The organism is Pseudomonas sp. B6002 (genome assembly GCF_013385985.1).
Classification (GTDB): Bacteria; Pseudomonadota; Gammaproteobacteria; order Pseudomonadales; family Pseudomonadaceae; genus Aquipseudomonas.
This window is the reverse complement of the sequence record NZ_JACAOY010000025.1, coordinates 169,866-221,786: the sequence shown is the minus strand read 5'-3', so window position 1 is coordinate 221,786 and position 51,921 is coordinate 169,866. Positions and strand designations below refer to the sequence as shown.

The following is a 51,921-nucleotide window of genomic DNA, read 5'->3' as shown; positions in this document are numbered from 1 at the left end:
CGCTGTAAGAGCGGAACCAATATCAGCCATCACACAGATAACGGATATGCCCCCGATCTACCGGTCCAAAGAGGGCCGCAACAACCGCATCTGCTCCCGATAATCATCCGTCACCTCCCGCGCCTGCCCGCTGTTGGTCACCACCCGAGGCGTAATCAACACAATCAACTCCGTGCGCGCCTTGGACTTGCTGGTACTCCCAAACAACCACCGCAACCCGGGAATTTTCCCCAGGTAAGGCACCGCACTCACCCCCTCGGCGTTGTCCTGCTTGATCAACCCCCCGAGCAACACCGTCTGCCCACTCTGCACCGCCACCTGGGTCGACACCGAGCGCGTCGAAATGCGCGGGTTCACCGGCGTGTCGCTGTTAGCCGCCGTATCCTGCGCATCGCTGACCTGCTGCTGGATGTCCATGTACACCAACCCACCCGGGTTGATCCGCGGCACCACGTCCAGGATCACCCCCGTCTGCACATACTCCACACTGCTCAACGTGGTGTCCGACACACCGGTATTCACGGTGGTCTGGCTGATGGGAATGTTGTCCCCCACCTGGATCTGCGCCGGCTGGTTGTTCATCACCACCAGCGACGGCGCCGACAACACCTGAGTGCGCCCGTTCTTTTCCAGGGCATGCAGCGCCACTTGCAGGTTGGAGCTGACAAACGAATAGAACAACGAATCCGTCGCCCCCAGCCCCGCCCCGCCGCCGCCCAGTGCGCCCTGGCTGCCGGAGGCGTTGGCCACCGTGGTGCTGGCGGAATTGCCGGCGAGACGCCCCAGGTACCACTGCACACCCAGGTCCAGTTCACCGCTCAGTTTGACTTCCAGAATGCGCGTCTCGATCTGCACCTGCAGTGGCGGGTTGTCGAGCCGTTTGATTGCCGCTTCGATCTCCTTCCATTGCGCCGGGCGTGTACGCACTAGCAGTTGATTGCTGCTCTGTTGCGCGGTGATCCGCGTGCCGGCTTCAAGGTCGCTGCTGGGGGCGACGGTCTTTTCTTCCGGCTCAGGTTCGGGCTCATCCGCCACCGGGGGTGTGTTCTGCAAGCCGCCCATGCCGGGCGAGGCCAGGGTGGTGGTGCGCAACCCCGGCGCCACCTTGGCCGGCGTGTCGTCCTTGATCGCGCCGGTGCCGTAGATCTGCCGCAGGTACTTGGCCAGGTCGGCGGCCTTCATGTTGCGCACGTCGTAGACATACATCTGCGGCTCGTTGCCGCCGCCTTCGTCGATGGTGCGAATCCAATCCCCCACTTCACTGAGGTACTGCGGCTGGGACGAAATCGCCACCACCGAGTTGGTGCGCTCGATCGGCAGGAACCGCAGCATGCCCGCCAGGGGCATACCACTGTCGGGGCCGAACAGGTGTTGCAGCTCGGGCATCAGCTCGGCCACCGACGCGCGTTGCAGGCCAAACACGCCCACCGACATGCCTTTGAGCCAGTCCACGTCGAAGGTGTCGATGGTGTCCTGGTAGTTGGCCAACTCATCCGGCGTACCGGCCAGGCTCAACACATTGCGCGCCGGGTCCACCAGCAGGAATGCGTTCTCACGGGCGAAGGGCTTGAGCAGTTTTTGCATCTCGGTGGCCGAGATATAGCGCAGCGGGAACAACCGCGCCGAGAGCCCGCTGGGCGGCTGGGCCACGCGCATCTGCGGCACCAGTTTGCCCGCCACGGCCTCGTTGGCCGGCAGGATCACGTAGCGCGAACCCTGGCGGATCATGGCGTTGTCGGTCCAGGACAGCAGGGTCTCGAGGATCGACAGTGCCTGCTGCTTGCTCACCGGCTTGGAGGTGGAAAAACTCACGCTGCCCTTCACGCCCTGGGCGATGCTGTAGTTCTCGTGCAGCAGGTCGCCCATCACGCTGTTGATCACCGCTTCGATGGGCTGGTCGGCGAAGTTGAACACGATGTCGCCGCCCTCCTCCTGTGCGCTCGGCGCCGCACCGGGTGCACGCACGAACTGTTGGCTGCCGCGAATCAACTGGCGCTGCGGCGGCGTTTTTATCGGCGGCTGCGGGCTTTCGGCCACCGACTGCTCGAGCGGCGGGCGTTGCGCGCCGGTGCCCTGCAGGGCCTCGTGCATCAGGTCCTCATCCGGGTCGGCACGGTCTGGAAAGGAGCCGCAGCCGCTCAAGGCAAGAGCGGTGGCCAGGCAAAACGTTGAGGTGCGCATATCGATCAAGGGAGAGGCTCGCGGGGCAAAGTCATCGGGGGGCGGCTGGACGGCGGCGGCAAGCGCTTGGCGTAGAGGCTCAAGGTCTGGGTGCGGCCGTCCAGGCTGAATCGGGCGTATTGCGGGGTCAGGTGTTCCAGGCGCCAACCGTTGGGCAGCGCCTGGCCCAGGCGCACCGTGAGGGTCGGGCCACTGGCCGGTTTAAGCATGGCCATCTGCAGGTTGCCGGTGATCATGATCCCGCTGAGGGTGAGGTTGGCCAGGCTCGACACCTGGGCCTTGCCCACTACACGGTCGGGGCTGCGATCAGGGCTGAACAGCGGGGTTTGCCAGGTGGCGGCCAGGTCTTGCAGCGCGATACTCGGGGCTGTTTGCACACGGCTCGAAGGCTGGGCCGGGGCGCTGGGTTCCGGCAGCCACTGCGGCTCGTCGCCGATGCTGCTGAGGATCACCGCCATCAACACGCCCAGCAACCCGGCCAGGCCGAGCAGGCCCCATTCCAGGGGCCGCAGTACGCTCGTCATGGCGTCACCCGCGCCGGTTGCAGGTAACCGCGCACCAGCAGGTGCACCACCAGTTGCCCCGCGCCGCCACTGGCCGGGGCCTGCTGGCTGCGGCGGATACGTAACTCATCGACGAACAGAAACGGTGGCTGATATTCAAGTTCATGCAACAGCGCCTCCAGGGGTTCGATGGCGCAGTTCAGCGTGAGGCTGACCTTGACCTGGCGGTACGGCTCGCCGTCATCCTGCTCCGGGGTGATGGGTTTGCGCTGGGTCAGGCGGCAGCCGCCGCCAAGGTCGGCATAGCTGTTGATCAGGTCGGCGAGGCGCTGCATCAGGTCGGCGGCGACCACATCGGGATCGTCTCCCGGCAACAGGCTGGTGCTGCTGGCCGGGTCCTGGCGCGCCTGCTGCAATTGCTCGCGCAGCGCATCGCCCTGGCGCAGCACGCCGGCATAGCGTTGCTGCTGCTCGCGCAACTGATCGGCGCGCTCGCCCATCTCGCGCAACGGCCCGGCGAACCAGCTGTCGATCAACAGCCAGTAGGCAGCGCCCACCACCAGCGCCAGGATCAGCAACGCCGAACCGCGACGTTCACGGGGTGTGAGGGATCGGCGCATCGGCCACCTCCTGGCGCAAGTGGGCACGCAAGGCAAACTGGTCCTTGCCGGTGCGCGCATCCGGTTGAATCACCCCTTCGAACTGGGCGTTTTCCAGGCGATGGCAGCCCTTGATCCGCGTGATCAGGCCGCTGGCCTTGGCGCTTTGCCCAGAGAACGACACCTCACCGTCTTTCACGTCCAACTGGTCGATCCAGGTGTCGGCCGGCAGGCAGGTGGTCAGGTCATTGAGCAGCGCGGCCAGCGGGGGCTGCGCCAGTTTGCGGCGGGTGAGGTACTGCGCTGCACCCCGGGTGTTGAGCAATTGCTGGCGCAGGGCGTGCACCTCGGCGACCTGAGCTTTCTGTTGTTGGACGCTGGCCTGCATGACGTCGAGCACGCGCTGGCGGTCGTTGAGCCACAGCAGCATCGCCGCAATCAGCAAGGCCCCGCACAGCCACGGCAGGCTGCGTTGCAAGCCCTTGCCCGGTGGGTGCTGGCGCGGTCGCAACGGCGCGGGCAACAAGTCGACACCGAGGTCGCCCACTTCCACGCGGTGGGGCTGCAGGCCAAGGGCAGTGCAATCGGCGAGAATCCGGTCGAGGTGCTCGCGCAGGATCGCCACCAGCCGCACCTCCAGGTGGGCGGGTGTGCGGCGCAACGGCTGCGCAACGAAGTACAGCTGATCGGCGTTGAACGGGGTGTAGCGGTCCAGCTCATAGCCCACCACGGCGGTGAGGTTGCGCGCCGCCGCCAGGGGCAACTGCACGGTTTGCAGCAACACGGCGTCGGTGGCCAACACCAGCACCTGGCGCGTGTTGCCCGGCGCAACCGGCTCGCTCAACGGCCAGTGATGACGCTGCTCGGGCGGCTCGTGAAGGGCCAGCCAGCACGGCACACAGCCACGTAATTCAGCCAGCCACAGGCGCCAGCCCTGTTGCAACAGGCTGCCGCGCCAATGCCGGGCAAAGGGTTCCAGTCGATTCATTCTTGCCACCGCACCACCCGGTAGGGTTGTGCGCTGTCCTCCGATGGGCTCAATAAAACGGTGGCTTGCACGCGCGCCTGATACCCGCCCGGGCGCTCAGCGCGGCTGTCGACCTGCAACACCAGGCCAGGGTCGGCGCCCTCGGCGTTCTGTTGCGGCAGGTTGAGGGCCTTGCGCATCAGCGGGCTGGCAAAGGCGGCGTCGGGGCGATCCAGGTCGCTCCACAAGGTGATTTCAGGCAGCAGTTGGCTGTAGAGCGCTTGCGTCATGCCCGGCAGCTGGCGCACTTCTTCCAGTACGCGGAACGGCGCCAAGCCCCTGTTGCGGCGGGTTTCGAGGGCCTTGGCCAACGCGCTCGCCTGGGCCTGGCTGGCCCCGCACGCCAGGGCCAGGCGCATGAAGTCATCCGTCTCGGCGTTGATCAGGTACAACTTGCCGCGCTCGCTGCGCAGGCTGACGTGCAGGTGGGCGTCGTCGAACGTCAGTTGAATATCACGCCCGTCGACCACCCGGCGCGGGTCAGTCATGGCCAACGCGATACCGGCTTCGGCGGCCAGGACAGTCTGGGTATGTTGCCGAAACCACAGGGCCTGGCGGCTCTCCAACTGCACCCAGCCCACCAGCCCGCCCAGCAACACACTGAGCAACGCCAGCACCCACAGCACCAGCAGCAGGGCTGCACCGCGCTGACGCTTCATTCTCCCGCCACCCCGCTGGCCAGGTTCAAGCGCAACGCAATCACTTGGGTAACCCACGGCACCGGTCCGTTGAGCTGGGCAGCAATGCGCACCGCGTCAGGCAAGCGCCTGGGCCACGGCCACTCATTGAGCCAGCCGGTAGCCTGCCCCAACGGGGAGATGCCGCGATAACTCAATTGCAGGCCGTCTAGATCGTGCAGCAACACCTGAGGTTCGCGGTCGGAGAAACCCACCTGCAAATCCCTCTCGACGCGTTGCACGGTGAAACACTGAATCCCGCCACCCAGCACCCCGGGCAAGGTCGAGACGAACTGCAAATGCTCGGGTGCACCGACAAAAAAACCTTCCGTTGCAGCGGCGTGGTCTACCCCGCTCAACGGCAGCGCTTCGCCGATGGCCGTGCGCAAAAACTGCTGGGCGGCGCGCACTTCGTCCAGGCTCACCGTGTAGCGCTGGGCCTTGGACACCGCGCGATTAGCCCCCAGTAATGCCCCGCCCACCAGCACCAGCAACACGGCGAGCAGGCTGAGCACCACCAGGATTTCCAGCAGCGTGAAGCCTTGCTCGCGGCGTTTCACAGGCGTGCCTTCAAGGTGCTGAAACGGGCCTGGTGCGGGCCCTCGCGAAGGCTCAGGTCGAGGCGAAACACCTGGGGTTGCTGGCGGGTGCAGTTCAGTTGCCAGTGAATGCCATCCAGCTCACCCTCGCGCACGCCGACACTCAAGCGCCCCGCCGCCTCCTGATCGAAAATCGACAGCGCGGCGTGCGTGAGCCGATCACTGTGGGCCACCTGGGAGAGCGAACGCGCACTCTGCCCGAACGCCACCAGCAACACGCTGCTGCACACCGCCATCAGGGTCAGCGCAGCAAGCATTTCCAACAGGGTGAAACCGGCCTGGCGCTTCATGGCAGGGCCTTTGACTGCACGCTGCCGGTGAGCCAGCCGACATCGATGCGCCAACGCCGGGTGCCGCTGGCCAGCAGCAGGTTGCCCCCGGTTGAACTGCCGTCGGGGTAGAACTCGACAGCTGGCCCCACCTGTTCGGCCGTGTGCAAGGTCACCTGCAACGGCTCGGGCCATTGCTGCCGCGCACGCCCCGGTGCCTGAAATGTCCTGGCGTGCAGGTCAAACTCGGTGCGCGCCGCTTGGCCGCCAATAATTGCCCCGGCTCGTGTGGCACGCAATGCCTCCACCATCTGCCCGACGGCACGGCGTTCCTTGGCGACCTGCAACCCTTGGCGCACACCCAGGCCGAGCAAGCTGACTGCGAGGCTGATCAACAGGATGACCACCAGCATCTCCAGCAAGGTAAAGCCGCGCTGGGCCATGGGCCGGTTATTCCCAGTTGCCCAGGTCGGCGTTGTAGCCTTCGCCACCGGGCTGGCCGTCACGGCCGTAGAAAATCAGGTCGAAAGGCCCATGCTCACCGGGGAAGCGATAGCCGAAGGCATGCCCGAAGGGGTCCTTGAGGTCCGAAGGCTTGGCGTAGCCGCCGGGCTTGTCCACCAGCTGTTGCAGGGTGCCGGGCGGCGAGCCGACGTCCAGCGCATAGCTGTCGATCTTCATGCTCAGGCTGGCGAGCTGGGCCTTGCCGGCGCCGTACTTGCCCTTGTCCACATTGCCGCCGACCTGGCGCACCACAATGGTCGCGACGATGCCCAGCAGCACGATCACCGCGAGCATTTCGAGCAAGGTAAAACCGCCTTGGCGGCGTGAGGTTTTCATGGGGTCCGCTCCTTCATAAATGGCTGGTGAGGCTCATCAGCGGCAGCATGATCGCGAGCATGATCACCGCCACCAACACCGCCATGACCACGGTCAGCGACGGCACCAGGGCGGCGAGCAGGCGGTCGATACCGCGCTTGGCTTCGACGTCGAAAATGTCGGCGACTTTGAGCAACATGCTGTCCAGCTCACCGGACTGTTCGCCGACTTCAATCATTTGCAGGGCCAGGTCGGGCAACAGGGGTTGAGTGCCAAAGGCTGCACCCAAGGTGCCGCCACCCTTGACCGACTCCGCCGCGACCGCGACTTGCGCCTGCAACGCACGGTTGCTGCAGACTTGCCGGGCAATCATCAGGGCTTGCAGCAGCGCCACCCCATTGCTCAGCAGCGTGCCGAGGGTGCGTGCCAACCGGGCGGCTTCGACCCGTTGCAACAGCGGGCCAATCACGCGCACACCGAGCAGACGTCGGTCGAAGGCTTCCCGGTGCCGGGGATCGCGCAGGCGAGCGGCGAGCCCCCAGGCAGCCACCAGCAACCCCGCCAACACCGCCCAGCCATAGCGGCCGAGGAACTCGCCGAGTGCAAGGATCGCCTCGGTGATCAGTGGAATCGGTACACCGAGGTCCTCGAAAATCGGCACGAACTGCGGCACCACATACGCCAGCAACAGCGCCAGGGAACCCAGCACCCCCACCACCAAAAACGCCGGGTAGATCAGCGCATTGATGACCTCGCCGCGCAGCAACTGGCTGCGTTCCAGGTAGTCGCCGAGCTGGCGCAAGGTGCCTTCCAGCGCACCACCGGCTTCACCGGCGCGCACCATGCTCACGTACAACGGCGAGAAGCCGCCCTCCGCCTCCAGCGCCATGGACAACGGCTGGCCGGCCTTGACCTGATCGCGGATGCGCTCGATCAATGCCCGCACCTGAGGCGGGCCGGGCTGTTTGAGCAGCAGGCCCAGCGAGCGCTCAAGGGGCTGGCCGGCGCCTAGCAGCGTCGCCAATTGCTGGGTGAAACTCACCAGGGCCGCGCCCTTCAACTGCCCGCGCGTGCTGTTCGACCTGAGGCCGCCTGCCGACTCGATCTGCAACAACAGCAGGCCACGCTTGTGCAAAAGGGCAACAGCGGCAGCCTGGTCCTTGGCTTCAAGCGTGCCGTTGTGGGCAGCACCCTGGCTGTCCAGAGCACGGAACTTGAACAGGCTCACGCGCCCTCTCCCCGGGTGACGCGCAACACTTCTTCCAGTGACGTGATGCCTGCCAGCGCCTGGCGCAAACCTTCTTCATGCAAGGTGCGCAAACCGGCGCGGCGCGCGGCCTGCTCCAGGGTGGCGGCGTCGGCGTGACGCATCAGCAGGCTGCGCAGTTCGTCGTTCATCACCAGCAATTCAGTGAGGGCGCTGCGGCCTTCATAACGGCCCCGGTAAAGCAGGATCGGGCGCGCGTCGGTCAAGCGGTCCAGGCCGTGTTCTGCGATCAACTCCGGGGGCGCTTCGAATGCTGTGCGCGTGGCCGGGTCCAGGCGGCGCACCAAGCGTTGGGCGAGGATGCCGCTGACGGTCGACGCAATCAGGTAGCTTTCCACGCCCATGTCGAGCAGGCGGGTAATGCTCGCGGCGGCGCTGTTGGTGTGCAGCGTGGAGAGGACGAGGTGGCCGGTGAGGGATGACTGAATGGCGATGCGGCAGGTTTCCAGGTCGCGGATCTCGCCGATCATAATCACGTCCGGGTCCTGGCGCACGATGGAGCGCAACGCCCCGGCGAAATCCAGGCCGATGGCGGGCTTGACCTGGATCTGGTTGATGCCTTCGAGCTGGTATTCCACCGGGTCTTCCACGGTGATGATCTTGCGCTCGGCGGTGTTGAGCCGCGACAACGCGGTGTACAGCGTGGTGGTCTTGCCCGAGCCGGTGGGCCCGGTCACCAGCAGGATGCCGTGGGGCCGTTCCAGCAAGTCGAGGAAGGCCGCCAGGCGCTGGCCGTCGAAACCCAAGTGCTGAAAATCGAACTGCACGGTCTGGCGATCCAGCAGGCGCATCACCACCGACTCGCCAAAACTGGTGGGCACGGTGGACACCCGCAGGTCCAGCGCCTTGCCCTGGATGCGCAGCATGATGCGCCCGTCCTGGGGCAGCCGGCGTTCGGCAATGTCCAGGCGCGCCATGATCTTCACCCGCGAGATCACTGCCGCCGACGAGCTGGCCGGTGGCGCCTCCGCCTCATGCAGCACGCCGTCGATGCGGTAGCGCACCTTGAGCTGGTTTTCGAAGGGTTCGATGTGGATGTCCGAGGCCCGCTGTTCCACGGCGCGTTGCAGGATCAGATTGACCAGGCGAATCACCGGGGCTTCGGAGGCCATGTCCTTGAGGTGTTCGATGTCTTCCAGCGCACCGCTGCGCTCATCGAGGTTTTCGATCAGCGTGCCCATGGCCGAACGGCCCTGGCCGTAATAGCGTTCGATCAGCGTGTCGACCTCGGTACGCGGGCCGATGGCCAGCCACACCGGCACCTGGCAGGCGTAGGCCAACGCCTGGAAGGCATAGTGCTGGGCCGGGTGGGCGGCCAGAACCTGCAGGCCGTCTGAACTCCAGCCCATGGGCACCACTTGGTAGTGGCGCATGAAGCGTTCGGTCAGCGGTGGCAGTGGGTCGAGCAACGCAGGCGCGGCGTCGGCCAGTAACAGCGGCGCGTCCAGCAGGTTGGCCCAGGCGCTGGCCAGTTCGATCTCGGAGACCAGGCCCAGGCGCGTGAGCAGGCCCAGCAGGTCGCTGGCATCTGTGGACAGGCGCTGGGCACGCTCCAGATCAACGGTTTTCAACCCAGCGTGCTGCCTCAGCCACGCGCACACTTGGTCTGTGTGCGGTATCTGCATATGGCAGGCATCGATAAGGGCTGACGACATAATGTTGGGTGTCTGGTTGCGAGAAAGTATGGCTATTTGGAACTACTGATAAGTGCCATTAGTTAGCCACGCCCGGAGACAAAGTTGGCCGGGTTAATCGACTGGAAGTTGCAACGCTAGTTCCTGAGATGGGGAAACAAACTGAAATGAATGGCCATCATCTGTCCCGGATTTCCGTGACAGTGCTGGCGCAGGCCTTGTGGTTTTTGGGCTTGGGCTGTGCTGCGGGAGACCTGATGCCTCAACTTTTCCTGGCACACCGCGGCGCGGGGCAAGCCCGCTCACTACAGGTTTTTATTAGTTGGGGAAGTCAGGGCGGCAATAACAATTAACGGGCGCTCTTTTCTATCAGGCACATGGGCGTGCCAGCCACTGGTTCATTGATGATTTGTACTTGCACATCGAATACCTGGCGCATCAATCCAACACTGATGACCGCAGCCGGGGCGCCATCGGCCACCAGGCGACCGCCATGCATCACGGCCAGGTGGTCGGCATAACGGCAGGCCTGGTTGATGTCGTGCAGCACGGTGATCACGGTCTTGCCCTCGGCGGCCAACTCCCCCATCAGGTCCAACAGCTCAACCTGATGGCTGATGTCGAGGTAGGTTGTGGGTTCATCCAGCAACACCACCGGCGCGTTTTGCGCCAGCACCATGGCGAGCCAGGCACGCTGGCGCTGGCCGCCGGACAAGTCCGCCAGCGCGCGGTCGGCCAAAACGTCCAGTTCCAGGCGTTGCATGGCCTGCGCCACATGGGACTGATCGCTGCCGCTCAAGCGCCCCCACAATGAGTTATGCGGGCTGCGGCCATAGGCAACCAACTGGCGCACGCTGACCCCTTCGGGCACCGGCAGCACTTGCGGCAAAAAGGCGATCTGCTGCGCCAACTGGCGGGCGGACAGGCTGGCGTAGGCCTGGCCGTCCAGGGTCAGTTCTCCCGCGCTCGGTTTGAGGATGCGTGCGAACGTCTTGAGCAAGGTGGACTTGCCGCAACCATTGGGGCCGATCAGCGCGGTGACTTTTCCGGCGGGCGGCGTGAACGACAGACCTTGCACGATGCGGGTGTCGCCGTAGCCGATGTCGAGCTGTCGTGCTTGAAGAATACTCATGGGATCAGCCCTTGAACCGTGCCAGCAACCAAAGAAAATACGGCGCGCCGATCACCGCTGTGAGCACCCCGGCGGGGATTTCACTGGGCGCAATCAACGTGCGCCCCAGCGTGTCGGCCAGCACCAGCAGCAGCGCGCCAATCAGCATCGCGGCGGGCAACAGCCACTGGTGATGCCCGCCCACCAGGCGCCGCGCCATATGCGGCGCGACCAGGCCGATAAAGCCGATCGGCCCGATCACGCCGACGCCAAGGCTGGTGAGCAGCACCGCGCACGTCATCGCCAGCCAGCGCGTACGCCGTAACGCTGTGCCCAGGCTGTGGGCCGCTTCATCGCCCAGGGCGATCAGGTTCAGCGGCTTGGCCAGGCACAGGCCCAGCGGGATCAGCAGCAGGAACGGCAACACCAGCGCCACATGGTGCCAGTTGCGGCTCCACAGGCTGCCGGTGAGTGCGAGCAAGGCGGTGTTGATGTCCAGCGGGTGGGACAGGATCAGAAACTCGGTGACGCTGGACAAGGTCACCGCAATCGCCACCCCGGACAGCGCAAAACGCACGCCGGAAAAACTCACGCCGGTGTTGTACAGCGCCAACAGTAACGCACCACCGGCACCGCCCAGGCAGGCCACCAGCGGCAACCAGGCAATCGGCAAGTGCGGCCAACTGATGATCGCCACGGTCAGCGCCAGGCCCGCGCCCTGGGTCACGCCGAGGATTTCCGGCGAGGCCAGTGGGTTACGGATCACGCCCTGCACAATCGCCCCGGCCAGGCCGAAGGCGGCACCGGCGAGGATCGCGATCAGGCTGCGCGGCAGGCGGTGGTTCCACACTTCGAAGTCGAGGGCATCGTGGGCCAACAGGCGCTCCAGCACGGTGGCGGGCTTGAGCCACAAGGTGCCGGCGCTGAGACTGATAAAGGTCGCCAGCAGCAACAAGGCGAGCAGCACCCACAGGCGCAATCGAGGGCGGATCATAGGGTGCGCCTGGCAAGAAACAGGAAGAACGGTGCACCGATCAGCGAAGTGACCACGCCGGCCGGGGTTTCCACCGGGAACGCCACGGCGCGGCTGAGCAGGTCGGCGCCCAGCACGATCACCGCGCCCAAGGCGGCACTCAGGGGGATCAGCCAGCGGTAGTCGTTGCCCAGGAACTGGCGAATGATGTTCGGCGCAATCAACCCGACAAAGCCAATCGGCCCCACCGCGCAGACACTCGCGCCCACCAGCAACAGGCTGGCGACAAACACCTGCAGGCGCAGGCTGGCGATGCCGACCCCCAGGGAGCGAGCGGCGTCTTCGCCGAGGTTGATCAGGTTCAAGCGCGGCGCGCACCACAGCGCCCACAGGCCACCGATCAGGGTGCACGGCCACAGCAGCTGAACTTGCGCGGCGCCCACATTGGCCAACGAACCGGCCAGCCAGTTGAGCACGCTTTGCGCCTGGGCTTCGACCAGGATCACCGTGAGGCGAGTCAATGCCGCACACAACGCGGCGACCGCGACGCCGGCCAATACCAGCCGCCCTTGCGCCGTGGCCGGCGACCACGCACCGCCCAGGCTGAACACGGTGATCCAGGCCAGTGCACCGCCCACGCAGGTCATCAACAGCGCGCCACCGGCAAACGGCAGCGCCACCAGACCGGTGGAAAACAGCGCCAAGCCGAGCGCCGCGCCGGCCGTCACGCCAAACAACGACGGCGAAGCCAGGCGGTTGCGGGTAATGCCCTGCATCAGCGCGCCGGCCAGGCCCAGGCAGGCGCCGACCAACGCTGCGCACACCGCACGCGGCACCCGTAACTGGGCGACAATGTAGGCCATGTTGCCGCCCACGCTGCCCTGGTGCACCAGCCCATTCCAGGCATCTGCCGGGGTGATCACGAACGGCGACCAGCTGTACAGCGAGTACCAGAACAACAAAGCCCCCAGCAGCACAATGCCGAGGGCGGCGAGACTACGCTGCACGGTTATTGGCTCAATACGGCGTTGCCGCCCTTGAGAATCGCCAGCGCATCTTCAGCAATCTGCTCGGAGGCCAGCACGCCCCGATTACGCGCCCAGCTGTCGCCGTCCACTTCGGCTACGTGCTTGTTGCGAACCGCGCCGAGCACTTGCCACAAGGGTTGTTTGCTCCAGGTATCGACAATGCTGGGGCGGCGGTAATGACCCACCAGCAGCCAGCCCGGGTCCAGCGCCAGCAGTTGTTCCAGGCTGACGAACTCGGTGGGCGCGGCGTTGGTGCGTACCGACGGCACTTTCAGCCCGATGGCTTGCAGCACGCTGCCGGCGTAGGAGTCCGGGCCGTGCACGGAGAAGCTGTCTTCACGGGCAACGCCGAACAACACGCTGGCGCCGGCGGGAATCTGCTGGGCAATGGCCTTGAGGTTTGCACGGTTCTGCTGGATTCGCGCTTCCATCTGCGGGCTCCTGCCAAGGGCCTTGCCGATCAGTTCGGCGGACTTGAGGCTGCCCTCGTAATCTTCCCCGCGTGACGGCAGCAACAGGGTGGGCGCGATGCTCGACAGGTCGCTGTACAACGCCTGGTGACGGTTGAGGTCGGCGACGATCAGGTCGGGCTTGAGCCGCGCGATTTCCTCGATGCTCGGCTGCGAGCGCAGGCCCACGGATGTCCATTGGCCGATGGCCTGGCGTACACGAGGCAATACGCGATTGGCATCACCATCATCGGCGGCGCCTACCGGGGTCACATCGACGGCGGCGAGGCTGTCGAGAAAGGAGAATTCCAGCACCACCACGCGCTTGGGCGCGTCGGGCAGATGCACGGTGTGCTGGCCGTCATTGAGGTCGATGGGGGCAGCGTTCAGTACGCTTGAAGACAACGCCAGGAGGCAGGCGGCAAGGGTCGGGATGGAGCGCAACAGTCGCATGGCAAGGTCCTCGGCGTTAAAACACCCCGGCTAGACGGGCCGGGGAAAACGGCGGGTACTATTCCATATCGTGGCGGCGCAATCAAAAAACATTCTCATTGGCGCCGCCCATCGGGCATTGGGTGAGCTTTCTGTGGGAGCTGGCTTGCCTGCGATGCAGGCGCCTCGGGGTGTCAGATGTACCAAGGTGATGCCATCGCAGGCAAGCCAGCTCCCACACAAGCCCACATGCATCAGGATCAGCGGTTAGAAGTCGACCGTGGCGGAAAGCAGGTAGGTACGAGGGGTCGACAAGGTGAGCCCCGGTTCGCTGTCATCCGAGGCGCCAGCCGAGCTCCAGTAGCGCTTATCGGCGACGTTCTCCACGTTCGCGCGCAGGGTCACGTGTTTATCGTCCACTTTGAAGGCGTAGCGCGCGCCCACGTCGAGGCGGTTCCAGGCGTCGATTTCCTTGACGTTGGACTGGTCCAGGTACTGCGAGCTGGAGTAAATGCCACGGCTGGTCAGGGTCAGGCCTTCAAGCCCCGGCACATCCCACTCGGCGCCCAGGTTGACGTTGTATTTGGGCGTGGCCGGGGCGCGGTTGCCGTCCCAGGTGCCGTTGGTGGTGTCTTGGAGTTTGCTGTCGATGTACATCACACCGCCGAGCAAGCGCACACCCTTGAGCGGTTCGCCGAACACGCTCAGTTCCGCCCCGGTGTTCTGGCGCTTGCCATTGGGGCCGAACACTCGCGTGGTGGCGTTGGTTTCATAGGCTGGCTGCTTGATGCGGAACACGGCGGCCGTGACCGCGAAGGCGCCGGCGTCGTACTTGGCGCCCACTTCCACCTGGCGGCTGATGAAGGGCGGGAAGATCTGGTCTTCGTTGATCGAGGTGGACGGCGCGATCTTGCCCTGGCTCAAGCCTTCCATGTAGTTGGCGTACAGCGACAGCTTGTCGGTGGCCTTGAACAGCAGCCCGCCCGACGGCGAGACTTTTTCTTCGTCGTAGGCGGTGTCGCCCTTGATGCCATCGCTCCAGTCATCCACTTTGACCCGCTGCCAGCGTGCTCCGAGAGTCAACAGCAGACGGTCATTGAAAAAGCCCAGGGTGTCGGACAAGGCCACGCCACTGAACTTGTTTTCGGTGTAGACCTTGGCGTCCTGGCGTGTCGCCCTGGACGGGGTCGGGGTTTGCACGGGGTTGTAGAGGTTGCTCGGCGCGGCGGCATAACGTGCGCCGCCGTTGGTGAAGTCCATGTCGAAGTAGCTGGCGGCCAGGTTGACCTCGTGGCTCACTGGCCCGGTGTGGAACCAGTTGCGCACGCCAGCCGTGTAGGTGCGCACGTTTTCATCGCGGGTGAAGTCACGCGGCAGCACGCTGAAATCACCTGCCGCATTGCTGACGGAGACCGCATGACGCAGGAAGTCGTGGTTGCTTTTGCGTAAGCCGACACCGCCGTACAGCATCACGTCATCGCTCACATCATATTCAGCGTTGAACGTACCAAAGGTGTCCTTGGTGCGCGCCTTGCTCCAGGCTTGCGCATAGTTATGGCGCACATCGTTGGCGCTGGGCACGGGCGCGGCAGCCGCGACCTGGACACGCTCCTGGGGCGCGTCGGTGTCGCGCTCGGTGTGGCCGATGTCGGTGGAAAGGCGCAGGCGCTCGCCACGGAAATCCAGGCCCAGCACGGCCATTTCGCGGTCGACGCTCTGGTGATCCCAGTCGGTGTCGCCCGCCTGTTTCACGCCGTTGAAGCGGATACCGAATTTATTGTCTTCACCAAAGCGCCGCCCCACGTCCACCGCCCCGCCCGCCTGGCTTTCGGAGGCCCAGGTGCCGGTGAACGAGTTGATGTCCTTGTCGGTGGCGCGCTTGGGCACCACGTTGATCCCGCCGCCCACGCTGCCCCGTGGCGAGATGCCGTTGATCAATTGGCTGGGGCCTTTGAGGATGTCGACGCGGTCGGCCATTTCCATGTCGATGGTGTAGGTGGGCAGCACGCCGTAGAGACCGTTGTAGGCCACATCACTGTTGAACAGGCTGAAGCCGCGAATGGTGAACTGCTCGTAACGCCCACCGGCCGGGTTGGTGGCGCGTACCGACGGGTCGGCGGCGATCAGGTCGCCCAGGGTGCGGGCCTGTTGGTTTTTCACCGCTTCGGCGGTGTAGGTGGTGATGCTGAACGGGGTCTCCATGAAGTCTCGGGTGCCGAGCATGCCCTGGGCGGTGCGGCGCGCCACCTGGCCGCCGGCGTAGGTGTCGCCGTCGTACAGGCCGGTGGTGCCGAGGATTGAGGTCGGTGCCAGTTCCAACGTACTGCCGTCCGGCGCCGGCACCAGCATGTAGGCCTGCGCGCCCATCGATTGCAGCTGCAGGCCGGAGCCTTGCAGCAGGCGGGCAAAGCCCTCCTCCACCCCGAACTCGCCCGATAAACCGACGCTGGTGCGCCCGCTGACCAATGCAGGGTCTACCGACAGGTTGACCCCCGCCAAACCGGCAAAACGGGTAAGCGCCGCGCTCAGGCTGCCGGCCGGCACCTGGTAGCTGCGGCGGGTGACGGTGTCTTCGGCGTAGCTGACGGCGGCGAAGAACGGGCTGGCGCTGAGGCTCAGCAGCAGGCTCAACTTGAGCAAGGGACGGACAACGGGCATTGGAGGAAGCTCTCGATTTTGTTCACTTACCTGGAATGACCGGTGACGGCAAAAAAAGGGACAGGCATGTTCGCTTATTTTATCAACGCCTCCCCGAAATCTGTGAATCCCCCAGAATCTGTAGTGAGCGGGCTTGCCCCGCGCCGCGGTGTGTCAGGGTAAACCGCGGCGCCAGTGAAGGTTGGAGCCGGCTTACCACACCGCGATATGGGAATCCGTGCGAGGCTCGGTCCCACCACACAGCACCCCGCTGACCGGATCGCGCAGGATAATCTGCCCTCGCCCATAGTCGCTCAGGTCACTGTCGACCTGCACCTTGTGACCACGCCGAGCCAGCGCATTGGCCAGATCACGGGAGGCGCCCTGTTCGATGCCGACCTTCATGTCGCCCAGCCATTGCCAGCGCGGTGCATCCAGCGCGGCTTGCGGGTTGAGGCCGAAATCCACCAGGTTCATCACCATCTGCACATGCCCCTGGGGCTGCATGTAGCCGCCCATCACGCCAAACGGGCCGAGGGCCTGGCCGTCTTTGGTGAGGAACCCGGGAATGATGGTGTGGAAGGTTTTCTTGCCCGCCGCCAGGCAGTTGGCGTGGGCCGGGTCGAGGCTGAATTCCTGCCCGCGGTTCTGCAGGGCAATGCCGCTGTCGGGCAGCACCACGCCGGAACCGAAGCCGTGGTAGTTGCTCTGGATGAACGAAACCATGTTGCCCTCGGCGTCGGCCGTGGCCAGGTACACCGTACCACTGGCATGCGGGTCGCCAGGTTTGGGCGGCTGGGCCTGTTCACCGATCTGGGCACGGCGCCGGCTGCTGTAGTCGTCACTGAGCAAATCCGCCACGGCCACGCGCATGTGCAGCGGGTCGGTGATGTAGTGCAGGCCGTCGCTGTAGGCAAGCTTCATGGCCTCCAACTGACGGTGCCAGGTCTGCTGGCTGTCGCGGTGATCGAAGCTGAAACCTTCGAGGATCTTGAGCGCCATCAACGCCACCAGGCCTTGGCCGCTCGGGGGGATTTCCCACACATCCACGCCCCGATAATTGATGTGGATCGGGTCCACCCACTGGGCGCGGTAGTCCTTGAGGTCGCTGGCCCGCAGGTAGCCGCCACTGGCACGCGAATGGGCGTCCAGGCGTTCGGCCAGGGCGCCGCGATACAGGCTTTCGCACCGGGTGGCGGCGAGTTCTTCGAGGGTGCGGGCCTGGGCCGGGTTGCGGAATATCTCCCCGGCGCGAGGTGCGCGGCCGTCCATCAGGAAGGTGTCGAACCAGGCCTCCAGGACCGGGTCACGGTGGGGGCTGAACTCATCCAGCGCGGCCTGCCACAGCTGGGCGATCACCGGCGACAGCGGGAACCCGTCACGCGCCAGGCGGATGGCCGGTTGCAGCAACTCGGCAAACGGCAACTGGCCGAAGCGCTGGGACAGCTCGGCCCAGGCCGATGGGCAGCCGGGCACAGTGACCGGCGTCCAGCCATACAGCGGCATCTGGTCGTGCCCTGCCGCTTTCACCGCCTCGATACTCAAGGCGGCCGGCGCGTGGCCGTTGCCATTCAAACCATGCAGCTGGCCCTTGCACCAGACCAAGGCAAACGCATCGCCCCCCAGGCCACAGCCGGTGGGCTCCACCACGGTCAACGCGGCCGCCGTGGCGATGGCCGCATCGATGGCGTTGCCGCCCTTTTGCATGATCTCGATGCCGGCCTGGGCGGCCAAAGGTTGGGAAGCCGCGACCATGCCGCGCCTGGCGAACACGCTCTGGCGTTGGGAGGGATAGGGATACTCGTGAGCAGAAAATTTCAACATGGCAGGGACTCTTCGATTCATTGGCCGGACTTGATGCGGTTCCATTCCCGGGTCATCAGGCGCTGGATGTTTTCCGGCAGGTCGGCGGAGACAAAGGTGTGGTTGATCACGTCATCACCGGGATAGATGCCCGGGTTGCCACTGACCTTGGGGTCCATCAGGGGCGTGGCGTCTTTGTTCGGGTTGGCATAGCCCACGTAGTCGCTGACGGGCGCGATCACCTCGGGGCGCAGCAGGTAGTTGATCAAGGCGTGGGCATTGGTTGGGTTGGCGGCGTCCTTGGGAATGGCGAGCATGTCGAACCACAGGTTCACGCCTTCCTTGGGGATCAGGTAGCGGATGTCGATATTCTTACCGGCTTCCTTGGCGCGGCTCTGGGCCTGCATCACGTCGCCGGAATACCCCACTGCCACGCAGATATCACCGTTGGCCAGGTCGGCGGTGTATTTCGAGGAGTTGAAGTAGGTTACCGACGGGCGCAGCGCCATCAGCCGCGTCGAGGCCTGCTTATAGTCGTCGGGCTTGGTGCTGTTGGGGTCCAGGCCGAGGTAAAGCATGACCTGGGGGATGATCTTCACCGGCGCATCGAGGAACGCCACGCCGCAGCTTTTGAGCTTGGCCAGATTGGCCGGCTCGAAGACCATCGACCACGAATCCAGCACCGCGTCCTTACCCAGCACGGCGCGCACTTTCTCTGCGTTGTAGCCGATGCCCACGGTGCCCCACATGTACGGCACAGCGTAGCGGTTGCCAGGGTCGGCAGCTTGCAGGCGTTGCATCAGGCGCGGGTCGAGGTGCTTCCAGTTGTCGAGCAAATTGCGTTGCAGCGGCTGGTACGCACCGGCGCGGATCTGCTTGGACAGGAACTGGCTGGACGGCACCACCACGTCGTAGCCCGAGTGCCCGGAGAGCAACTTGGCTTCGAGCATTTCGTTGGTGTCGAAAATGTCGTATTGCACCTTGATGCCGCTGTCTTGCTCAAAGTTCTTCAGAGTGTCAGGGCCGATGTAGTCGGACCAGTTGTAGACCTTGACCACCGAGTCGGCAGCTTGGCCCATGGGCACAACGACGGCGCAGCACAGCGCCGCAAACACGCTCGATAAACGCATGGCACAGTTCCTTGTAAGGGTCATAACACGCGGCTGAGAAAGGCCCGGGTACGGGGATGGCTGGGGTGGCTGAAGATCTGTTCCGGCGGCCCTTGTTCGATAAGCTCGCCCTGGTCGAGCACCACCACGCGATCGGCCACTTCACGGGCAAAGCCCATTTCGTGGGTGACCACCACCATGGTCATGCCCTCTTCCGCCAGCTCCTTCATCACTTGCAGCACTTCGCCGACGGTTTCCGGGTCGAGGGCGCTGGTGGGTTCGTCGAACAGCATGGCCTGGGGTTTCATCGCCAGGGCGCGAGCAATCGCCACCCGCTGTTGCTGGCCGCCGGAAAGCATCGACGGGTAATGGCTGGCCTTGTCCGCCAGGCCCACCCGCGCGAGCAAACCACGGGCCTGCTCCAAGGCTTCGGCGCGTGGCGTGCCGAGCACGTGGATGGGTGCTTCGATGATGTTTTCCAGCGCGGTCATGTGGGGGAACAGGTTGAAGCGTTGGAACACCATCCCAATGTCGCGGCGCTGGCGGGCAATGTTGCGTTCAGAGTCACGCACCAGGCTGCCGTCGCTGCGTTCGCGATAGCCCATGGCGCGGCCGTTGACGCGGATGCGTCCGCCCTGGATGTCTTCGAGCAGGTTGATGCAGCGAATGAAAGTGGTCTTGCCCGAACCGGAGGCGCCGATCAGCACCACCACTTCGCCACGCCGCACTTGCAGGGAGATGCCCTTGAGAATCTGCAGGTCGCCAAACGACTTGTGCAAGTCGAGGGCTTCGATGATCAGTTCTTCACTTTGGTGCGCCATGGTCAGCGTCCTCTCAGCAGTTTCAGGGTGCTGCGCCCGAACATGCGGCTGGACGCGGGAGGCGGTGCGGAAGGTCGGTCGGACTGGCCGAAACGCGCTTCCAGCCAACGCTGGAAGAAGCCCCAGAGCGTGGTGAGCATCAAGAAGTAGATCGCGACCACCAGGTACAACTCGAACACGCGGAACGTCGCCGAGGTGACCATCTGGGTGCTGAGCAGCAACTCCTGCACGCCGATCACGCTGACCAGGGTGGTGTTCTTGAGCATCACGTTGAACTCGTTGCCCAGGGGCGGCACGATCACGCGGAACGCCTGGGGCAGCACGATGCGTCGCATCAACTTGGCAAAGCCCATGCCCAGGGAGCGCCCGGCTTCGTACTGGCCCTTGTCCACGGCACCGATGCCAGCGCGGATGATCTCGGCCATGTACGCGCCTTCATTGAGGCCCAGAGCGATGATGGCCGCCTGGATATTGCCCGGCACGATCAGGCCGAACAGCTCGATGTCCTCAAAGCGAAAAATCCCGCCTGCCGCCAGCGCCGTGTACAGGAACACGATCTGCACCAGCAGTGGCGTGCCACGCATCAACCACACATAAAAGCGTACCGGCAGGTGCAGCAGCGGGTTCTTCGACAGGCGCAACAGCGCCGCCGCCAAGCCCAGCACGCAGCCCAGCAGCATCGCCGACACCGCGATCAGGCACGTCAGCCAGAGCCCGGTGAGGTACACCCCGCTGGGCTGCAACAGGTACTGCCAGAACACATCCCAATTGAAGTTCATGGCTGGAAACCTCAGTCGAGAGTGTCGCTGCTAACATGCCATTTATTGAGCAACGCCACGTAGCTGCCGTCGCTGCGCATGTCGCTGATCACCTGCTGCACGGCGGCAGTGAGTTGCGGATCGTCCTTGCGCATGCCCAGGCCCGTGAGGATGCGGCTGAAGGCGGGTACGCCTTCCTGGAACAGGTCGGGGGCCATGGCGGCGTAGTAACCGGCGGTTTCTACGGTGGTGCCGTAGGCGTCGACCTGGCTGATGCGCAGGGCCTGGAAGGCATCGGTGTCGGTGTTGTAGACCACCAGCTTCATCGGCGGCTTGCCGGCCTTAGTGAGGGTGTCGTTTTGCGCGTCGAGCAGGGTCTTGATGGTGGAGCCGTTGAGCACCGCGACCTTGTGCCCGGACAGGTCATCCAGCGACTTGATGCCTTTGGGGTTGCCCTTGGGCACCACCACCGACTGGCTGGAGTACATGTAGTTGACGATGTCGATCACCTGGCGCCGTTCGGGCTTGTCGAATAGCTGGTCGACGATCATGTCGCACTGCTGGGCGAGCAAGGCTGGCACCAGGCCGGAGAATGGAATCACCCGCCACTGCACCTGTTTGTCGCCCAGGCGCTTGGCGATTTCCAGGCCCAGGTCAACGGTAAGTCCCCTCGGTTTCTGCGCTTCATCGAAGGACACGAGGGGCGGTGAATCCATCCCCGAGCAGTAGACGAGTTTGTCGGCGTTCTTCAAGCGCTCCGGCACCTGGGGCGCAGCAGAGGCCCATTGGGTACAGAGGCCGAGGGAGACAGCCACCAGCAAGGCGCGGCGTTTATGCATGACCAGACACTCCAGTTCGTTGGTTAACGGGGCAGGACTCAAAGTCAAAACACGGGTGGGCTTGGGCCCACCTCTGATTATTTTTCCGACTGCAAAAACTGGATCAGCGCCGGCACGGTGCCTTCGATGTGTTCGCGCACCACGGCTTCGGCGCGAGCGGCGTCACCGGCGCGAATCGCATCAAGGATCACCGCGTGTTCTTCGCGGGCGCTGAGGGGTTTGTCACCGTGTTGCAGCCACAGGCGCATGGGCGCTTCCACCAGCGAGTACAGCGCCGAGATCTGCTTCACCAAGCGCGGGCGGCCGCTGAGGCTGCACAGGTATTCGTGGAAAGCACGGTGGCGGCCGACCCAGGCGGCGCTTTCGTCGCGGTAATCGTCCATCTCGTCGAGCATGCGTCCCAGTGCGGCCAATTGGCGCTCGCCGATCCGGCTGACGGCCACACGTACTGCCAGGCCCTCGAGGGCGCTGCGCATCTCGAAGACTTCGTGCAACTCGTCGATATCCAGGCCGCTGACGACGGCGCCGCGGTTGGGCCTCAGGGTGACCAGACCCTGGGCATCCAGGCGGCGAAAGGCTTCGCGCACCGGCATGCGGCTCATGCCGATTTCACTGGCGATGTCTTCGGCAATCAGCCGGTCGCCCTTGCGGTAGCGGCCACTGCAAATGGCATCAAGCAGGAAGTTGTAGGCCTCCTCCTCGGCGGTAAGGGGCTGGCGGTCAACGTAAGCGGGGGCAAATTGCATCGGCAGCACCTTTTGTATTTTTGTATCCAATTATCCATGAATGCAAAAAAGCAGGATGCGTACCAATTGGGTGGGTGGTGAGGCAAGTGGTTGATTTGGATGGAATAGATGAGATACGCAGCGGATTGGCAGGAATGCAGACGTAGGAATCTGCTACCAAATGGCTCAGAAAACGCCCCACCGGTGGGCGGAAGTAACAGCGTGAGGGCATATCCTTAGCTGTCGATATTCTTATTCCTGGCGGGGCTGGATCGGTAGATTGATAGCCACGGACTTCATGGGAGCGAAGGTTGATGGCGGAATCAGTGGTGTGGATCGCCGGGGTCGGCGCGGTGGTTGGGCTGGGTTGCGTTCGGTGGCGCAGTCCTTCGCCAGGGAGTTCGGCCCTAAAAATGTACATGTCGCCCATGTGGTCATCGATGGGTCCATCGACGGCGACCGCATAAAAAGCCGCGCGCCCGAGTACCTGACCACGCTGGGTGAAGACGGCGCATTGAAGCTCGATGATATCGCCGACGCCTATTGGTACCTGCATACCCAACCGCGCAGCGCCTGGACCCAGGAGCTGGACCTGCGGCCATTCAAGGAACCGTTCTGACCTCTGGAGGTGGTTTTATGGGCACCCATCAGACTCAGCTCGCCCCCGCCTCGGTGCGCGGCGTGCTCAATTACCTGCTGGACACCGGAGAACGTCCGGTGAACTACACCTACCCGCCGCCCGAAGGCGTCGCCCAACGCAGCGGTGTGCTTGACCCCACCCAGGTGACTATCCATAACGCGCGGCTGTTGGATGAACCGGCCAATATCAATCGCAACGGCTTCGAGAAAGTTGATCACACCAGCGCCGTCGCCAACCTGGAAGATGATGAGCAAGTGCGCCTGCTGTACTACCCGGAAACCGAAGCGCTGCTCAAGCAGCAGACGGGTGCCGTGAAGGTGGTGATTTTCGATCATACGATTCGCGTGGATAACCCAGGTCGAGAAGCACGCGGGCTGCGCGAACCCGTGCGGTACGTGCACAACGACCAGACCGAACGCTCGGCCGTTCGCCGAGTGCATGACCACCTGCCCAGCGATGAAGCGCAGCAGCGGCTGCTCAAGCGGTTTGCGATTATTAATGTATGGCGACCGATCGGAGCGCCGGTTTTGAGCACCCCACTGGCGTTGTGCGACGCACGCAGCATGGCGGCGAGTGACCTGCTGCCCAGTGACCTGGTGTATCGCGACAAGGTCGGCGAGACGTTTTCAGTCAAGGCCAACCCGGCACATCGTTGGTATTACTACCCGCAATTGCGACCTGATGAAGCATTGCTGTTGAAGATCCATGATTCGCGGCAGGATGTGGCGAGGTTGAGCGCACACACGGCGTTTGACGACCCCACAACGCCAGATGATGCACCACCACGGCGAAGTATCGAGGTAAGGGCGTTGGTGTTCTTCGACGCGTGATTGGGGCGGTGAAATTTGGTCGACACGGGAACGGGCCAAACACCTGAGCGGCTCCCAGGCAGAACGCCTCGCCCGCGCTGATACCGTGATGATGCGTCGGCAGATCAGGCCTTTTCTGGCGCTGGAGACGAAAAAGCCCCTGCTTTGCAGAGGCTCTGAATAGGTAAGGCCCAGCACTGAGCTGGGCCTTAGGGGTGGCCAAAGAGGGCAAACCCTCTTTAAGACCCGTTCAATCAGGCAAGATCGTCATAGGTGGTGTAAGCGTAAGAGGGACTGAACCCCCCTTCGACCGGCGCCCACCAAAGACCTTGACCTGCCGGAATGACAACTTCGCCCGACGGGCTGCCCAAGCCAAGGAACACAATCGGGAACGCCGTAAACTCGCCATTAGTTGGAACGGGCGTTACCGTGCCGGTAAGCATTTTCCCGCCGTAGGCGTAGCAGGTTCGCAGCACGATGCCGTTGGTATTTTCTGCCGGTGTGATAATTGGACGAACAGGCTCAACGAAGCCGTCGTAGTTGATGAATTTTGCGCCTACTTTCAATTGTTCCATGATTATTTACCTTTGAGTCGAATGATTGGTCGCGGAGAATTCCGCTTTTATGTCGCTCAAAGGCGATTGCTCAAGGCTCGTGGCCTTCACATGATTCAAGGTCCCGCATCGGGTGCACTTGATCTGGAGCTCTGTAAACCCACCCGTACGGGCGAGAAGTCTTTTGCAGCTACCGCATCTGAACTCTTTCAACATCAGCAAATTCCTTTTGCTGAACCGCCCTTTCCGTGGGCAATCACAAACCTCGTATTGATTGAGGCTCAAGTAAGTGTAGGAAGCCAAAAATTCCAGGACCGGACAGTGCTCGCGGAGGCCTGTTCGTCGCTGCCTACTGTCTGGCCGGTTGTTACCCGGCGATGGAGTAAATATCTCCTATGGAAGTACTCATGTCAACTCCATTGGAGATTTTTATTTCCCAGGGAGATAAATAACACTCAGTGGCAAGTTTGCGGATGAAGCCGTGGAAAGCAGAAACAAGAAGCCCGGCACTGGGCCGGGCTTGGTGAGCTGGATGACGCTTGCAAAGGCATTCACGTAACTAAAGCACTCCGCCTCGCCAAATCACGCGCCCAATGATACGAATTTCATTTATCTCCCCGTCACGCAGCGCTTCGTCGCCGTAGCGCGTCTTGTCAGGGTTATCACTGCGGATGATCCAACCGTCAAAGTCGGACCTCACCAGGCGCTTTACGATCGTCCCCTTGGACGCGCTCTGCATGGCAAAGATTTGGCCGTCCTTTGGCTCGATCTTCGACTCGTCAATCAGCAGCACGTCACCATCATTGATGGTCGGCTCCATGCTGTGGCCGCTGGCGTAGATCACGTCCAGATGCCGCTGGTTGAGGTTGTTGGCGCGCAACCATTCTGTTTTGAAAGCCAGCACACCACGTATCTCGACGTGCGAGTTGTCATCGCCGCCACCGGTTGATCCGCGAGCGGTCAGTTGCAAGACGCCGGTGTAGCTCTCGTCATCGGCAAGGTCGAAGCTGCGCGGTGGAATGCGTTCGTCAACGTTCGGGCCGGCGATTGCCGAGTTGATGCCAACGGCAGAGGCCATTCGGCCTATGTCGGCTTCAATCCGCTTGCTGAAACATCCGATTGGAACGCCGAGCATTTGCGCCATGGAAACGGCAAGTTTTTGGGTTAAAGGTCGGTGACCGTTGAGATGGCTTCCCAGCGTTCCCTGGCTCATCCCTACGGCATGGGCTATTTCGTCTTGGGTAAGGCGCTTGTCCTTGGGGCGCGCAGAATTGTAGTCCGCAAGGGCCTTTTTCAAAGCCGCGCACTCATCGCGCTCCCAGTCCAGCAATTGGCGTCTTTCGTTCGTCATCCAGCAAGAATATTCCCAATGGAAATAGTTAGCCATCTCCAAGTATCTGCTAAATAAGCTTTTGCGCTTTTCGCGAATTTCCCGCAGACACAAAAAAGCCGATCCAGTTGATCGGCTCAAATGTCTGACTTTACTCAGGAATAATGGTCGGGACGGAGTGATTCGAACACTCGACCCCTAGCACCCCATGCTAGTGCGCTACCGGACTGCGCTACGCCCCGACTAGGCGTGTTACTGGGTTCGCTTCTTGAGGAAGCGAACCGGAATATACCGCAAGCTTTTGAAATGTGGAAGTATTTTAAAAGCTGGAATTACTTCTTCAGCACCACCAGCACATCTTCGAGTTCGGAGATCATCTGGCGGATCAGTTGTTTGTATTGGGTGGTGTCGTCTTTGGCTTCATCACCGGACATACGCTGGCGCGCGCCGCTGATGGTGAACCCCTGGTCGTACAGCAACGCACGGATCTGTCGGATCATCAGCACATCCTGGCGCTGATAATACCGACGGTTCCCGGTGCGTTTGACGGGGTTGAGTTGAGGAAACTCCTGCTCCCAATAGCGCAGCACGTGCGGTTTTACCGCACAGAGCTCGCTGACTTCACCAATGGTGAAGTAGCGTTTGCCTGGGATGACGGGTAGCTCGTCGTTATGACTTGGTTCCAGCATAAGCCTCAACTCGGGCCTTCAACTTCTGCCCTGGACGAAAGGTGACCACACGGCGAGCCGTGATCGGGATTTCTTCTCCCGTTTTTGGATTGCGGCCAGGCCGCTGGCGTTTGTCCCGCAGGTCAAAATTGCCGAAACCGGACAATTTGACCTGTTCGTTGTCTTCCAGAGCGTGTCGGATCTCTTCAAAAAACAGCTCAACCAATTCCTTGGCCTCGCGCTTGTTCAGACCCAGCTCTTCGTACAGACGTTCCGCCATCTCAGCTTTCGTCAAAGCCCCCATACGTCACTTCCTTAACGTGGCGTTCAACCTTTGTTCGAGCGAGGTGAGGATATTTTGTGTCGTGGTATTCACCTCATCGTCATTAAGAGTGCGCGATGGATGCTGCCAGGTCAAGCCAACTGCAAGGCTTTTTCTATGCGGATCAATACCTTTACCCTGATAGACGTCAAATAGCCTGAGGTCTGTCAGCCATTCCCCTGCATTTTCACGGATTACATCCAGAACGGCAGTGGCGGCGACTTCACGGTCGGCAATCAGCGCGAGGTCACGACGCACTTCAGGGAAGCGCGACAACTCGCTGAATTTAGGCATCTTGCCCGACGCGACTTCAGCCAAGACTAGCTCAAAAACAAAGACCGGACGGTCCAGGCCGAGGGTTTTCGACAGCTCAGGGTGAATGGCGCCGACGAAGCCCACCAAACGACCTTCACGTTCGATACGTGCAGTCTGGCCCGGGTGCAACGCCGGGTGGCTGCCAGGCAGGAAGGTGAAGTCATCCAAGGCACCGGCAAAGCCCAATACCGCTTCCACGTCTGCCTTGACGTCGAAGAAGTCCACGGGTTCGCGACCCTGCGCCCAGCCTTCCGGCAGGCGGCTGCCGCACACCACACCGGCCAGCATCGGCTCTTGCTTGAGGCCGTCCAATTGACCGACAAAACGCAGGCCGCTTTCGAACATGCGCACGCGGTCTTGCTGACGGTTCAGGTTGTGGGACAGCGCCTTCACCAAGCCTGGCCACAGCGACGAACGCATGGCAGCCATGTCATTGGAGATCGGGTTGGCCAGCAACAGCGGCTCGACGCCCGGGTTGAACAGTTCGAACTGCTTCGGATCGATGAAGCTGTAGGTCACCGCTTCCTGGTAACCACGAGCCACCAGCAGGCGACGCAGCTCAGGCAGGTGCGCACGCGCCTCGGCCTTGGGTTGCGGGGCCAGGCGCGCTTGCGGGTAACGAACCGGCAGGCGGTTGTAGCCATACAGGCGGGCCAGTTCTTCGATCAAGTCGACTTCCAGGCTGATATCGAAGCGATGGCTTGGCACTTCAACGTGCCACTGCCCTTCCCCGCCGGCGGTGATACCCAGGCCGAGGGCGGACAACAGTTGCTCGATTTCAGCCGGCTCAATCACCAGGCCGAGCATTTGCTCAACGCTTTTGGCACGCAGAGTGATCGGCGCAACAGACGGCAGGTGCTGCTCGCTGACAGTTTCAGTGATCGGGCCGGCTTCACCACCGGTGATTTCCAGCAGCAGGCCAGTGGCGCGCTCCATGGCTTCACGGGCCAGCTTCCAGTCGACGCCACGCTCGTAGCGGTGCGACGCATCGGTGTGCAGGCCGTAGGAGCGGGCCTTGCCAGCGATGGCGATCTGGTCGAAGAACGCACTTTCAAGGAAAACGTCACGAGTGGTGTCAGACACGCCGCTGTGCTCGCCACCCATCACGCCGGCAATCGCCAGGGCACGGGAATGGTCAGCAATGACCAGCGTGTCGGCGCGCAGGCTGACTTCCTGGCCATCAAGCAGAACAAGCTTTTCGCCTTCTTCAGCCATGCGCACGCGGATGCCACCGTTGATTTCGGCGAGATCGAAAGCGTGCAGCGGCTGACCCAGCTCCAGCATCACGTAGTTAGTGATGTCGACAGCTGCATCGATGCTGCGCACGTCGGCGCGACGCAGACGCTCAACCATCCACAGCGGGGTTGGCTTGGACAGGTCGACGTTACGGATCACACGACCCAGGTAACGTGGGCAGGCGTTTGGCGCCAGCACTTCAATCGGGCGCACCTCGTCGTGTACCGCAGGCACGGCAGCAACGACCGGGCGGGTGACCGGGGCGTTGTACAGCGCGCCCACTTCACGGGCCAAGCCGGCCAGGGACAGGCAGTCGCCACGATTCGGGGTCAGGTCGACCTCGATGCTGGCGTCTTCCAGTTCCAGGTAAACGCGGATGTCCTGGCCCACTGGCGCGTCGGCCGGCAGTTCCATCAGGCCATCGTTGCCCTCACCCACTTGCAGCTCGGCCTGGGAGCACAGCATGCCGTTGGACTCAACACCACGCAGCTTGGCTTTCTTGATCTTGAAGTCGCCTGGCAACTCGGCACCGATCATGGCAAACGGGATCTTCAGGCCGGGGCGCACGTTGGGCGCTCCGCACACGACCTGGAAGGTTTCCGCGCCATTGCTGACCTGGCACACACGCAACTTATCGGCATCGGGGTGTTGCTCGGTGCTCAGCACCTCGCCAACCACCACGCCATTGAAAACACCGGCGGCCGGAGTAACGCTATCGACCTCAAGACCGGCCATCGACAGACGAGCAACCAGCTCGTCGCGGCCTACCTGCGGGCTTACCCAGCCACGCAGCCATTGTTCACTGAATTTCATCCTGCTCTCCTAAAGGTTCGTTACGACTAGCGAAATTGCGCGAGAAACCGCAAGTCGTTGTCGAAGAACAGACGCAAGTCGTTCACGCCGTAACGCAGCATGGCCAGACGCTCAACGCCCATGCCGAAGGCAAAGCCCGAGAATTCTTCCGGGTCTATCCCGGACATGCGCAGCACGTTCGGGTGAACCATGCCGCAGCCCATCACTTCCAGCCAGCCGGTTTGCTTGCACACGCGGCAGCCTTTGCCGCTGCACATCACGCATTCCATATCCACTTCAGCGGATGGCTCGGTGAACGGGAAGAACGATGGACGGAAACGCACCGCCAGCTCTTTCTCGAAGAACACACGAAGAAACTCTTCGATGGTGCCCTTGAGGTCGGCGAAGTTGATGTCGCGATCAACCAGCAGGCCTTCGACCTGGTGGAACATCGGCGAGTGGGTGATATCGGAGTCGCTGCGGTACACACGGCCTGGGCAGACGATGCGGATCGGCGGCTTGTTCGCTTCCATGGTGCGGACCTGTACTGGCGAGGTATGGGTGCGCAACAGCATGTTCGCGTTGAAATAGAAGGTGTCGTGCATCGACCGGGCCGGGTGGTGGCCTGGGATGTTGAGCGCCTCGAAGTTGTGATAGTCGTCTTCGACCTCAGGGCCCTCGGCAATGCCGTAGCCAATGTGGGTGAAGAACTGCTCGATACGTTCCAGAGTCCGGGTGATCGGATGCAGGCCGCCCGAGGCCTGGCCACGGCCAGGCAGGGTTACGTCAATGGACTCGGCGGCGAGTTTGGCCGCGAGATCGGCCTCCTCCATCGTCGCCTTGCGCGCATTGAGAACCTCTGTAACACGCTCCTTGGCGACGTTGATCAGCGCACCGACTTGCGGACGCTCTTCAGCCGGCAAATTCCCCAGGGTCTTCATCACCTGAGTCAATTCACCCTTTTTGCCAAGGTAGTGAACCCGGATTTGCTCCAGGGCATTGATATCTTCAGCGCTTTGCACAGCCTCAAGAGCTTGAGCGACGAGCGCGTCCAGGTTTTCCATGTACAGACTCCAGATACAAAATAGGGGAAGAGCTTGAAGGCTCTTCCCCTATTTATGACGTTTACCACCCTGGGCTGCAGGAGCAACCCAGAATGACTGTCGGGGGTACTTAAGCCAAGGTGGCTTTAGCTTTCTCGACAATCGCGGCAAACACCGCTTTTTCGTTCACTGCCAGATCAGCCAGAACCTTACGGTCGATCTCGATGGACGCTTTTTTCAGGCCAGCGATGAAACGGCTGTAGGACAGACCGTTAACACGTGCACCAGCGTTGATACGAGCGATCCACAGAGCGCGGAACTGACGTTTTTTCTGACGACGGTCACGGTAGGCGTATTGGCCTGCCTTGATTACCGCTTGCTTGGCAACACGGAATACGCGTGAACGCGCGCCGTAGTAGCCTTTAGCAAGTTTCAGAATTTTTTTGTGACGTTTACGGGCAATGACGCCACGCTTTACACGAGCCATGAGTTACTTCCTCTATTCTTGATCCAAAAATTAACGAAGGCGCAGCATGCGCTCGACTTTTGCCACGTCAGACGGATGCAGCAAGCTGCTACCGCGCAGTTGACGCTTACGCTTGGTCGACATTTTGGTCAGGATGTGGCTCTTGAAAGCGTGCTTGTGCTTGATACCGTTAGCAGTTTTCAGAAACCGCTTAGCAGCACCACTTTTAGTCTTCATCTTTGGCATGTTCGGATACTCCGCATTCAGTTGATAAACATAATCAGAAGGCCTGCCGTGCCCTGTTGATTACTTCTTCTTTTTCGGGGCGATGACCATGATCAGCTGGCGTCCTTCCATCTTAGGATGCTGCTCGACGGAACCGTACTCCAGCAGGTCAGCTTCAACCCGCTTGAGGAGTTCCATCCCCAGCTCCTGGTGGGCCATCTCACGGCCGCGGAATCGCAAGGATACCTTGGCCCTGTCCCCATCACTCAGGAAACGTACCAGGTTGCGCAGTTTTACCTGGTAATCCCCTTCCTCCGTCCCTGGACGAAACTTGATTTCTTTTACTTGAATCTGCTTTTGGTTCTTCTTCGCCGCAGCAATCTGCTTCTTCTTTTCGAAGATCGACTTGCCGTAGTCCATCACCCGGCAAACAGGCGGGACTGCGTCGGCGGAGATTTCCACCAAGTCCAACTTGGACTCTTCAGCGATACGAAGCGCTTCATCAATCGAGACGATGCCAATCTGCTCGCCGTCAGCGCCAATTAACCGAACCTCGCGTGCCGAGATATTCTCGTTGATCGGGGCTTTCGGTGCAGCTCGTTTATCTTGTCTCATTTCACGCTTAATAATAATTACTCCGAATCTGGGCGACCACGCCGGGAAACCGCTTGCGCGAGGAACTCAGCGAACTGGGCGACGGGCATCGAGCCCAGGTCAGCACCTTCACGAGTACGCACAGCGACAGTCTGCATCTCGACTTCCCGATCTCCGATAACCAAAAGATAGGGAACCTTGAGCAAAGTATGCTCGCGGATTTTAAAGCCGATCTTTTCATTTCTCAAGTCGGACTTGGCACGAAACCCGCTTTCGTTGAGAGTTTTTTCAACTTCAGCGGCAAAATCTGCCTGTTTATCAGTGATATTCATGATCACTGCCTGGGTCGGAGCCAGCCACGCAGGGAATGCACCCTCGTAGTGCTCGATCAGGATCCCGACGAACCGTTCGAACGAACCGAGGATCGCCCGGTGCAGCATAACCGGGTGTTTACGGCTGTTGTCTTCGGACACGTATTCGGCGCCCAGACGGATCGGCAGGTTAAAATCGAGCTGCAGGGTACCACACTGCCAGACACGGCCAAGGCAATCTTTCAGCGAGAACTCGATCTTCGGACCGTAGAAAGCACCCTCGCCTGGCTGCAGGTCGTACGCAAGGCCCGCGCTGTCGAGCGCTGCGGCTAGTGCCGATTCGGCGCGATCCCACAGCTCGTCGGAACCGACGCGTTTTTCCGGACGAGTGGACAGCTTCATTTCGACTTCGGTAAAGCCGAAATCGCGATAGACATCCATGGTCAGCTTGATGAACGCGGCGGATTCGGCCTGCATCTGCTCTTCGGTGCAGAAGATGTGGGCGTCATCCTGGGTGAAGCCACGCACGCGCATGATGCCGTGCAGCGCACCCGATGGCTCGTTACGGTGGCAGGCACCGAACTCGGCCAGGCGCATCGGCAACTCGCGATAGCTCTTCAGACCCTGGTTGAACACCTGCACGTGGCAAGGGCAGTTCATGGGCTTGATGGCGTAGTCGCGGTTTTCCGACTGGGTGGTGAACATGTTGTCGGCGTAGTTGGCCCAGTGCCCGGATTTCTCCCACAGGCTACGGTCAACGACTTGCGGCGTCTTGATCTCCAGGTAGCCGTTGTCGCGCTGAACCTTGCGCATGTACTGCTCAAGCACCTGGTACAAGGTCCAGCCGTTCGGGTGCCAGAACACCATGCCCGGCGCTTCTTCCTGGAGGTGAAACAGGTTCAGGCGCTTGCCAATCTTGCGGTGGTCGCGCTTTTCAGCTTCTTCGATGCGCTGGATGTAGGCAGCCAGCTGCTTCTTGTCAGCCCAGGCGGTACCGTAGATGCGCTGCAGTTGCTCGTTTTTCGCATCGCCACGCCAGTAGGCGCCGGACAGCTTGGTCAGCTTGAAAGACTTGAGGAAACGCGTGTTCGGCACGTGCGGGCCACGGCACATGTCGACATATTCTTCGTGGTAGTACAGGCCCATGGCCTGCTCGTCCGGCATGTCTTCCACCAGGCGCAGCTTGTAGTCTTCGCCACGGGCGGTAAACACGTCGATCACTTCGGCGCGCGGCGTGACTTTCTTGATCACGTCGTAATCTTTTTCGATCAGCTGATGCATGCGCTGTTCGATCGCGGCCAGGTCGTCCGGTGTGAAAGGACGCTCATAGGCGATGTCGTAATAGAAGCCTTCTTCGATGACCGGGCCGATCACCATTTTCGCGGTCGGATACAGCTGCTTGACCGCGTGGCCAATCAGGTGAGCGCAAGAGTGGCGAATGATCTCCAGCCCCTCCTGGTCCTTGGGCGTGATGATCTGCAGGCTGGCATCGGTGGTGATCAGGTCGCTGGCATCGACCAGCTTGCCGTCGACCTTGCCGGCCACGGTGGCTTTGGCCAGGCCTGCACCGATGGATGCGGCGACATCGGCTACGGAAACCGAATGATCGAATGAACGTTGACTGCCGTCGGGAAGAGTAATAGTTGGCATGGCGCCTCCTCTCCTAGTGGTGACCCCTACCAAAGGTCACGTGGGTTGGGATGAGCCAGTACAAGATCCAATACCAGGCCGTTCAGTGATGAACGCCTGCCTTACAGCGGCAGGAGCCTTTCGGCCAACCGATAATCGAACCAGAGTGACTGGAGTGAGCTAAAAAGAACATGGCAAGGCGGCAAATGGCGCGCCTGGAAATAGCCAGGTCGACGATGCTAGCACAGATGAACGGTCGTCGCGCCGGCGCGGCCTCATGTAAAGAAAAATTCCGGGCTTTACTGCTGCAAAAGTGAACTTGAGCTGTACGCACTACCTCAAACCCACTGAGAATTGCTGTTCGTCCTCGACCCAAAGGAGCATCCCATGATGCGTTTTACCTCGACCCTCGCCCTCGCCGCCTCCCTGACGCTGATGTCCCTCGGCGCACATGCAGCCGCTCCCTCGAACTGGCCTGCCGGCGCCCGCGATAGCTTCGTCAAAGATTGCAGCGCAGCAGCCCAGCAGAACGTCGACGCCAAAACCGCCAAAGACCATTGCGAATGTGGCGCCGACAAGATCAATGCCGAGCTGACCACGGCGGAAATCACAGAGCTCATGAAAAACCCGAATGCCAGCCCTGCGCTTAAAAACAAGGCGGTTGCGGCGATTTCGTCCTGCAAAGTCGTGAAAAAATAGTCAGCCATACCCGTGTTCAGACGGTCAATTTGTTGAAAAAACAGCCTGAAAATTGCCTTATCTCACAAATTACGCAGCTTTTACGGCTTTTTTTAACAGCTGATATTTCGCGCCAAAGCCCCGTAGATCGGGGCTTTCAGCCGACCGAAGCACTAAACGCAACGCTATTGATTAGCAAACAATGCCTTGGGGGGGCTCCCAAGCCGAACATTTCGACTATGATAGCCCGGTGTGCCCAGTTGGCCTGAGCAGCACAGCACTACTGAAAATATATGTTTCTTGGAGATACACCATGTCTAATCGCCAAACCGGCACCGTTAAATGGTTCAACGATGAAAAAGGCTTCGGCTTCATCACTCCTCAAGGTGGCGGTGACGACCTGTTCGTACACTTCAAAGCTATCGAAAGCGACGGTTTCAAAAGCCTGAAAGAAGGCCAAACCGTTTCCTTCGTGGCTGAGAAAGGCCAAAAGGGTATGCAAGCTGCACAGGTTCGCGGCGAGTAATTCTCCGCTGAGCTAAAAAAACCCCGTCCATGTGGCGGGGTTTTTTATGGGCGCTGTAAAAGCCTTGAAGCGATCAGCCGCAATTGACCCGCGTGATCACCAGGTTGTCGTCGGTGTTCAGGTTCAGGCGATCGGAGCGGTATTCCAGGGTAATCATGTCGTTTGGCTTGAGAATCCGTGCGTTCTGCGCACCGGCACGGGTACGGGCCTGCTCCAGCAACTGGGGCGAGGCTTTCTGGCCGATTGCGAACTCGGCGGCTTTCGACTCACAGCGGGTATGAGTGACGTCAGCGGCGGCGGTTGCTTTGCCTGGCTCAGAGGCACCCGGGGTGCTGCAACCCGCCAACGCGAGTGCTGCCAACAAAGTACCGAATGATGCGAGCTTCCAAGGCATGAAGCCTCCTATGATAAAAATGGACAGAGATCGTGCGACAGCGATATGGCGGATTGGTTTCAAGACGTAAACCGCCGGAGGGCAAGTCTGCCCTACTCTTGCGCGGCATTCGCCCGAGCAATCGTCACCAGATATGAACGTACTCAGTAGATATCGATGTAGTCGGACGAAGGTTTTGGCCAGTTCTGCGTAAGCGCATTCAGGATCTGGGTCACCCAGACTTCATCGCTGGCAGCCACGTTGCCGACGTAGCCTGAGCCCTTGGCCCAGGTCTCCAGGCGAAACAGCAACCCTTCGATCTCGACACCACCCACCGCCCTGCCAGAAGAGATATAAGCGATCCCGGCCTTGGTCACCCGCAATTGGGCATGTTCATCGTCACTGGCACTGGCAATCAACTGGCGCACGGCGGCCAGGTTCAGGTTGTCGGGGTTGTTCAAATCGATCTGCACGCGTTCATTCCCGGCAATTAAACAGGGAGACAGTGTCGCACAGCCCCTCGCTCATGCCTAAGTAGCAGTGCCAAACGCGGCGCAAAATGGTTAACTGCGCCGGCAAGAACCGCGTTCCAGCGCATTACCCAGTACTTTCAACACCGCGAGACAGCCATGAGCACTGTAACCCTCCAAGCCGATATCAAAGCCAAGTGGCCTCAGGGACAAAGTTCCTACAGCCCCGGAAGCCCGGAAGAATTGGCAATCATCGGTATCGACCTGCTGGTCAAGGAATTGGGCACCCAAGCGGCGCAAGCCTTTATCGGTCAGGTATTCGAAAAATACCCGGCCGATCACATGGGTGCACACGACCCCGAGCGGGAATAAGAACCGGTCGACGAGCGCCGACCGGCAAACACCTTACTTCAAGCGTGCCAAGCGCTCAGTCAGCAGATCGAAGAAGCCCTGGGCGTCGCCGTTCTCGACCCAGAACACATTCTTTTCCTGCTTCAGGCCGTCGTACCAGTCGACGATGGTCTGACCGAAAGTCGGGCCTTCGCGGCTATCGACCACCATATTGGCCTGACGGCCGCTGAACAGTGAAGGCTTGAGCAGATAAGCAATCACCGTGGCATCGTGCACCGGGCCACCGGGGATGCCGTAGTGCTCCATATCGCCTTTGACGTATTCGTTAAGGATATTGCTGACGACTTTGCTCGCGTTGTTGTTGAGGTCTGCGATCTTTTTTAAACGCGTTTCGCTGGTCAGGACTTTGTGGGTCACGTCCAGCGGCAGGTAGGTCAACTTGACGCCACTCTTGAGTACGATCTCGGCCGCAACCGGGTCGGCGAACAGATTGAATTCGGCCACTGGCGTAATGTTGCCGCCATTGAAGTGCGCACCGCCCATCACCACGACCTCCTTGATGCCTTGGGTGATTTCCGGCGCCTGGGTCAATGCCAGCGCCAGGTTGGTCTGCGGACCGAGCATGGCGATGGTGATGCTATGGGGCTTGGCGGTGCTCAAGGTCTTGATCAGGTAATCAACCGCATTGCCTTCGGCCAGGCCCTTTTTCGGCTCATGCACGGTGACGCCGGAGATGCCTTCCTTGCCGTGGATATTCTCGGCATAGATCGGCGTGCGCAGCAGCGGCTTGGGTGCGCCGGCATACACCGGAATATCTTCGCGCCCTGCCCACTCACGGGCCAGCCGTGCGTTGCGGGAAGTCTTGTCCAGGCGCACATTGCCGGCGACAGTGGTCAGCGCTCGAATGTGCAACTCCTCCGGAGAAGCCATGGCAAACAGCAAGGCTACTACGTCATCAGCACCGGGGTCGGTGTCGATGATCAGGTCGATTTTTTCCGCCGCATGGGCGCTGGCTGCGGTGAGTGCGGACAAGAGCAGGACACTCCGGAACAGGTTTTTCAGGGTGGGTAGACCACGTTGCATGAAACACTCCTTGTCATTGGGAACGCTAGAAAGTTACGCCGGACACCAGCGCGATGTTGCAATAAGGCTGGCACTCGCCCGTGCGCACGACGGCGCGAGCCTTGCGGCTCAATTGCTTGAATTCTTCATGGCTGACCAGACGGCGCTCGCCCAGGGCCGCCTGCTCGGTCAGGGTATTAAGGGCCGCCAACGCCGGTGGCTGCTTGAGCAGGATCTCCTCGGCCAGCACGTGGCTTTCCACCTGCATCTCGCTGAGCACAATGCGCAAGGTGCTGATGAAATCCGGAATGCCTTGGGTCAGCGCCAGGTCAATCAGCTCGACGCCAGGCGGTACCGGCAAGCCGGCATCACCGATCACCAGCACATCGCCGTGACCCAGGGACGCGATGACGCGTGACAGTGCAATATTGAGGAGCGGTGTCTTTTTCATGAGGGCACAAAACCTTGAACGTCGTGCAGCGTGGGAATAGAGGGCTGCGCACCGGCACGTGTCACTGACAGCGCCGCTGCCACTTGGCCAAATCGGATAGCCTCGGCTTCGCTCTTGCCATTGGCCAGCGCCGCAGCAAAGCCTCCGACAAAGGTGTCACCGGCCGCCGTGGTATCCACAGCCTTGACCTTTGGCGCCACCAGGTGTTCGAAGCCCTTGCCATCGGCCAACAGCGCGCCTTGGGCACCCAGGGTGATGATGACTTTGCCGGCGCCGGCCTTGATTAATTGTGTCGCGGCAACCTGGGCACTTTCGAGAGAGTCCACCGTCACGCCACTGAGGGCCGTGGCTTCGCTCTCATTGGGGATCAGGTAGTCGATCGCGGCATACCAGTCTCCCGGCAACGGGCCGCTGGCCGGCGCCGGGTTCAGGATGACGACCTTGCCCAGCTCACGCCCGCGCTTGAGCGCATGGCCAACGGTGGCCATCGGCACTTCAAGCTGGCAGATGATCACATCGGCCGCCTGCAGAACGGCGTCAGAGGCTTGCAGTGACGCAGGTGTCAGCTCACCGTTGCTGCCGGCCACGATCACGATCGCGTTCTGGCTGCTGTCGTCCACCACTATCAATGCCACGCCGCTGGAGCCGTCCACCGTGGCGACGGCCTGGCAATCAATGCCTTCCACCAGCAGCGCATCGCGCAACTGGGTGCCGTAGGCGTCAGTCCCCACGCAACCGACCATCGCCACCTCGGCACCCAGGCGCGCTGCCGCCACCGCCTGGTTGGCACCCTTGCCGCCAGGCACCGTGGTGAACGTCTGACCGATCAAGGTTTCACCGGCACGCGGCAACCGGCTGGCACGGGTCACCAGGTCCATGTTCAAGCTGCCTATTACCACTACTTTTGCTGGCATACATCAGTACTCATCAATTCGGTTCAGCGGTATTGGGCGAAGACCCCGGCAAAAGGTGCCGTGGACTCTCGCAACACAATACTCGGCGTCACGATGCGTTGATCGATCGGCAGTTGGGGGGTTGCAATTCGTTGCAGCAAAAGCTCGGCCGCCGTCTCGCCCAGCTGCACGATCGACTGCCCGACCGTGGTCAGCGCCGGGTACACGTAGCGGCCCATTTGAATATCATCGAAACCGATCACCGACAGTTCGCCCGGCACGCGGATGTTGCGCTCGGCCGCCGCGCGTAACACGCCGAAGCCAATCATGTCGTTGCTGGCAAAGATCGCGCTGGGCGGGTTCTGCGCCAATAGCTTCACCGCTGCGGCATAACCACCGGTGCTGGTGAAATCGCTTTCTTCGGTGCGCCCCGCTGCCACTTCTACACCCGCCTCACGCAGCGCCCGGTGATAGCCCGCCAAACGCATCTGCGCTACGCGGGTATGCCCCGGGCCGCCAATGCAGGCAATGTCCCGGTGACCCAGCTCCAGCAAATGTTTAGTCGCCAGGTAGGCGCCCTCTTCGTGGTCGATGCGTACCAGGTCGACATCAATGCCGTCCAGCGCGCGGTCGACAATCACCATCGGCGTGCGCACCGCGCTCAAGCCGGCCGCGAGGCCGCTGTCGTCACCGCCTACCGAGGTCACGATCAAGCCGTCGATGCGTTTCTCCAACAACACGCGCAGATAATTGCGCTGCTTTTCAGCATTGTCGTCGGAGTTGCAGAGGATGACGCAGTAGCCATTACGCTCGCAGTAATCCTCAATGCCCCGCGCCAGCTCCGCAAAATACGGGTTGAGGCTGTTGGGCACCAACAGACCGATGGTGGCGGTGGTCTTGGCCTTGAGCGAGCGTGCAACAGCACTCGGTACATAGTCCAGCTGCTTGATCGCCGCCTCGACCTTGATCCGCACAGGCTCGCTGACCGGGCGCGTCTTGTTCACCACATGGGACACCGTGGTGTAGGAAATACCTGCAAGCGCTGCCACATCCTTGATCGTTGCCATGGTTCAGCCTCGCCGACTGGCGCGCTGGCTGCGGTAGGTATCGAGAACCACGGCGATCACGATCACGGCACCGGTAATGATGCGCTTTGTGGGCTCCGTGGCACCAATCTGCGCCAGTCCAGCTGCCAGTACCGAAATAATCAACACACCAAAGAAGGTACTGATGACCGAACCGCGCCCGCCCATCAGGCTGGTGCCGCCGATCACCACGGCGGCGATCACCTGCAGCTCGAGGCCGGAGCCGGCATTCGGATCAGCCGCTTCGAGCCGTGAAATCTGGAACAGTGCCGCCACGCCTGCCAACAGGCCCATCAGGCTGAACACCAGGATCTTGTAGGGCTTGGGATTGATCCCCGCCAGGCGCACGGCCTCTTCGTTGGTACCGATGCCGATCAGGTAACGACCGAACACCGTACGGGTCAACACCAACTGGGCGGCGATGATCACCAGCAGCGCAATGATAAACGATGGCGAAATGCCGAACGCCACCGGGTTCGATAGCCAGGCGAAGGAATCACCGATGTACGCCGTGCGCGAGCCCGTCATTTGGTAAGCGACACCACGAGCCATTTCCAGCACGCCGAGTGACACGATAAACGACGGAATCCGCCACGCCACGGTGATCGAACCGGTGATGGTGCCAGCCAATGCCGCACAGCCCATGCCGAGCACAGCGGCCGGCAATACGCTCCAGCCCCAGCCCAGGATCGCCACGCTGACCGCCGACGCAGCCAGTGCCAGCACTGAGCCTACCGACAGGTCGATGCCACCGATGATGAGGATGAACGTCATGCCCACCGCCAACACCATCAGGTCAGGGATCTGGTTGGCGAGGGTGCTGAAGGTGTCATAGGACAGGAAGTGATCGCTCAGCACCGAGAACAGCGCAATCATCGCCAGCAACGCACCCGCCAGCCCAAGATAAGTGCCCAGGCCGTAGAAATTGCCGCCGGTTTTACCAGGGGAAGTTGTTGTTTTCATGGGGTATCCCTAAGCACTGCGTCGTTGAGCAGCGCATCACGTTTCTGATAGCCGGCAAAGGCGGCGGCAAGCAATTCATCCTGGGTCCAGCTGTCGCGCTCGAATGTCTCGATCAAGCGCCCGGCCGAGAGCACACCGATGCGATCGCAGATCAGCATCAGCTCACGCAGGTCACTGGACACCACCACCAGCGCTTTGCCCTGGCGAGTCAGTTCGCCGAGCAAGGCATAAATGTCGAACTTGGCGCCCACGTCGATGCCGCGGGTCGGCTCGTCGAACAGCATCACCGCACAATCACGCTCCAGCCAGCGGCCAATCACGACTTTCTGCTGGTTACCACCGGACAACTCGGACACCAGTTGTGCCGGGCTGGAACTGCGGATGCGCATGGCGTCGATCTGGCGCTTGGCCAGGGCCGTTTCGTCACGCGCATTCACCACGCCACCACCGGAGATTTCCGGCATGTTACCCAGGGCGATGTTGGCACTGATGGATTGAGTCAGCAGCAGGCCTTCGCCCTTGCGATCTTCGGTAATCAAGGCGATGCCATGCCCTACCGCATCCACTGGCGAACGGATGCTCACCACCTGGGCCGGCGAGCCCAGCGCAACGGTGCCACTGTCTGCCAGGTCAGCACCGAAGATCAGGCGCAGCAATTCGGTACGGCCAGCGCCGATCAGGCCGGAAATGCCGTAGATCTCGCCAGCACGCACTTCAAAGGACACATCGCGGACCTTGTCCGAACGCGTCAGGCCCTTCACCGTCAGGGCCGGGCCGCCGATAGTGCGCGGCCCCAGGTCGATCTGCTCACCCAACTCGCGACCGACCATCAAGGTGACCAGTTGCTCGCTGTTGTAGTTGGCCATCGGCTCGACACAGACCAGCTTGCCATCACGCAATACTGCAATGCGCTGGGCGACACGGGCCAGCTCTTCGAGCCGGTGCGAAATATAAATGATCGCCACGCCGCGGGCCTGCAGGCGGGTGATCTGTTCAAACAGCATCTCGACTTCACGGGCGGTCAACATCGCCGTGGGTTCGTCGAGGATCAGCACATGGCAATCGCCAATCAGGTTACGGGCGATTTCCACCATCTGCTGGTGGCCGATACCCAGGGTACCGACGAGGGTGTCAGGGTCGATCGCATCCAGGCCGACCTGGGCCATGGCCTCGATTGCGGCTTTGCGTAGTTGCTTGCGGCTGATCCAGCCACAGTGGCTGGGCAGGTTGTCCAGGAACAGGTTTTCAGCCACGGTCAGGGTCGGCAGCAGGTTGAGTTCCTGCATGACCATGCGCACGCCCAACTCTTCAGCCTGGGTGCGGCTGCCCGGACGGAAGTCCTGGCCGTTGAACTGCATGTGCCCGGTGGTCGGCGTGACAAGGCCACCGATGATCTTCGACAAGGTGCTTTTGCCTGCGCCGTTTTCACCGGTCAGCGCCAGCACTTCCCCGCGATTGAGCGTCAGAGTGATGTCGGACAGAACCGGTTGGGCATAGGTCTTGCCGATACCGCTGACCGAGAGGACAGCGTTCGGGGCGGAAGATGACATAGGAAAATCTCCAGGCGCCCGCTCAGGACAAGCGGGCGCTGTTGGGTGCTGCCAGGATTACTTCTTGAGGACGAGTTCGACCGGGGTTTCGATCACGCCGTCTTTGGCATCGACTTTCTCACCCTTGACCAGCTTGAGCGCGTTCTGGATGCCGAACACAGCTTGCTGGGCAGCAGCCTGGTCGGCGGTCGCCAATACGCGGCCGTCCTGCAACATCGGCTTGATCGCTTCGATATTGTCATAGCCCACGACCAGCACTTTGCCCGCTTTACCTGCCGCACGTACGGCGGAGACGGCGCCCAGGGCCATGTTGTCGTTACCGGCCAACAAGGCCTTGAGGTCCGGGTATTCGCTCAGCATGGCGGACGCCACTTTCTGGCCTTGGTCGATTTCCCAGTTACCCGACTGGGTGGAGACGATCTTCATGCCGGCAGCGTCCATCGCATCCTTGTAGCCTGCGGTACGTTGCTGGGCGTTGGTGGTGGTCGGAACGCCTTCGATGATGCCGACCTTGTCACCCGAAGCCAGTTGCTTGGCCAGGTAATCGCCGACCAGCTTGGAACCTTTGCGGTTGTCCGGGCCTACGAACGGGATGTCGAGGTTTTTGCTTTTCAGCACGTCCGGGTCAAGACGGTTGTCGATGTTGACGACCTTGATGCCGGCGTCCGAGGCTTTCTTCAGCACGGTAACCAGTGCCTTGGAGTCAGCAGGGGCGATCACAATCGCATTGACCTTGGCGAGGATCATCTGATTGACGATATCGATCTGCGCACTGGTGTCGGTTTCGTTCTTGATCCCGTTGGTGATCATGTCGAAATCGGCGGCATGTTCTTTCTGATACGTCTTGGCACCGTCTTGCATGGTGACAAAGAATTCGTTGGCGAGGGATTTCATGACCAGGCCGACCTTGGGTTTGGCGGCAGCGTCATCGGCAAATGCAGAGGAGAGCGGCAGGGCAGCGGATGCGGCAGCAAGCACAGCGACAGCAAGAAGACGTCCAGCAAATGGCAGCTTCATGGGTTCACTCCGATCTTATGATTATTGTGAGCAACGCTTGCACCGAAGAACGCTTCGGCAGCCGGCCCACCCGGGTGGCTGATACGAGCTGTCACGATACCTCAAGGCGTGCATCGTGAAACATCTCGCAAACGTTTGCGTTACACCAAACTATGAGAACCTTGTCGAGATTTGTCAACGGGAGAAAACAGCCTTTCATCCACGCCCTCCCTCCCCTGTCCCAGGGGCCCATGGTTGATCCTGTTAAACATTCAACTGCTTGGGTCGTTCTCTAAAACGACAGGCGGCGCTGCCGGCTCCTGGCGCTGACCGAGCACGCTTTCGGACAACCGAACGCCAGCCCACCCCAACGTTCGGAAAGCCGGACACCCACTCAAACTAAAAACCCTAAAACCAAAAATAAACTGATTAAAATCAATAAGTTAATTTATAACTGCAGACACAATCAGCCTGGTACAAATCCTGCTCTTACCCTGCACCTCGAGGCATTCAGAATCGCCCGGGTGTTCTAGATGAACCTGCACCAGCACTCATCAAAAACCAGAGAGAAAAATAATGAAATCTGCACTGAAGAACTTTGTTCCGGGCGCGTTAGCCCTCCTGCTGCTGTTCCCCCTTGCCGCCCAGGCAAAGGAAGCTGAAACCAAAACCAAACTCTCCAACGTCGTCATCCTTGCCACCGGCGGCACCATCGCCGGCGCTGGCGCCAGCGCGGCCAACAGTGCCACCTACCAGGCGGCCAAGGTTGGTATCGAACAATTGATCGCCGGTGTTCCTGAGCTTAGCCATATCGCCAACGTTCGCGGCGAGCAAGTGATGCAAATTGCATCTGAAAGCATCAACAACGAAAACCTGCTGCAACTGGGTCGCCGCGTAGCCGAACTGGCCGACAGCAAGGACGTGGACGGTATCGTGATCACCCACGGCACCGACACCCTGGAAGAAACCGCCTACTTTCTGAACCTGGTCGAAAAAACCGACAAGCCAATCGTGGTCGTAGGTTCGATGCGCCCAGGCACCGCCATGTCGGCTGACGGCATGCTCAACCTGTACAACGCCGTGGCCGTCGCCGGCAGTAAAGACGCGCGTGGCAAAGGCGTGCTGGTCACCATGAACGACGAGATCCAGTCGGGTCGTGACGTCAGCAAGATGATCAACATCAAGACCGAAGCGTTCAAGAGCCCATGGGGCCCGCTGGGCATGGTGGTCGAAGGCAAATCCTACTGGTTCCGCCTGCCTGCCAAGCGTCACACCATGGATTCCGAATTCGACATCAAGAACATCAAGAGCCTGCCCGATGTTGAAATCGCCTACGGCTACGGCAACGTGAGCGACACCGCCGTCAAGGCCCTGGCCCAGGCTGGCGCGAAAGCCATCATCCATGCCGGCACCGGCAACGGCTCGGTCTCGTCCAAAGTCGTACCGGCCCTGCAGGAACTGCGCAAGCAAGGCGTGCAGATCATCCGTTCTTCCCACGTGAATGCCGGCGGTTTCGTTCTGCGTAACGCTGAACAGCCTGACGACAAGTACGACTGGGTTGCCGCCCATGACCTGAACCCGCAAAAAGCGCGGATCCTGGCCATGGTTGCCCTGACCAAGACCCAGGACAGCAAAGAGCTGCAACGGATGTTCTGGGAATATTGATTCCTGGCTGCATCTCGGCACGGGCGGCTTGTCCGCCCTTGCCACCTTTCAGATACGCCCCGCCTGCATGAATTCGCCCAGACAGCTGTCAGACCTAACTCCTGAAGTTTAAGCAGTTGCGAAATTGCCCACAGTTAAATACTGTATGCACGTACAGCTTACTAAGGAATTCTCCGTGGCAACGTCCTCTTCCGCACTGCCGACTCCACCTGATGCCTACGAGCGCCTGGCCATTCGGGTGCAAAAGATCATCAACTCGACCAACGCACAGAAAGCCAAGGCCGCCCTGATCTTCCGTTTGCCGGATGAGCCGGTGGACGAATGGGAGCGTCTGCTGGAAGAAATTGCGGAGAACGATAACGTCACCCTCGCCTACCGGGATGACGGCGGCGTGCAGATTTTCTGGGTTGTGCCGAAGGAAGATTGATTCAATGAGTGTCCGTTTTACCGCTGTGGTTTGCTTGTTCTTTGCCGTCACCGCCCATGCCCAGGCGCCCCGAACCTTCAGCGAAGCCAAGAAGGTCGCCTGGAAACTCTACGCCCCACAATCCACTGAGTTTTACTGCGGCTGCAAATACAACGGTAATCGGGTAGACCTGAAAGCCTGTGGTTACGTCCCGCGCAAAAACGCCAGCCGCGCCGCTCGTATCGAGTGGGAACACATCGTCCCGGCCTGGCAGATCGGCCATCAACGCCAGTGCTGGCAAGCTGGAGGACGCAAGAACTGCACGCGCCACGATGACGTGTTCAAGCGCGCCGAGGCCGACCTGCACAACCTGGTACCCAGCATTGGCGAGGTGAACGGCGACCGTAACAACTTCAGTTTTGGCTGGCTGCCGGTGCAAAGCGGGCAGTATGGTTCATGCCTGACCCAGGTGGACTTCAAGGCCAAGAAGGTGATGCCGCGCCCTTCCATTCGGGGCATGATCGCCCGCACTTACTTCTACATGAGCAAGCAATACGGTTTGCGCCTGTCCAAACAGGACCGCCAACTGTATGAGGCCTGGAACAAGACCTACCCGGTGCAACCCTGGGAGCGCCAGCGCAATCAGACCGTGGCCTGTGTGATGGGGCGCGGCAACGAATTTGTCGGCCCGGTGAACCTCAAGGCCTGCGGCTGAAAGGGGGCGGGGAACCCGCCCAGCCTTCCGATTACTGCGCGGTCTTGTGTTCGATGACCTGCGACTCGGTGTCGTTTTTCTTGGCGCGGGCCAGCTTCTCGGTCAACAGCGCCTGCTTGGCTTCTGCTTCGGCTTTGCTGGCGAACGGCCCCAGCAATACCTGGTCCTTGCCGTCTTCCTTCACGATATAAAAATTGAAACCATGTTCCAGCAGCCAGGCGGTCAGGTCGGTGAGCGCCTGCAACTTGTGATCCGGCGGGCCCACCCATACATCCCATTCCTGGGCAGCAATTGCGCCGGTCTGTGGCTGGCTTTCGGTCACGGCAGGCTTGGCCTTGGGGGCGTCGACGCTTTTGCCTTCACCGCAACCGGCCAAGGCCAACACCGCAATTGCCATCGCTACTTTACGCACTGCCCTGCTCCTTTAAGGATAAAGAGGCAACTTTATCATTCACTGTCTATTCTGGCCGTCATAAACGTTAGCTTAAACAATGCGAATGATGTATCGCAGACCTGTATGATGCCGCCATGGGAATTAATGTCGCCTCTATGCGTCCTAAAAGAGGCAGTCACAGGGAAGCGCTTAAGCAGTAAGCTACACACATCCGACATCTGCCCTGTCTGAAACATGTGTCCTTAAAAGTAATCAAGGAGAAGTCCATGCTTATACTCACCCGCAAAGTTGGTGAAAGCATAAACATCGGTGATGACATCACGATCACCATCCTGGGCGTCAGCGGCCAGCAAGTACGAATCGGCATCAACGCGCCCAAGGATGTTGCCGTGCATCGCGAGGAGATTTACCAGCGCATCCAGGCCGGCCTGACTGCTCCGGATAAAAACCAGACGCCTTGAAGCGCCCTCAGTAGCCAGCCTTTTCGTTCACTGTAACGGCTGGCGAAAACCTGCTTGGCCTGTTCACGTGGTTGTGGCGTGATCAGCGCGCCCCGCCCTGCTTCCTGGCAACAAGATGAAACTGTCTTCACGCCTGGAACTTGTTGCTTTATTCATAGCCGAAACTCCTGACTCATTCCTTGCCATCGGAGTGCACCGGGAGCACACAGATGAGGCGATCCACTGCGCAGCCATTTGTAATTCGCTCTTGGACGATCACGCTGCTGATAGGGCTAATCTTCTTGGGGTTCGAATATGGCCTGAGGTGTGAAATAAACCCGGATAGCGGGCGCCAAGCCCATTCGTGGCTGGACCTGATGCTCTTCCTCGGTGCCTATCTGTTCGCATTCTGCCTCAAGCCGATTCAAACGGCGATGCAACGCAAACTGTGCCGTCGCGCAAACCATTCCCCACCGCAGAAAACAGCACGTTGACGGCCCGTGCAGCGCTATCGGATCGCTGGTATTTACAGTCTCCCGGCAAGTTCTATGCTTGGGTTTGCACGGTCCGCAATAGGCACAAAAGCAGATGGATACCCTGAGTAAATCCGAAATTGAAGCCGCACTGGCAGCGCGTTTGCCCAGTTACAAGATCGCCTGTACGCTGCACGCCGACGGTACGCTTTCAGCCATTCTCAGTGGTCCCGAAACAGATCATTTCGCAGTCACCGGTATCGTCCGCGCCCACTACCGTGGCGCCGAAGCCATTGCCCGGCTCGCCAACGAAATCCTCAGGGAAATGGTGCTGTCGCGCCAAGGCATGAAGAACAACCGGCTACAAGCGCCCCCAGAACCTCCCCTTCCCAACGACAAGGACGACCGCTAGCGGGAACCGCTTCAGCCCACACGGTTCGACAGCAGCAACAACCCCTCATCGTCACGCCGGGCCTGTAATTGCCCATAACCGTCGATCGAAAGATGCGGCGTGTGCATGGGCTTCAGGTGCGTCGACGTCACCACGACCACATCCGCCCCCGCTGCTTCCCCTGCGCGAATACCCACCGCTGCATCTTCAAACACCAGGCAATCCTGCACCGGAACGCCCAAACGCTGCGCGCCCAGCACGTAACACGCCGGATCCGGCTTGCCGACCGCCACATCCTCAGCGGTCACCAGCACCGCCGGCGGACTGATACCGGCAGCCTGCAGGCGCCGCAACGCAAGCTCCCTGGGTGCTGACGTGACCAACGCCCATTGATCGCCTGGCAAGCCGTTCAGAAACTCGACAGCGCCGGGTATCGCCACGACCCCCTCGACATCGTTGATTTCGGCCTCGGTAATCCACTGCGCCTCAACTTCCGGATCAACGCCCAGCAACGCCTGGCGAGTAATGGTGTCGATGGCCCTTGCCCCGTGAATGGTTGCCAGGAACGCCGCTACATCCAGGCCATGGCGCTGCGCCCAGATGCTCCACACGCGCTCCGCCGCAGCGATGGAATTGAGCAGGGTACCGTCCATGTCAAACAGAAAGGCGCGGTAACGTCGGGCAAAAATGGCAGGAGCGGAGATAGACACTGCTGGGCTTCCTCTTGGGCAGGGACACGTAAAAGGCCCGATGCAATCTACGGATCACGCCCGCGCTTGTAAACGACGGCGGCGCACGCCAAGCCGATTGGATTACAGGTTTGTAATGAAGCTGTCAGTCTAAGAAGCACCCTCACTTCATACAGTGGAGTCGTCAGTCACCCACACCGGTTGACGCCACTTCCCACTGATGAAAAAGGGTCCACCCATGAAGCCTGCAAGCAAACTTTGCCTGATCGCCGCCAGCCTGTTGATGCTGGGAACCGGCACCGCCATGGCCAGCACCGTCGCGCCGGTCAAAGCCAACAACGTGGTACTGGTGCATGGCTCCTGGGCCGATGGGTCGAGCTGGTCCGAAGTGATCACTCGCTTGCAAGCGGCCGGTCTGCACGTCACCGCGGTGCAAAACCCGCTGACCTCGGTCGCCGATGACGTTGCCGCGACCAATCGCGTCCTTGATCAACAGGACGGCCCTACCGTACTGGTCGGCCATTCATACGCCGGCACCGTGGTCAGCGACGCTGGCGCGAATTCGAAAGTCAGCTCGCTAGTGTACGTCGCCGCCCGTGCGCCGGACGCCAACGAAGACTTCGTCGCCCTCTCCGCCAAGTACCCGACCATGCCAGTACGTGCCGGCGTTGAAGACCACGATGGCTACCTCACCCTGAGTCAGGACGCGTTCCTCAAGTACTTCGCCGCTGACGTGCCTCGCACCAAGGCCCTCGAGCTGTATGCCGTGCAGCAACCCATCACCAAGACCTTGTTCAGCGGCCGCACCGTGAACGCCGCCTGGCACACCAAGCCGTCCTGGTACGCGGTGTCGGCCAATGACCAGACCATCAACCCGGACCTGGAACGCTTCCTCGCCAAGCGCATGAACGCCACCACCATCGAGCTGCCGTCGAGCCACCTGTCGCTGGTGTCCCACGCCAAGGAAATCACCGACCTGATCCTCGAAGCGTCGGGCCGCCAGCCTTAAGCCCTTCATTACGAACTTGTCATCATCCTGTTGGCTGGCTGTTTGCGTCACCTGGTTACCGTGAACTTACTGCCAGGACCTGGCAGCCAGCCCTTAAAGAGAGATACCGCCATGAAACTGTTTATCCTCGGCTTTACCGCTTTGCTTGCCACCGGTTCAGTGTTTGCTGCCGACACCGCACCCGCCGCCAACGTGATCCACGACAAGGTCGGTTTCTTTGTTCACTTGGATGTCGACAAAGTGCTGTCGAGCACCGACACCTACGGCCAATGCGGCATCGTCCCAGCCCGCCTCGACTACCTGGACCACCAGGGTCGCGAACACGTACTGGACTACCAGGTGCAAGGCATCGGTTGCGCCAGTGACAATTGATCGGGCTACACTTGCGCAACGCGACGAACCAAGGCACTTCCCATGAATATTCTCGTAGTCGAAGACGAACCCAAGGCCGGCAATTACCTGCTCAATGGCCTGCAGGAACTGGGCTACTCCGTGAGCCTCGCCCGTGATGGCGTGGACGGGTTGCACCAGGCGCTGGAAACGCCGTTCGACGTGATTGTGCTGGACGTGATGATGCCTAAAATGGACGGCTGGGAAGTGTTGCGTCGCCTGCGCAAGGAAGCGGATACACCCGTGTTGTTTCTGACCGCCCGCGATGACATCGCCGACCGCATCAAGGGCCTGGAACTGGGCGCCGACGATTACCTGATCAAACCGTTTTCCTTCGCCGAACTGGTCGCACGCCTGCGCACCCTGACCCGTCGTGGCCCGAGCCGCGAAGAGGAACAGCTGCAGATCGCCGACCTGCAAATCGACGTGCTCAAGCGCCGCGTCACCCGCGCCGGCACGCGCATTACCCTGACCAACAAAGAGTTCGCCCTGCTGCATCTGTTCGCCACGCACCAGGACCAGGTGCTGTCACGCTCGATGATCGCCTCGCGGGTGTGGGACATGAATTTCGACAGCGACACCAATGTGGTGGACGTGGCCGTGCGGCGCCTGCGCCTGAAAATCGACGACCCGTTCCAGCTCAAGTTGATCCACAGCGTGCGGGGCATCGGCTACCGCTTCGATACCCAGCCATGAGCCGCACTCGCCATTACTCCCTGACCCTGCGCCTGGCGTTGATCTTCGCCTTGCTTGCCTTCGGCCTCTTGGCCACCCTGGGCGTGGCGTTGTATCGCGAGCTGGAACGCGAGCTGATCAAACGTGATGACGCCGCACTGATCTATCGCGCAGATCAGTTGCGCAATCTGCTCAACGACAGCAACACGCTGGACCTGATCAAGACCAAGCCGGAACTGTTCCAGAATATGCTGGGCAACAGCGAGTCGGTGCTGAGCATCGCGGCGCCGGGCCAGACACCGTTGCTGCTGGTCAACCCGGGCAACATTGAAATGCCTACCGTGACCCCGGTGCCACGGGGCCATGAGCTGGGTTTTTCCGACGTGCACCATTTGCCCGGCGTGAATGGCGTGCCCTTCGCAACCGTGGCCGCCTCCATCGACTCCGGCGACCTGGGCAGCCTGCAGGTCACCACCGGGCGCCTGATGACCGAACGCACCGCCATGCTCGCCAGCTATCGCTTGAGCGTATTTGTGCTGGCGACCATTGCCGCGATCATCCTCGCCCTGGTGGGTTACCTGTTGGTCCACCGCGGGCTCGTGCCTCTGCGGCGCCTGGCCAGGCACGCCCAGGGCATCGGCGTGGGCAACCTGGCCGAACGCCTCGACAGCCACGGTGCGCCCAAAGAACTGCTGCCGATGATCGATTCCTTTAACACCATGCTGGAGCGACTCGCCAAGGGCTTTGTGCAACTGGGCCAAGTGTCCACCGACATGGCCCACGAGCTGCGCACGCCGATCAACAATCTGTTGGGGGAAACCCAGGTGGCGCTGCAGCAAAACCGCAGCATCGAGAGCTACCAGCAACTGCTGGCTTCCAACGTCGAAGAACTCGAACGCCTGGCGCGGATGCTCGACAACATGCTGTTCCTGGCCCGCACCGACCCCGCCAGCGCCTTGCGCCAGCGTCAGGAACTGAGCGCGGCTGATGAAGTGGAGCGGATGGCCGACTACTTCGAAGGGCTGGCGAGTGATGTGGACATCAGCATTCTCGCGCAAGGTGACGGCGTGATCTGGGCCGAGCCGATGTTGCTGCGCCGCGCCCTGGCCAATCTATGCGCCAATGCCATCAAATATGGCGCGCCGAGTTCCGAGCTGGTGATTGCGGCAGTGCCGAACGACGACGGCATTCACCTGAGTGTCAGCAACCGAGGCGAAACCATTGCGGCGGAGCATTTGCCCAGGCTGTTTGAACGCTTCTACCGGGTGGATGAGTCGCGGGAACGTTCGGCTCAGTCCAACGGGCTGGGGTTGTCGATCGTGGCGACCATCATGCAGTTGCATAACGGGCGGTACAGTGTGAGCAGTGAGGCGGGAACCACGCGTTTTGAATTGTTCTTTCCTCGGCGGGAGGAGTGAGAACCGCACGCCAGGCGTTCCGAGTTATTTTGCAAAAATTTCAATGTCACAGCCGCGCCGAACTCCCACTACTCTTGCTTCCAACGTGCTCTTTCAAATGATCGGAAACAGGTGTCAGGCGTTGGAGAAAAAACAGTATCGACTCAGCGCAGAAAGTACGCTGAACATGCCGGCTCAAGGCAGAGGCGGTGGAGGAAATGGAGGAGGTTCGGGCGTGGAAAAAAGATTGGGCTTACTTGAAAAGGGGCTGGCGGAAATGAAAGAGAAGCTGATCGCCGTATCAAGCAGAACAGATTCCTCAGAAAAACACTTCGCCACGCGGGCAGACCTCGCGACGACCGAGCTCAACCTCATCAAATGGTATGTAGCCACAGCCTTCGCGATGACAGGACTGGCCTGCGCTATTACTTTCGGCTTGACCCGACTTCTGACAAGTTGAGCCCCTGCGGGCTGGTCAACTGACCTGCCCGCCCGTTTCACTGATATCCACTGTTGTTCGCCACGCCGCCAGGAGTGCCACTCGTAACCCTTCAACCAACGTTCCCAGCGCCATCGAAGGCTGCCCCGATCCCATCACCTGCTCCGGCAGGTTCGGCACATGAATAAACCCACTGCGTACGCCCGACCCAACCAGTGCATGTTGCAATCGATAGAACACCTGGTT

At 61.1% G+C, this 51,921-nt stretch carries 60 protein-coding genes and 1 tRNA gene (1 of these 61 cut by a window edge); 15 read left to right on the top strand and 46 right to left on the bottom strand.

The window, feature by feature from the left end:
- Nucleotides 1-57: 57 nt before the first annotated feature.
- The 22 genes from gspD to HX792_RS26065 form a co-directional block, all read right to left on the bottom strand.
- Entirely contained in the window at nt 58-2,181 is a 2,124-nt protein-coding gene (gene gspD, locus HX792_RS26170) for a type II secretion system secretin GspD (RefSeq protein WP_176998786.1), read from the bottom strand.
- 5 nt (nt 2,182-2,186) lie between these two features.
- A complete protein-coding gene (locus HX792_RS26165; RefSeq protein ID WP_176998785.1) occupies nt 2,187-2,705 on the bottom strand; it encodes a general secretion pathway protein GspN in 519 nt (172 codons plus the stop codon).
- Nucleotides 2,702-3,304: a type II secretion system protein GspM gene (gspM, locus tag HX792_RS26160; RefSeq protein ID WP_176998784.1), complete on the bottom strand. Its 603-nt coding sequence runs from the start codon at nt 3,302-3,304 to the stop codon at nt 2,702-2,704. The genes HX792_RS26165 and gspM overlap by 4 nt, the downstream gene beginning before the upstream one ends.
- Nucleotides 3,279-4,271 (bottom strand): PilN domain-containing protein, encoded by a 993-nt coding sequence (locus HX792_RS26155; protein ID WP_176998783.1) that lies wholly within the window; start codon nt 4,269-4,271, stop codon nt 3,279-3,281. The genes gspM and HX792_RS26155 overlap by 26 nt, the downstream gene beginning before the upstream one ends.
- A complete protein-coding gene (locus HX792_RS26150) occupies nt 4,268-4,969 on the bottom strand; it encodes a general secretion pathway protein GspK (RefSeq protein WP_176998782.1) in 702 nt (233 codons plus the stop codon). The genes HX792_RS26155 and HX792_RS26150 overlap by 4 nt, the downstream gene beginning before the upstream one ends.
- A complete protein-coding gene (locus tag HX792_RS26145) occupies nt 4,966-5,547 on the bottom strand; it encodes a prepilin-type N-terminal cleavage/methylation domain-containing protein (protein ID WP_176998781.1) in 582 nt (193 codons plus the stop codon). The genes HX792_RS26150 and HX792_RS26145 overlap by 4 nt, the downstream gene beginning before the upstream one ends.
- The gene (locus HX792_RS26140) at nt 5,544-5,876 is read right to left on the bottom strand and encodes a type II secretion system protein (protein WP_176998780.1); all 333 of its coding nucleotides are present in this window, start codon (nt 5,874-5,876) and stop codon (nt 5,544-5,546) included. Before HX792_RS26140 ends, HX792_RS26145 begins: the two co-directional genes overlap by 4 nt.
- Nucleotides 5,873-6,298, bottom strand: a complete 426-nt coding sequence (locus HX792_RS26135; RefSeq protein ID WP_176998779.1) for a type II secretion system protein — start codon at nt 6,296-6,298, stop codon at nt 5,873-5,875. The genes HX792_RS26140 and HX792_RS26135 overlap by 4 nt, the downstream gene beginning before the upstream one ends.
- A 7-nt stretch (nt 6,299-6,305) precedes the next feature.
- Nucleotides 6,306-6,695 carry a type II secretion system protein GspG gene (locus HX792_RS26130; protein WP_176998778.1) on the bottom strand — a complete coding sequence of 130 codons (390 nt, stop codon included), beginning with the start codon at nt 6,693-6,695 and terminating at the stop codon, nt 6,306-6,308.
- A 13-nt stretch (nt 6,696-6,708) separates the two neighbouring features.
- Entirely contained in the window at nt 6,709-7,902 is a 1,194-nt protein-coding gene (gspF, locus tag HX792_RS26125) for a type II secretion system inner membrane protein GspF (RefSeq protein WP_176998777.1), read from the bottom strand.
- Nucleotides 7,899-9,566: a type II secretion system ATPase GspE gene (gspE, locus tag HX792_RS26120; protein WP_371319383.1), complete on the bottom strand. Its 1,668-nt coding sequence runs from the start codon at nt 9,564-9,566 to the stop codon at nt 7,899-7,901. Before gspE ends, gspF begins: the two co-directional genes overlap by 4 nt.
- 358 nt (nt 9,567-9,924) lie before the next feature.
- A complete protein-coding gene (fecE, locus tag HX792_RS26115) occupies nt 9,925-10,707 on the bottom strand; it encodes a Fe(3+) dicitrate ABC transporter ATP-binding protein FecE (protein ID WP_176998775.1) in 783 nt (260 codons plus the stop codon).
- A 4-nt stretch (nt 10,708-10,711) separates the two neighbouring features.
- Nucleotides 10,712-11,680 carry an iron chelate uptake ABC transporter family permease subunit gene (locus HX792_RS26110; protein ID WP_176998774.1) on the bottom strand — a complete coding sequence of 323 codons (969 nt, stop codon included), beginning with the start codon at nt 11,678-11,680 and terminating at the stop codon, nt 10,712-10,714.
- Nucleotides 11,677-12,666: an iron-dicitrate ABC transporter permease FecC gene (gene fecC, locus HX792_RS26105; RefSeq protein ID WP_176998773.1), complete on the bottom strand. Its 990-nt coding sequence runs from the start codon at nt 12,664-12,666 to the stop codon at nt 11,677-11,679. The genes HX792_RS26110 and fecC overlap by 4 nt, the downstream gene beginning before the upstream one ends.
- Nucleotides 12,667-12,668: 2 nt before the next feature.
- Nucleotides 12,669-13,589 (bottom strand): Fe(3+) dicitrate ABC transporter substrate-binding protein FecB, encoded by a 921-nt coding sequence (locus HX792_RS26100; RefSeq protein ID WP_176998772.1) that lies wholly within the window; start codon nt 13,587-13,589, stop codon nt 12,669-12,671.
- A gap of 246 nt (nt 13,590-13,835) precedes the next feature.
- Nucleotides 13,836-16,226, bottom strand: a complete 2,391-nt coding sequence (locus tag HX792_RS26095; RefSeq protein ID WP_176998771.1) for a TonB-dependent receptor — start codon at nt 16,224-16,226, stop codon at nt 13,836-13,838.
- 192 nt (nt 16,227-16,418) lie between these two features.
- Entirely contained in the window at nt 16,419-18,029 is a 1,611-nt protein-coding gene (locus HX792_RS26090; RefSeq protein ID WP_176998770.1) for a gamma-glutamyltransferase family protein, read from the bottom strand.
- 17 nt (nt 18,030-18,046) lie between these two features.
- Nucleotides 18,047-19,138 carry a polyamine ABC transporter substrate-binding protein gene (locus HX792_RS26085; protein ID WP_176998769.1) on the bottom strand — a complete coding sequence of 364 codons (1,092 nt, stop codon included), beginning with the start codon at nt 19,136-19,138 and terminating at the stop codon, nt 18,047-18,049.
- Nucleotides 19,139-19,158: 20 nt separating this feature from the next.
- Nucleotides 19,159-19,938, bottom strand: a complete 780-nt coding sequence (locus HX792_RS26080; protein ID WP_176998768.1) for an amino acid ABC transporter ATP-binding protein — start codon at nt 19,936-19,938, stop codon at nt 19,159-19,161.
- 2 nt (nt 19,939-19,940) lie between these two features.
- Nucleotides 19,941-20,717 carry an amino acid ABC transporter permease gene (locus HX792_RS26075; RefSeq protein WP_176998767.1) on the bottom strand — a complete coding sequence of 259 codons (777 nt, stop codon included), beginning with the start codon at nt 20,715-20,717 and terminating at the stop codon, nt 19,941-19,943.
- Between the two features lie 11 nt (nt 20,718-20,728).
- The gene (locus tag HX792_RS26070) at nt 20,729-21,535 is read right to left on the bottom strand and encodes an ABC transporter substrate-binding protein (RefSeq protein WP_176998766.1); all 807 of its coding nucleotides are present in this window, start codon (nt 21,533-21,535) and stop codon (nt 20,729-20,731) included.
- Between the two features lie 77 nt (nt 21,536-21,612).
- Nucleotides 21,613-22,281 (bottom strand): GntR family transcriptional regulator, encoded by a 669-nt coding sequence (locus HX792_RS26065; protein ID WP_176998765.1) that lies wholly within the window; start codon nt 22,279-22,281, stop codon nt 21,613-21,615.
- A gap of 277 nt (nt 22,282-22,558) precedes the next feature.
- Between HX792_RS26065 and HX792_RS26060 the strand changes: the two genes are divergently transcribed.
- Nucleotides 22,559-22,879 (top strand): hypothetical protein, encoded by a 321-nt coding sequence (locus HX792_RS26060; protein ID WP_256349908.1) that lies wholly within the window; start codon nt 22,559-22,561, stop codon nt 22,877-22,879.
- A 17-nt stretch (nt 22,880-22,896) separates the two neighbouring features.
- Nucleotides 22,897-23,730 (top strand): CmcJ/NvfI family oxidoreductase, encoded by an 834-nt coding sequence (locus tag HX792_RS26055; RefSeq protein WP_176998764.1) that lies wholly within the window; start codon nt 22,897-22,899, stop codon nt 23,728-23,730.
- A gap of 233 nt (nt 23,731-23,963) precedes the next feature.
- Here HX792_RS26055 and HX792_RS26050 read toward each other — a convergent pair whose 3' ends face one another.
- The 12 genes from HX792_RS26050 to thrS all read right to left on the bottom strand — a co-directional run bounded on the left by HX792_RS26050 (nt 23,964) and on the right by thrS (nt 33,215).
- A complete protein-coding gene (locus HX792_RS26050) occupies nt 23,964-24,284 on the bottom strand; it encodes a hypothetical protein (protein ID WP_176998763.1) in 321 nt (106 codons plus the stop codon).
- Between the two features lie 6 nt (nt 24,285-24,290).
- A complete protein-coding gene (locus tag HX792_RS26045; RefSeq protein WP_176998762.1) occupies nt 24,291-24,479 on the bottom strand; it encodes a Com family DNA-binding transcriptional regulator in 189 nt (62 codons plus the stop codon).
- Nucleotides 24,480-24,822: 343 nt separating this feature from the next.
- Nucleotides 24,823-25,650 (bottom strand): LexA family transcriptional regulator, encoded by an 828-nt coding sequence (locus HX792_RS26040; RefSeq protein WP_256349907.1) that lies wholly within the window; start codon nt 25,648-25,650, stop codon nt 24,823-24,825.
- A gap of 108 nt (nt 25,651-25,758) precedes the next feature.
- A tRNA-Pro gene (locus tag HX792_RS26035) sits at nt 25,759-25,835 on the bottom strand.
- A 90-nt stretch (nt 25,836-25,925) separates the two neighbouring features.
- On the bottom strand, nt 25,926-26,282 hold the full coding sequence (locus tag HX792_RS26030; RefSeq protein WP_003174972.1) for a MerR family transcriptional regulator: 357 nt from the start codon (nt 26,280-26,282) through the stop codon (nt 25,926-25,928).
- Nucleotides 26,263-26,565 carry an integration host factor subunit alpha gene (gene ihfA, locus HX792_RS26025; protein ID WP_002553164.1) on the bottom strand — a complete coding sequence of 101 codons (303 nt, stop codon included), beginning with the start codon at nt 26,563-26,565 and terminating at the stop codon, nt 26,263-26,265. Before ihfA ends, HX792_RS26030 begins: the two co-directional genes overlap by 20 nt.
- Before the next feature lie 3 nt (nt 26,566-26,568).
- Nucleotides 26,569-28,947 carry a phenylalanine--tRNA ligase subunit beta gene (gene pheT / locus HX792_RS26020; RefSeq protein ID WP_176998761.1) on the bottom strand — a complete coding sequence of 793 codons (2,379 nt, stop codon included), beginning with the start codon at nt 28,945-28,947 and terminating at the stop codon, nt 26,569-26,571.
- Nucleotides 28,948-28,973: 26 nt separating this feature from the next.
- Nucleotides 28,974-29,990, bottom strand: a complete 1,017-nt coding sequence (gene pheS, locus HX792_RS26015; RefSeq protein WP_017737822.1) for a phenylalanine--tRNA ligase subunit alpha — start codon at nt 29,988-29,990, stop codon at nt 28,974-28,976.
- 109 nt (nt 29,991-30,099) lie between these two features.
- Nucleotides 30,100-30,456, bottom strand: coding sequence for a 50S ribosomal protein L20 (gene rplT / locus HX792_RS26010; protein ID WP_007913489.1), 357 nt, complete (start codon nt 30,454-30,456; stop codon nt 30,100-30,102).
- A gap of 30 nt (nt 30,457-30,486) precedes the next feature.
- Nucleotides 30,487-30,681, bottom strand: a complete 195-nt coding sequence (rpmI, locus tag HX792_RS26005) for a 50S ribosomal protein L35 (RefSeq protein WP_002553160.1) — start codon at nt 30,679-30,681, stop codon at nt 30,487-30,489.
- 60 nt (nt 30,682-30,741) lie between these two features.
- Nucleotides 30,742-31,293, bottom strand: coding sequence for a translation initiation factor IF-3 (gene infC, locus HX792_RS26000; RefSeq protein ID WP_169850653.1), 552 nt, complete (start codon nt 31,291-31,293; stop codon nt 30,742-30,744).
- Nucleotides 31,293-33,215 (bottom strand): threonine--tRNA ligase, encoded by a 1,923-nt coding sequence (thrS, locus tag HX792_RS25995; RefSeq protein ID WP_176998760.1) that lies wholly within the window; start codon nt 33,213-33,215, stop codon nt 31,293-31,295. Before thrS ends, infC begins: the two co-directional genes overlap by 1 nt.
- A 366-nt stretch (nt 33,216-33,581) precedes the next feature.
- Here thrS and HX792_RS25990 point away from each other — a divergent pair, with 366 nt between their 5' ends.
- Entirely contained in the window at nt 33,582-33,893 is a 312-nt protein-coding gene (locus HX792_RS25990; RefSeq protein ID WP_176998759.1) for a hypothetical protein, read from the top strand.
- 292 nt (nt 33,894-34,185) lie between these two features.
- Nucleotides 34,186-34,398 (top strand): cold-shock protein, encoded by a 213-nt coding sequence (locus HX792_RS25985; protein ID WP_003234260.1) that lies wholly within the window; start codon nt 34,186-34,188, stop codon nt 34,396-34,398.
- Nucleotides 34,399-34,471: 73 nt separating this feature from the next.
- On the opposite strand, the gene HX792_RS25980 is transcribed toward HX792_RS25985, so the two are convergent.
- Both HX792_RS25980 and HX792_RS25975 read right to left on the bottom strand, forming a co-directional pair.
- Complete coding sequence (locus HX792_RS25980; RefSeq protein ID WP_176998758.1) at nt 34,472-34,792, bottom strand: I78 family peptidase inhibitor; 321 nt, start codon at nt 34,790-34,792, stop codon at nt 34,472-34,474.
- A 143-nt stretch (nt 34,793-34,935) separates the two neighbouring features.
- A complete protein-coding gene (locus HX792_RS25975) occupies nt 34,936-35,244 on the bottom strand; it encodes a hypothetical protein (protein WP_176998757.1) in 309 nt (102 codons plus the stop codon).
- A 156-nt stretch (nt 35,245-35,400) separates the two neighbouring features.
- Here HX792_RS25975 and HX792_RS25970 point away from each other — a divergent pair, with 156 nt between their 5' ends.
- Entirely contained in the window at nt 35,401-35,613 is a 213-nt protein-coding gene (locus tag HX792_RS25970) for a hypothetical protein (RefSeq protein WP_176998756.1), read from the top strand.
- 33 nt (nt 35,614-35,646) lie between these two features.
- Here HX792_RS25970 and HX792_RS25965 read toward each other — a convergent pair whose 3' ends face one another.
- From HX792_RS25965 to HX792_RS25935, 7 genes are read right to left on the bottom strand one after another with little or no spacing between them, the layout of a single operon-like run.
- Nucleotides 35,647-36,675 carry a nucleoside hydrolase gene (locus HX792_RS25965; protein ID WP_176998755.1) on the bottom strand — a complete coding sequence of 343 codons (1,029 nt, stop codon included), beginning with the start codon at nt 36,673-36,675 and terminating at the stop codon, nt 35,647-35,649.
- Nucleotides 36,676-36,700: 25 nt separating this feature from the next.
- Complete coding sequence (rbsD, locus tag HX792_RS25960) at nt 36,701-37,105, bottom strand: D-ribose pyranase (protein ID WP_176998754.1); 405 nt, start codon at nt 37,103-37,105, stop codon at nt 36,701-36,703.
- Nucleotides 37,102-38,019, bottom strand: coding sequence for a ribokinase (gene rbsK, locus HX792_RS25955; RefSeq protein WP_176998753.1), 918 nt, complete (start codon nt 38,017-38,019; stop codon nt 37,102-37,104). Before rbsK ends, rbsD begins: the two co-directional genes overlap by 4 nt.
- Nucleotides 38,020-38,042: 23 nt before the next feature.
- Entirely contained in the window at nt 38,043-39,065 is a 1,023-nt protein-coding gene (locus HX792_RS25950; protein WP_176998752.1) for a LacI family DNA-binding transcriptional regulator, read from the bottom strand.
- A gap of 3 nt (nt 39,066-39,068) precedes the next feature.
- On the bottom strand, nt 39,069-40,046 hold the full coding sequence (locus HX792_RS25945; protein WP_176998751.1) for an ABC transporter permease: 978 nt from the start codon (nt 40,044-40,046) through the stop codon (nt 39,069-39,071).
- On the bottom strand, nt 40,043-41,596 hold the full coding sequence (locus tag HX792_RS25940; RefSeq protein ID WP_176998750.1) for a sugar ABC transporter ATP-binding protein: 1,554 nt from the start codon (nt 41,594-41,596) through the stop codon (nt 40,043-40,045). The genes HX792_RS25945 and HX792_RS25940 overlap by 4 nt, the downstream gene beginning before the upstream one ends.
- A gap of 57 nt (nt 41,597-41,653) precedes the next feature.
- Nucleotides 41,654-42,613, bottom strand: coding sequence for a sugar ABC transporter substrate-binding protein (locus HX792_RS25935; RefSeq protein ID WP_176998749.1), 960 nt, complete (start codon nt 42,611-42,613; stop codon nt 41,654-41,656).
- 555 nt (nt 42,614-43,168) lie between these two features.
- Between HX792_RS25935 and HX792_RS25930 the strand changes: the two genes are divergently transcribed.
- From HX792_RS25930 to HX792_RS25920, 3 genes are all read left to right on the top strand, one after another.
- Nucleotides 43,169-44,257, top strand: coding sequence for an asparaginase (locus HX792_RS25930; RefSeq protein WP_176998748.1), 1,089 nt, complete (start codon nt 43,169-43,171; stop codon nt 44,255-44,257).
- 175 nt (nt 44,258-44,432) lie between these two features.
- Nucleotides 44,433-44,684 (top strand): DUF1654 domain-containing protein, encoded by a 252-nt coding sequence (locus tag HX792_RS25925; protein WP_176998747.1) that lies wholly within the window; start codon nt 44,433-44,435, stop codon nt 44,682-44,684.
- A gap of 4 nt (nt 44,685-44,688) precedes the next feature.
- A complete protein-coding gene (locus HX792_RS25920; protein WP_176998746.1) occupies nt 44,689-45,378 on the top strand; it encodes an endonuclease in 690 nt (229 codons plus the stop codon).
- Nucleotides 45,379-45,409: 31 nt separating this feature from the next.
- Here HX792_RS25920 and HX792_RS25915 read toward each other — a convergent pair whose 3' ends face one another.
- Entirely contained in the window at nt 45,410-45,775 is a 366-nt protein-coding gene (locus HX792_RS25915) for an SPOR domain-containing protein (protein ID WP_176998791.1), read from the bottom strand.
- Nucleotides 45,776-46,038: 263 nt separating this feature from the next.
- Here HX792_RS25915 and csrA point away from each other — a divergent pair, with 263 nt between their 5' ends.
- Together csrA and HX792_RS25905 are read left to right on the top strand one after the other, a co-directional pair.
- The gene (csrA, locus tag HX792_RS25910; RefSeq protein WP_003192511.1) at nt 46,039-46,233 is read left to right on the top strand and encodes a carbon storage regulator CsrA; all 195 of its coding nucleotides are present in this window, start codon (nt 46,039-46,041) and stop codon (nt 46,231-46,233) included.
- Between the two features lie 567 nt (nt 46,234-46,800).
- On the top strand, nt 46,801-47,097 hold the full coding sequence (locus tag HX792_RS25905) for a hypothetical protein (RefSeq protein ID WP_176998745.1): 297 nt from the start codon (nt 46,801-46,803) through the stop codon (nt 47,095-47,097).
- A gap of 11 nt (nt 47,098-47,108) precedes the next feature.
- On the opposite strand, the gene HX792_RS25900 is transcribed toward HX792_RS25905, so the two are convergent.
- Nucleotides 47,109-47,786, bottom strand: coding sequence for an HAD family hydrolase (locus tag HX792_RS25900; protein ID WP_176998744.1), 678 nt, complete (start codon nt 47,784-47,786; stop codon nt 47,109-47,111).
- Nucleotides 47,787-48,003: 217 nt separating this feature from the next.
- Between HX792_RS25900 and HX792_RS25895 the strand changes: the two genes are divergently transcribed.
- The 5 genes from HX792_RS25895 (at nt 48,004) to HX792_RS25875 (ending at nt 51,696) form a co-directional block, all read left to right on the top strand.
- The gene (locus HX792_RS25895) at nt 48,004-48,774 is read left to right on the top strand and encodes an alpha/beta fold hydrolase (protein ID WP_176998743.1); all 771 of its coding nucleotides are present in this window, start codon (nt 48,004-48,006) and stop codon (nt 48,772-48,774) included.
- Nucleotides 48,775-48,885: 111 nt separating this feature from the next.
- On the top strand, nt 48,886-49,146 hold the full coding sequence (locus tag HX792_RS25890) for a DUF2790 domain-containing protein (RefSeq protein ID WP_176998742.1): 261 nt from the start codon (nt 48,886-48,888) through the stop codon (nt 49,144-49,146).
- Nucleotides 49,147-49,188: 42 nt separating this feature from the next.
- Nucleotides 49,189-49,860 (top strand): heavy metal response regulator transcription factor, encoded by a 672-nt coding sequence (locus tag HX792_RS25885; RefSeq protein ID WP_016970977.1) that lies wholly within the window; start codon nt 49,189-49,191, stop codon nt 49,858-49,860.
- The gene (locus HX792_RS25880; protein ID WP_176998741.1) at nt 49,857-51,257 is read left to right on the top strand and encodes a heavy metal sensor histidine kinase; all 1,401 of its coding nucleotides are present in this window, start codon (nt 49,857-49,859) and stop codon (nt 51,255-51,257) included. The genes HX792_RS25885 and HX792_RS25880 overlap by 4 nt, the downstream gene beginning before the upstream one ends.
- Before the next feature lie 121 nt (nt 51,258-51,378).
- Nucleotides 51,379-51,696 carry a hypothetical protein gene (locus HX792_RS25875; RefSeq protein WP_256349905.1) on the top strand — a complete coding sequence of 106 codons (318 nt, stop codon included), beginning with the start codon at nt 51,379-51,381 and terminating at the stop codon, nt 51,694-51,696.
- 15 nt (nt 51,697-51,711) lie between these two features.
- Here HX792_RS25875 and pcp read toward each other — a convergent pair whose 3' ends face one another.
- Nucleotides 51,712-51,921 carry the 3' portion of a pyroglutamyl-peptidase I gene (gene pcp, locus HX792_RS25870; protein ID WP_176998740.1) on the bottom strand. The gene runs 432 nt beyond the window's last position, so the window shows 210 of its 642 coding nt (coding positions 433-642); its start codon lies beyond the right edge, outside the window — the gene reads right to left on this strand; it ends in the stop codon at nt 51,712-51,714.

Excerpts from the sequence above, each read along its gene's own strand:
- HX792_RS26045 (WP_176998762.1), bottom strand. The coding sequence starts at position 24,479 with ATGTTGAAAGAGTTCAGATGCGGTAGCTGCAAAAGACTTCTCGCCCGT.
- HX792_RS26155 (WP_176998783.1), bottom strand. The coding sequence starts at position 4,271 with ATGAATCGACTGGAACCCTTTGCCCGGCATTGGCGCGGCAGCCTGTTG.
- HX792_RS25915 (WP_176998791.1), bottom strand. The coding sequence starts at position 45,775 with ATGGCAATTGCGGTGTTGGCCTTGGCCGGTTGCGGTGAAGGCAAAAGC.
- csrA (WP_003192511.1), top strand. The coding sequence starts at position 46,039 with ATGCTTATACTCACCCGCAAAGTTGGTGAAAGCATAAACATCGGTGAT.
- HX792_RS25880 (WP_176998741.1), top strand. The coding sequence starts at position 49,857 with ATGAGCCGCACTCGCCATTACTCCCTGACCCTGCGCCTGGCGTTGATC.
- HX792_RS25890 (WP_176998742.1), top strand. The coding sequence starts at position 48,886 with ATGAAACTGTTTATCCTCGGCTTTACCGCTTTGCTTGCCACCGGTTCA.
- HX792_RS25970 (WP_176998756.1), top strand. The coding sequence starts at position 35,401 with ATGAGCACTGTAACCCTCCAAGCCGATATCAAAGCCAAGTGGCCTCAG.
- HX792_RS26065 (WP_176998765.1), bottom strand. The coding sequence starts at position 22,281 with ATGCAATTTGCCCCCGCTTACGTTGACCGCCAGCCCCTTACCGCCGAG.
- HX792_RS26075 (WP_176998767.1), bottom strand. The coding sequence starts at position 20,717 with ATGAACTTCAATTGGGATGTGTTCTGGCAGTACCTGTTGCAGCCCAGC.
- HX792_RS26140 (WP_176998780.1), bottom strand. The coding sequence starts at position 5,876 with ATGAAGCGCCAGGCCGGTTTCACCCTGTTGGAAATGCTTGCTGCGCTG.
- HX792_RS25990 (WP_176998759.1), top strand. The coding sequence starts at position 33,582 with ATGATGCGTTTTACCTCGACCCTCGCCCTCGCCGCCTCCCTGACGCTG.
- HX792_RS25885 (WP_016970977.1), top strand. The coding sequence starts at position 49,189 with ATGAATATTCTCGTAGTCGAAGACGAACCCAAGGCCGGCAATTACCTG.
- HX792_RS25945 (WP_176998751.1), bottom strand. The coding sequence starts at position 40,046 with ATGAAAACAACAACTTCCCCTGGTAAAACCGGCGGCAATTTCTACGGC.
- HX792_RS26110 (WP_176998774.1), bottom strand. The coding sequence starts at position 11,680 with ATGATCCGCCCTCGATTGCGCCTGTGGGTGCTGCTCGCCTTGTTGCTG.
- HX792_RS25950 (WP_176998752.1), bottom strand. The coding sequence starts at position 39,065 with ATGGCAACGATCAAGGATGTGGCAGCGCTTGCAGGTATTTCCTACACC.
- rbsD (WP_176998754.1), bottom strand. The coding sequence starts at position 37,105 with ATGAAAAAGACACCGCTCCTCAATATTGCACTGTCACGCGTCATCGCG.
- HX792_RS26050 (WP_176998763.1), bottom strand. The coding sequence starts at position 24,284 with ATGGAACAATTGAAAGTAGGCGCAAAATTCATCAACTACGACGGCTTC.
- HX792_RS25940 (WP_176998750.1), bottom strand. The coding sequence starts at position 41,596 with ATGTCATCTTCCGCCCCGAACGCTGTCCTCTCGGTCAGCGGTATCGGC.
- thrS (WP_176998760.1), bottom strand. The coding sequence starts at position 33,215 with ATGCCAACTATTACTCTTCCCGACGGCAGTCAACGTTCATTCGATCAT.
- HX792_RS26030 (WP_003174972.1), bottom strand. The coding sequence starts at position 26,282 with ATGCTGGAACCAAGTCATAACGACGAGCTACCCGTCATCCCAGGCAAA.
- HX792_RS26165 (WP_176998785.1), bottom strand. The coding sequence starts at position 2,705 with ATGACGAGCGTACTGCGGCCCCTGGAATGGGGCCTGCTCGGCCTGGCC.
- rpmI (WP_002553160.1), bottom strand. The coding sequence starts at position 30,681 with ATGCCAAAGATGAAGACTAAAAGTGGTGCTGCTAAGCGGTTTCTGAAA.
- HX792_RS25980 (WP_176998758.1), bottom strand. The coding sequence starts at position 34,792 with ATGCCTTGGAAGCTCGCATCATTCGGTACTTTGTTGGCAGCACTCGCG.
- HX792_RS26070 (WP_176998766.1), bottom strand. The coding sequence starts at position 21,535 with ATGCATAAACGCCGCGCCTTGCTGGTGGCTGTCTCCCTCGGCCTCTGT.
- HX792_RS26055 (WP_176998764.1), top strand. The coding sequence starts at position 22,897 with ATGGGCACCCATCAGACTCAGCTCGCCCCCGCCTCGGTGCGCGGCGTG.
- pheT (WP_176998761.1), bottom strand. The coding sequence starts at position 28,947 with ATGAAATTCAGTGAACAATGGCTGCGTGGCTGGGTAAGCCCGCAGGTA.
- HX792_RS25920 (WP_176998746.1), top strand. The coding sequence starts at position 44,689 with ATGAGTGTCCGTTTTACCGCTGTGGTTTGCTTGTTCTTTGCCGTCACC.
- HX792_RS25985 (WP_003234260.1), top strand. The coding sequence starts at position 34,186 with ATGTCTAATCGCCAAACCGGCACCGTTAAATGGTTCAACGATGAAAAA.
- HX792_RS26060 (WP_256349908.1), top strand. The coding sequence starts at position 22,559 with ATGGGAGCGAAGGTTGATGGCGGAATCAGTGGTGTGGATCGCCGGGGT.
- HX792_RS26150 (WP_176998782.1), bottom strand. The coding sequence starts at position 4,969 with ATGAAGCGTCAGCGCGGTGCAGCCCTGCTGCTGGTGCTGTGGGTGCTG.
- gspD (WP_176998786.1), bottom strand. The coding sequence starts at position 2,181 with ATGCGCACCTCAACGTTTTGCCTGGCCACCGCTCTTGCCTTGAGCGGC.
- HX792_RS26135 (WP_176998779.1), bottom strand. The coding sequence starts at position 6,298 with ATGGCCCAGCGCGGCTTTACCTTGCTGGAGATGCTGGTGGTCATCCTG.
- HX792_RS25965 (WP_176998755.1), bottom strand. The coding sequence starts at position 36,675 with ATGCAACGTGGTCTACCCACCCTGAAAAACCTGTTCCGGAGTGTCCTG.
- HX792_RS26100 (WP_176998772.1), bottom strand. The coding sequence starts at position 13,589 with ATGCGACTGTTGCGCTCCATCCCGACCCTTGCCGCCTGCCTCCTGGCG.
- gspM (WP_176998784.1), bottom strand. The coding sequence starts at position 3,304 with ATGCGCCGATCCCTCACACCCCGTGAACGTCGCGGTTCGGCGTTGCTG.
- HX792_RS26085 (WP_176998769.1), bottom strand. The coding sequence starts at position 19,138 with ATGCGTTTATCGAGCGTGTTTGCGGCGCTGTGCTGCGCCGTCGTTGTG.
- HX792_RS25905 (WP_176998745.1), top strand. The coding sequence starts at position 46,801 with ATGGATACCCTGAGTAAATCCGAAATTGAAGCCGCACTGGCAGCGCGT.
- ihfA (WP_002553164.1), bottom strand. The coding sequence starts at position 26,565 with ATGGGGGCTTTGACGAAAGCTGAGATGGCGGAACGTCTGTACGAAGAG.
- gspE (WP_371319383.1), bottom strand. The coding sequence starts at position 9,566 with ATGCAGATACCGCACACAGACCAAGTGTGCGCGTGGCTGAGGCAGCAC.
- HX792_RS25935 (WP_176998749.1), bottom strand. The coding sequence starts at position 42,613 with ATGAAGCTGCCATTTGCTGGACGTCTTCTTGCTGTCGCTGTGCTTGCT.
- pheS (WP_017737822.1), bottom strand. The coding sequence starts at position 29,990 with ATGGAAAACCTGGACGCGCTCGTCGCTCAAGCTCTTGAGGCTGTGCAA.
- rplT (WP_007913489.1), bottom strand. The coding sequence starts at position 30,456 with ATGGCTCGTGTAAAGCGTGGCGTCATTGCCCGTAAACGTCACAAAAAA.
- fecE (WP_176998775.1), bottom strand. The coding sequence starts at position 10,707 with ATGAGTATTCTTCAAGCACGACAGCTCGACATCGGCTACGGCGACACC.
- HX792_RS26040 (WP_256349907.1), bottom strand. The coding sequence starts at position 25,650 with ATGGCTAACTATTTCCATTGGGAATATTCTTGCTGGATGACGAACGAA.
- rbsK (WP_176998753.1), bottom strand. The coding sequence starts at position 38,019 with ATGCCAGCAAAAGTAGTGGTAATAGGCAGCTTGAACATGGACCTGGTG.
- HX792_RS25895 (WP_176998743.1), top strand. The coding sequence starts at position 48,004 with ATGAAGCCTGCAAGCAAACTTTGCCTGATCGCCGCCAGCCTGTTGATG.
- HX792_RS26130 (WP_176998778.1), bottom strand. The coding sequence starts at position 6,695 with ATGAAAACCTCACGCCGCCAAGGCGGTTTTACCTTGCTCGAAATGCTC.
- HX792_RS25930 (WP_176998748.1), top strand. The coding sequence starts at position 43,169 with ATGAAATCTGCACTGAAGAACTTTGTTCCGGGCGCGTTAGCCCTCCTG.
- HX792_RS26095 (WP_176998771.1), bottom strand. The coding sequence starts at position 16,226 with ATGCCCGTTGTCCGTCCCTTGCTCAAGTTGAGCCTGCTGCTGAGCCTC.
- HX792_RS26080 (WP_176998768.1), bottom strand. The coding sequence starts at position 19,938 with ATGGCGCACCAAAGTGAAGAACTGATCATCGAAGCCCTCGACTTGCAC.
- HX792_RS26090 (WP_176998770.1), bottom strand. The coding sequence starts at position 18,029 with ATGTTGAAATTTTCTGCTCACGAGTATCCCTATCCCTCCCAACGCCAG.